The organism is Blautia sp. SF-50 (assembly GCF_900101315.1).
GTDB classification, from domain to species: Bacteria; Bacillota; Clostridia; order Lachnospirales; family Lachnospiraceae; genus Blautia_A; species Blautia_A fusiformis.
The window spans coordinates 113273-170943 of record NZ_FMUW01000002.1; the positions used below are offsets into that span (position 1 = coordinate 113273).

The following is a 57671-nucleotide window of genomic DNA, read 5'->3' on the forward strand; positions in this document are numbered from 1 at the left end:
TTTTATTCATGTATCGTTAAAAAAAAGACAATATATGAACAAGAATATCTACTATAAACGTCAGATTTTAGACTAAGAAAGGATAATGAAAGGTATGAAGTACAGTTATTATCCGGGTTGCACCCTGAGAACAAAGGCCAAAGATCTGGATGAGTATGCCAGAGCCAGTGCCGCAGCCCTTGGGTTTGAGCTTGAGGAGATCGAGGACTGGCAGTGTTGTGGTGGTGTTTATCCGCTTGGCACAGACGAGATCGCCACAAAGCTTTCTTCCGTCCGTGCGTTAAACCAGGCAAAAGAAAAAGGCCAGGATCTGGTGACGATCTGTTCAGCCTGTCATCATGTGATCAAGCGTGTCAATGATGATATGAAAAATGTGGAAGATATCCGGACCAGAGCCAACAATTATATGCAGCTGGAAGCTCCCTATGAAGGAGAGACAACCGTTCTCCATTATCTGGAAGTTCTCCGGGACAGAGTCGGTTTTGATAAACTGAAAGAAAAAGTAGTAAATCCTTTTACCGGAAAGAAGATCGGAGCCTATTACGGATGTCTGCTTCTGAGACCTGGAAAGATCATGGCATTTGATGATCCGGAAAATCCAAGGATCATGGAGGATTTTATCCGTGCCCTTGGCGCTGAGCCTGTGATCTATCCTTACAGAAATGAATGCTGTGGAGGATATATATCCCTGAAAGAAAAAGAAATGTCACAGAATATGTGTGAAAAGATTGAAGAAAGCGCAGCAGGCTTTGGCGCAGATATGCTGATCACTGCCTGTCCGCTTTGCAAATACAATCTGAATAAAAATTCCGGAAATAAAATGCCGGTTTACTATTTTACAGAGCTTCTGGCAGAAGCCCTTGGCGTCAAAGAGGAGGTGGCAAAATGAGAGATAACCATTCTGCTGCGGAAAAAATAAAGGAGATCAGCGGGACCAATCCTCTGAAATGTATGAAGTGTGGCAAATGCTCTGCTACCTGCCCATCCTTTGACGAGATGGATATCAAGCCTCATCAGTTTGTGTCCTACGTGATCAATGAAAATATCGAAGCACTTGTAAATTCAGCATCCCTGTGGAAATGTCTTTCCTGTTTTGCCTGTGTGGAGCGCTGTCCGCGAGACGTAAAACCCGGAAAGATCATTGACGGGGCAAGACAGCTGGTTGTTCGGGAAAAAGGCGGAGACTATCTTTCACCAAATGAAATTCCGGAGCTTCTTGATCCGGAGCTTCCTCAGCAGCTGCTTGTAAGTGCGTTCAGAAGATACAGGAGGTGAGAAAGTGCAGAGAATCGGTGTATTTGTCTGTCATTGCGGAAGTAATATTGCCGCTACGGTAGACGTGAAAAAGGTTGTGGAGATCATTGCAAAAGAGCCAGGAGTTGTCCATGCAGAAGATTATCAGTATATGTGTTCCGAAGCAGGACAGTCCAGGATCCAGGAAGCCATCCGTGAAAAAAATCTCACAGGAGTGGTTGTCTGTTCCTGTTCTCCGCGTATGCATGAGGCAACTTTCCGTAAGGCAGCGGAAAAGGCCGGCCTGAATCCATATATGGTGGAGATCGCAAATATCCGTGAGCACTGTTCCTGGATCCACAAGGATATGCAGGAGGCTACGGAGAAGGCCGTGATCCTTGCAAGAGCAGCAGTAGCAAAAGTCAATTTAAATGCTCCTCTTCAGCCGGGAGAAAGCCAGGTTACAAAGAGAGCCCTGATCATCGGAGGCGGTATCGCCGGAATCCAGACGGCTCTTGATATTGCCGATGCAGGCTATGAAGTTGATATTGTGGAAAAAACACCAAGTATCGGCGGAAGAATGTCACAGCTTGACAAAACCTTCCCTACTCTGGATTGCTCCGCATGTATCCTTACTCCAAAAATGGTGGAGGCTGCAGCTCACGAAAAGATCAATATCTATACATACAGTGAAGTAGAAAAAGTTGCAGGTTTTGTAGGAGATTTTACTGTTGATATCCGCAAAAAAGCGCGAAGTGTCAACATGGACAAATGTACAGGCTGTGGAGTCTGCCAGGAAAAATGTCCTTCCAAAAAGATTCCAAATGAGTTCAACAGAGGGCTGAACAACCGGTCAGCTATTTATACTCCGTTTGCACAGGCGATTCCAAATGTTCCTGTGATCGATAGAGAGCATTGCCTGAAATTTAAGACAGGCAAATGTGGTGTCTGCTCCAAAGTATGTCAGGCAGGAGCCATTGATTACGATCAGCAGGATGAGATCGTAACACAGAAATACGGAGCAATCGTGGTGGCAACCGGATTTGATACCATCAAGCTTGACAAATATGATGAATACGCATACAGCCAGAGCAAGGATGTGATCACATCTCTGGAGCTGGAGCGTATCATGAATGCTGCAGGACCTACAAAAGGACATCTTGAGCGCCTTTCCGATGGAAAAGCACCGAAGGAGATCGTATTTATCCAGTGTGTTGGAAGCCGTTGCTCCGATGACCGTGGAAAGCCATACTGTTCCAAGATCTGCTGTATGTACACAGCTAAGCATGCCATGCTGATCCGTGATAAATATCCGGATACCAATGTGACGGTATTTTATATTGATGTCCGTACACCTGGTAAAAACTTCGATGAGTTTTACAGAAGAGCAGTTGAGCAGTATAACGTAAACTACATCAAAGGTCAGGTAGGAAAAGTAATTCCGCAGCCGGATGGAACACTTCTTGTTCAGGGCTCGGACCTTCTTGATAATAAGCAGATCTTCAAGAAAGCAGATATGGTAGTTCTTGCAACAGCCATTGAACCGAATCCGGATGTACGTAAGATTGCTACTATGCTTACTGCAAGTATTGACACCAACAATTTCCTTACAGAAGCCCATGCAAAGCTTCGTCCTGTAGAATCACCGACAGCAGGAATTTTCCTTTCCGGTGTATGCCAGGGACCAAAGGATATACCGGAGACAGTTGCCCAGGCAGGAGCTGCGGCTGTTAAGGCCATAGGACTTCTTGCAAAGGACAAGCTGACAACCAATCCATGTACGGCAAAATCCGACGAGCTTCTCTGTAACGGATGCTCTACCTGTGCAAATGTATGTCCTTACGGAGCGATTTCCTATGAGGAGAAACAGGTCAACGATCACGGTATCCGTGAGACAAGAAGAGTTGCGGTTGTCAATACAGCACTTTGCCAGGGCTGCGGTGCCTGCACAGTAGCCTGCCCGTCAGGAGCCATGGACCTTCAGGGCTTCTCCAACAGACAGATTATCGCGGAGGTGGATGCAATATGTCGATAGAAACAAAGGAAGAATTCAGACCAAAGATCGTGGCATTCTGCTGTAACTGGTGCAGCTACGCCGGAGCAGACCTTGCCGGAAGCAGCCGTTTGAGCTATCCGGCGGATGTAAAGATCATCCGTGTTCCATGTTCCTGCCGTGTCAATCCCATGTTCATCCTCCGTGCCTTTGAAAAAGGAGCCGATGGTGTGATCATGTGCGGATGCCATCCGGGAGATTGCCATTACAGTACCGGAAACTATTATGCAAGAAGACGTATGACACTTCTGTTTTCAATGCTGGATTATATTGGGGTGGAAAACGGAAGAACACGTGTGGAATGGGTATCTGCCGCAGAAGGCGTGAAATTTTCACAGACTATGAATGAGTTTGTTGAGAAGATCCATTCACTTGGTAAAAACGTGAGATTGGAGGATATAAGATGCAGGAGCTGATAAAACGTGCAAAAGAACTGCTTGCAGATGGCACGGTAGTCCGGGTTCTTGGGTGGAAAGCCGGAGATCTTGCCTTTAATCCGGAACCAGCCTATTTTGAAACACCGGAATCTCTGGAGGATTTTGTTTATGATGGATTCTGCGGTGCCAATTTAAGCAAGTATATGATCGAAGCTTCCAAGCTGGAAGGAAAAACCATGGTCTGTCTGAAGCCCTGCGATACATATAGCTTTAACCAGCTTTTGAAAGAGCATCGTGTAGACAGAGAAAAAGCCTATATCGTAGGTGTTGGCTGTAAAGGAAAGCTGGATATTGAAAAGATCCGCAAAATGGGGATCAAGGGTATCCGGGGAATTTCCGGAGCAGAGATTACCGGAGATGCAGAGACATTGACTGTGGATACTGTTTACGGAGAAAAAACCTGTGCATACAAAGATGCCATGCTGGAACGCTGCCATGTATGTAAAGGAAAAGAGCATAAAATTTACGATGAACTGATCGGTGAGTCAAAGGAGACAAAGGACGCTGACCGTTTCGCAGAAGTTGAGCGGATCGAGGCAATGAGTCCGGAAGAAAAATTTGCATTCTGGCAGAGCGAGCTGAGTAAATGTATCCGCTGTAATGCCTGCCGTAATGTATGTCCGGCCTGCAGCTGCCGCAAATGCGTTTTTGACAGCAACAAGTTCGACAGCGCCCAGAAGGCAAATGTGGATTCCTTTGAGGAAAAGATGTTCCATGTGATCCGTGCCTTCCATGTAGCCGGAAGATGTACGGACTGTGGCGAGTGCAGCAGAGTCTGCCCGCAGGGAATTCCCCTTCATCTGTTTAACCGTAAGTTTATCAAGGATATTGATGCGTTTTACGGTGAGTATCAGGCAGGCGAGGATGCGGAGTCAAAGGGTCCGCTTACCAGCTTTACCTTTGAGGATGTAGAGCCAGGGATCGTGGCAGAAAGGGGATAATGTATGTATAAGATCGCAGTAGAAAATCTGCCGGCATTATTCCGGAAAATTGCCGCAGACCAGGAATTATATTTACCGGTAAAGGTAAGTGAACAGGTGAACTTCAAGGCATGGAGCGAGGATGCAGAAGTTTCCCTTGAAACACTGAAAACCGTGAAATCACCGAAGGATGCTTTCTTTCCGCAGAGTGAAAATCTCTATACCTGTAAAAAGGACGGAAAAAATATCAGCATTGAGCCTCAGGCGCTGAAAGACCAGAATTTTGTCGTATTCGGAATGAGAGCCTGTGATGTACAGGGCGTGAAGGTCCTCGACAAGGTGTTTCTTGGGGATCCGGTGGATACTTTTTACCAGGCAAGAAGAGAACATGGAACTATCGTAGCTCTTGCCTGTCATGAACCGGAGGAAAGCTGCTTCTGTAAAGTATTTGGCATTGATGCTGCAGATCCGGAAGCAGATGTTGCAGCCTGGATCATCGAGGGAGAACTTTTCTGGAAGCCTCTCACAGAAAAAGGAAATGCTCTGACAGAAGCTGTGAAGGAGCTTTTGGCAGATGCTGATGAGACAAAGGTAGAAGAGGAGAAGAAGGCAATCCGTGGTATTATCGAGCTTCTTCCATATACACATCTTTCACTGGAAGGATGGGCGCAGGAAGAATACATGGACCGTTTCAATTCTCCTGTATGGGAGAAACTGTACAAGCCTTGTCTTGCCTGCGGAACCTGTACCTTTGTATGTCCGACCTGTCAGTGCTATGACATTAAGGATTACGACACAGGGCACGGTGTTCACCGTTACCGCTGCTGGGATTCCTGCATGTACTCTGATTTTACCATGATGGCTCACGGAAACAACCGTACCAGCCAGATGCAGAGATTCCGTCAGAGATTTATGCATAAGCTTGTTTATTATCCGTTAAATAATGACGGCATGTTCTCCTGTGTTGGCTGCGGCCGCTGCGTGGAGAAATGTCCGGAATCTTTAAATATCGTAAAAGTCATCAAGGCCTTTGAAAAACAGGGAGGTGAAAAGAATGAGTGAATGTACCTGTCATAAAAATTATACACTGGATACGCTGATCCCCAAGGTTGGCGTGATCACAGATATCCGTCAGGAGACACCGGATGTAAAAACCTTCCGTGTGGAAGCTCCGGAGGGTGGAAAGCTTTTCGAGCATATGCCAGGACAGTGTGCCATGGTCTGTGCACCAGGCGTCAGTGAAGGTATGTTTTCCATTACTTCTTCTCCGACTGTAAAGGATTATCAGGAATTCAGTATCAAAAAATGCGGATCCCTTACCGACTATCTCCATAGCCTTCAGGTTGGAGATGAGATCGCGGTTAGGGGTCCATACGGAAATCATTTTCCGGTGGAAGATAAGTTAAAGGGAAAAAATCTCCTGTTCATCGCAGGTGGAATCGGTCTGGCACCTCTTCGTTCCGTGATCAATTATGTGCTGGATAACCGTGAGGATTACGGAACAGTAGATATTCTCTATGGTTCCCGTTCCGCAGATGATCTGGTGCAGCTTAAGGAAATCCAGGAAGTATGGATGAAAACAGAAGGTGTAAATGTATATCTTACCATTGACCGCGAGCAGGAAGGCTGGGACGGTCATGTAGGATTTGTTCCGAATTATCTGAAGGAGATTGGTTTTGATACCAATAAGACCGCTCTGGTCTGCGGCCCGCCGATCATGATCAAATTCGTTCTGGCAGGACTGGAAGAGCTGGGATTCTCCAGAGATCAGGTATATACCACACTGGAGCTTCGTATGAAATGCGGTGTCGGAAAATGCGGCCGCTGCAACATCGGAGACAAATACGTCTGCAAAGACGGCCCGGTATTCCGGTGCGATGAAATAGATGAATTGCCTAGTGAGTACTGATAAGCAAAAGAAAGGACTGGTAATCTCAAATGGAAAATAATATGGTAAACGTATATTTTTTCGGTAAAAAATACAGCGTTCCCGGTGATCTGACCATTATGACAGCTATGGAATATGCCGGTTATACATTAAAAAGAGGATGCGGCTGCAGACACGGATTCTGCGGTGCCTGTGCGACCATCTACAGGATCAAGGGACAGAATGAGCTGAAAACCTGTCTCGCCTGTCAGACACAGGTGCAGGAGGGAATGTATGTGGCAAGTATCCCGTTCTTCCCTACAGACAAGAGACTTTATAATATAGAAGATCTTAAGCCGAACCAGCAGGTAATGATGGAGCTTTATCCGGAGATCTACAGCTGCATCGGATGCAATGCCTGCACAAAGGCCTGTACACAGGACTTAAATGTCATGCAGTATATTGCATATGCTCAGAGAGGCGAACTTGAAAAATGTGCAGAGGAATCCTTTGACTGTGTAAGCTGCGGCTGCTGTTCCGTAAGATGTCCGGCAGGAATTTCCCATCCGATGGTAGGCCTTCTGGCAAGACGTCTCACCGGAAAATATATTGCGCCGAAAAGCGAGCATCTGGAGAAACGTGTGGAAGAGATCCACGAGGGCAAATTTGACGATATGATCGAGAAGATCATGCAGAAGCCGATCACAGAGATGCAGGAACTTTACAACAGCAGAGAAATCGAGAAGTAGGAGGGCGTAAAACATGTATGCACCATATCCAGAAAATATGATGGAATCCATCAAAAAGGTAGAGGCTACAAGAGCGGAGCGTATGGCAACAGAGCCAAGACGTCTGAGTGCAGATGAGAAAGATGCTCTTCTCAAAAAATTCCATCCGGACTATAACCCGGATGCATTTGCAGAGATCAAGGTAGGACCGAACAAGGGACAGAAAGCACCACTGGAACTGACAAAAATGCTCCATTCAGAAAGCCGTCTGCTCAACGAAAAAATCGATCTTACAAAAATCGATTATGATGTAGATGTACTGATCATCGGCGGTGGCGGAGCAGGCTCTTCCTGTGCCATCGAGGCCCACAACGCAGGTGCCAACGTTATGATCGTTACAAAGCTCCGTATCGGTGATGCCAACACCATGATGGCAGAAGGCGGGATTCAGGCAGCAGATAAAGAAAATGATTCCCCGGTACAGCATTATCTGGACTGCTTTGGAGGCGGACATTTTGCAGCAAAACCGGAGCTTGTAAAAAGACTGGTAATGGAAGCACCGGATGCGATCAAATGGCTCAACGACCTTGGTGTTGAGTTTGATAAAGCAGAAGACGGAACCATGGTCACTACACATGGCGGCGGTACCTCCAGAAAGAGAATGCATGCTGCAAAGGATTATTCCGGATCAGAGATCATGCGTACTATCCGTGATGAGGTCTTAAATCTTAAGATCCCGGTAGTGGAATTTACCTCCGCTGTAGAACTTCTGAAGGATGAAAAAGGTCAGACTGCTGGTGCAGTTCTTCTCAACATGGAAACCGGAGACTATTCCGTTGCAAGAGCAAAAACAGTTGTAATTGCAACCGGTGGTGCAGGAAGAATGCATTATCAGGGATTCCCGACCTCCAATCACTACGGAGCAACTGCTGACGGACTCGTGCTTGGATACAGAGCAGGCGCTTCCCTTCTTTACCAGGATTCTATCCAGTATCATCCAACAGGTGCGATCTATCCGTCACAGATCCTTGGTGCCCTGGTAACAGAGAAGGTTCGTTCCGTTGGTGCACAGCTTGTAAATGCAAACGGAGAAGCTTATATTCATCCGCTGGAAACCCGTGACGTAAATGCTTCCGGTGTTATCCGCGAGTGTGAGGAAGGCCGTGGCGTGGAAGTTCCAGGTGGACGAAAAGGTGTATGGCTGGATACTCCGATGATCGAGATTCTGGGCGGTGAGGGAACTATCGAAAAGAGGATCCCTGCCATGTTCCGTATGTACATGAATTACGGCATTGATATGAGAAAAGTCCCGATCGTGATCTACCCGACCCTTCATTATCAGAACGGCGGACTTGAGATCAACGGAGACGGCTTTACAAAAGAAATCCCGAACCTTTTGGTTGCAGGAGAGGCAGCAGGCGGAATCCACGGAAGAAACCGACTGATGGGCAACTCTCTTCTTGATGTAATTGTATTCGGACGAAATGCAGGTAAAAAAGCAGCTGCCAAATGCAAAGAGGTAGAGCTTGGCACCATGAATCTGGATCATATCAGAAAATATGAAGAGGAACTGAAAAATGCAGGAGTTGATACAGGAGATGTATCTCCTATGCTTCTGCCGAAATATGCCCGCCACGAACGTTAACAATATGTTATGATAATAAAAACATATGAGATAAGCGAAAGGAGTCTATTATGAGAGAAATCGAAGTAAGCAGACTTACAGAGGTTATCGAAAAACTCTGTATCGAAGCCAATGAACATCTCCCGGAAGATGTGAAGGATGCTATCAAAACCTGCCGTGCCTGCGAGGACGGCGAGATCGCAAAAGGTGTCCTTGATAACATTATCGAGAATTTTGATATTGCGGACAGTGAGAATGTTCCGATCTGTCAGGATACCGGAATGGCATGCGTATTCCTTGAAATTGGTCAGGATGTCCACTTTACAGGCGGAGATTTAAATGATGCCATTAATGAAGGTGTACGCCGCGGATACGATAAAGGTTACCTGAGAAAATCCGTTGTCAAGGATCCGGTACGCCGTGGAAACACAGGTGACAATACACCGGCTATGATCTATACAGAGATCGTTCCTGGAGATCAGGTGAAAGTAACTGTAGGACCAAAAGGCTTCGGAAGCGAGAATATGAGCCAGATCCGTATGTTCAAGCCATCTGCAGGCCTTCAGGGAATCAAGGATTTCATTCTTGAGGTTGTAGAAACTGCAGGTCCGAACCCATGTCCTCCTATGGTAGTTGGTGTTGGTATCGGAGGAACTTTTGACAAATGTGCACTTCTTGCAAAGAAAGCGCTGATGCGTCCTCTGAATACAGAGAACCCGGATCCTTACTATGCAGATCTTGAGAAAGAGATGCTGGAGAAGATCAACAAGCTTGGTATCGGACCTCAGGGCTTTGGCGGAAAGACCACAGCTATCGGTCTGAACATTGAGACTATGCCTACTCATATCGCAGGTATGCCATGTGCAGTTAATATCAACTGCCATGTAACACGTCATAAAACGGAGGTGCTTTAATATGGAAAGAAGAAAGATCACACTGCCTCTGACAAGAGAGCTGGCAAGAACTCTCCATGCAGGCGACCAGGTTTTACTGACAGGAACCATCTATACATCCCGTGATGCAGGTCACAAGAGAATGTGCGAGGCCCTTGCAAAAGGAGAAAAGATTCCTTTTGACCCTACAGATGCTACCATTTACTATGTAGGTCCGACTCCGGCAAAACCAGGCGAAGTCATCGGCTCCGCAGGCCCTACAACCAGCGGCCGTATGGATGCCTATGCACCGACCATGATGTCCGTAGGCGCCAGAGGAATGATCGGAAAAGGTGCCCGCCTTCCGGAAGTCGTAGATGCAATGAAAAAATATGACGGCGTATATTTCGGAGCCATCGGCGGTGCAGGTGCACTTCTTGCAAAATGCATCAAAAAAGCAGAGCTTATCGCTTACGAAGACCTCGGAGCAGAAGCACTCCGCAAGCTTTATGTGGAAGACATGCCGCTTGTAGTCATCATTGACAGCGAGGGAAATAACCTCTACGAAGAGGGGCGTGCAGAGTACCTGAAAGACCACGCAGAATAATCTTTTGCCCCAAAATGTGATATTGTGATATATTTCAAAAAGGAATAAAAAAAGGATAAAAGTCCGACAGTAAATGCTGAAAATCCGTGCAGAAGCATTTATTGTTGGGCTTTTTAATTTTATCATTTCGCTTTTAATTTAATCATTCTTGCGAAAATGATCAAATTAAAGTTGACAATGATAAGATTGATTTATATACTTGAAGTAAATAAAATCCAAAAAGAGTGATAAAGAAGGTGATGAAAAATATATGAGACAGTTTGATTATCGGGAAAAGTGGAAAAATCTGTTGACTCCTGAAATTGTATCTTACCTGACACAGATACATGAATTTAAAGGAGAACAAACTCTTTTTATTGAGGCCAAAGCAGATACTCTTACACAATTAGTTGAAATCGCCAAGATTCAAAGTACGGAAAGTTCCAACAAAATAGAAGGTATTTATACATCAGACATCAGATTGCGGGAATTGGTAAAAGACAAAACAAGACCAAGGACAAGAAATGAACAGGAAATTGCCGGATACAGAGATGTATTGAATACAATTCATGAAAGCCATGACCATATCCCACCAAAGTCTGCGATTATTTTACAGCTTCACAGAGATTTGTATAAATTTGAAAGTTACAATATTGGAGGGAAATATAAAACTGCAGATAATGTCATTGAGGAAGAAGATTCTCAGGGAATAAAAAAAATACGGTTTAAACCAGTACCGGCATGGGAAACACCGGAAGCAATGGAAGAACTATGCAGAGCATTTGAAGAGGCAATGGCAACAGGAGAAATAGATCCACTTCTTTTGATTCCGATGTTTATTCTGGATTTCCTATGCATACATCCGTTTAATGACGGCAATGGAAGAATGAGCCGTTTACTTACACTGTTACTTTTGTACAGATCCGGCTATATTGTGGGAAAATATATCAGTATCGAGAGAATGATAGAAAATTCAAAGGAATTATACTATGAATGTTTAGGGGAAAGTTCTGAGAACTGGTATGAGAATAAGAATGATTATGTACCATTTGTAAAATATATGCTTGGCGTTATCGTAGGAGCATACAGAGAGTTTTCTTCAAGAATAAAATTGCTGATAACGCAGAATATATCAAAACCGGAGCGAATAGAAGAGATTATAAAAAACACTCTGGGAACAATTACAAAAAAGGAAATCGCAGAAAAGTGTCCGGATATTAGTGTGGTAACGATACAGAGAACACTGGCAGAATTACTGACAACAGAAAAAATTTTAAAAATCGGCGGCGGAAGGTATACGAAATATACCTGGAATAATGAGCGATAGATGGGAGATAAAAAATGATCACTGGTGAATTAAAAAACAAAATAGATGGTTTATGGGATATATTTGCGGCAGGAGGACTTGTCAATCCACTGGAAGTAATCGAACAGATTACATACCTGATGTTTATTCATGATCTGGATGATTCCGATAATATGCGTGCAAGAGAAAGTGCAATGCTTGGCTTGCCATTTCAGAGTATTTTTTCCGGAGAAGTAAAAATAGGTGAGAGGACAATTGACGGAAGTCAGCTGAAATGGTCCGTATTCCATGATTTTCCGGCAGACAGAATGTATATGATCATGCAGGAATGGGTATTTCCGTTTATAAAAAATCTTCATAATGATAAAAACAGTGCATATTCCAAATATATGGACGATGCGATATTTAAGCTTCCGACACCACTCCTTTTATCCAAAGTGGTGGATTCTCTGGATGAAATTTACAAACTTATGAATGAAATCCAGACAGCAGATGTCAGAGGAGATGTATATGAATATCTTCTTTCAAAAATAGCCCAGTCCGGACGAAATGGACAGTTTCGTACACCAAGACATATTATCCGGATGATGGTTGAGATGATGGATCCGTCCAGTGATGAGATTATCTGTGATCCGGCATGTGGAACCTCCGGATTTCTGGTTGCAGCAGGAGAATATCTGAAAGAAAAAAGAAAAGAAGAAATTTTTTATGATAAACAGAAAAAAGATCATTACATGAATCATATGTTCCATGGATACGATATGGACCGCACCATGCTTCGTATTGGAGTCATGAATATGATGACTCACGGAATAGAAAATCCTTATATTGAATATCGGGATAGCTTATCTGATCAGAATGCAGATAAAGATCAGTATTCTCTTGTGCTGGCAAACCCACCTTTTAAAGGAAGCCTGGATGCAGAGTCCGTTTCCGGAGATCTTCTTAAGGTTTGTAAGACAAAGAAAACAGAACTTTTATTCCTTGCTTTATTTTTGAGGATTATGAAAATTGGAGGTAGATGCGCTTGTATTGTACCAGATGGTGTACTTTTTGGATCATCACGGGCACATAAATCCATCCGAAAAGAAATTGTTGAAAATCAGAGACTGGAAGCTGTAATATCCATGCCTTCCGGTGTATTCAAACCCTATGCAGGAGTATCCACAGCAATCCTTATTTTTACAAAAACAGAACACGGCGGAACTGATCAGGTATGGTTCTACGATATGAAAGCAGACGGATTCAGTTTGGACGATAAACGTACTCCGGTCACAGAGAATGACATTCCGGATATTATAGAGCGTTTCAAAAATCTTGATAAAGAAGCGGACCGGAAGCGAACAGACCAGTCATTTATGGTACCGAAAAAAGATATTGTAGAGAATGATTATGATCTCAGCATTAATAAATACAAAGAAATCGAATACACTCCGGTGGAATATCCGCCAACATCAGAAATCATGGCCAATATCCGGGAGTTGGAGCTGGAGATTGGAAAAGAAATGGATGAACTGGAACGGTTGTTGGGATTATAGAAGAAAGGATAGCAGATTCGAAAATTCGGGTTTGTAGGGATGATGTAGATGGAAGTAATGATGAAAGAACTTGGTGAAATTATCACAGGTAATACACCAAGTAAAAAGACTGAAGCGTTTTGGAGTTCAGAAGATATTTGCTTTATAAAGCCAGATATTATTGCAGATGATGGCATTAACGAGATTGTGGATTCAAATGAATATATATCTGAAAATGCAAGAAAAAAGGCAAGAGTTGTTGGTAAAAACTCAATCTTTATTACTTGTATTGGTAGTATTGGGAAAATTGGAATTGCTTCAGATGGAGAATATGCATTTAATCAGCAGATAAATGCAATTATTCCAAATGATAGGGTACAACCCAAATATTTGGCATATAATTTGTTGTTCAATAAGCCAAGACTTGTTGCCGTAGCAAATGCTCCTGTTGTTCCGATAATAAATAAGAGTCAGTTTGGAGAGTTTACTGTAAATATTGAAACTGATATTGATAGACAGTGTGAAATTGTCGATGTTTTGGATAAACTTACACAGATTATTCAGCAAAGGAATAAAGAAATATCTGCTTTAGATGACCTTATCAAAGCCCGATTTATCGAGATGTTTGGAGACGCAGTTGTAAATCCAATGAATTGGCCAGTAAAGAAGTTGAAAGATATGTCTGTTCAGATAAATAGTGGAAATACACCAAAGGGTGGATCAGAGAATTATGTTGAAGATGGAATTACGTTTTTTAGAAGTCAGAACGTGTGGAAAGACCGTTTGGAAATGGATGATATAGCTTATATTGATGCTAAAACCCATGAAAGTATGAAAAGAAGTAGCCTTAAACATGGAGACATTCTTATGACCAAGACAGGGCGTATAAATACTGAAAATAGTTCTCTTGGAAGGGCCGCTTTATATATGGGAGAAGATGATATGGCCAATGTTAATGGACATGTATATTTCATTAGATTAAAGCCGGAAGTTAATAACAAGTTTGTGCTTAGAATACTTGTTTCACCAGAATATCGCGATTTGATTAGAAGAGTGTGTGTTGGTGGAATTGATAAGCGTCAGCTTAACAAAGAGCATATTGAAGATTTTCCGATTATTTGCCCACCATCAGATATGGTTGATGAATATGTTGCTTTTGCAGATCAAGTCAACAAATCAAAAGTTAAAGTACAAAAAGCACTGAATGAAACACAAAAGTTATTCGATAGTCTGATGCAACAATACTTTGGCTAGAAAGGGGAGAAGCTGAATGGCGATAATGACGGTGTACCATGGTGGATATCAGGCTGTAGAGAAACCGGAAATCAGAAAAGGTCGTAATACAAAAGATTTTGGAACTGGTTTTTATTGTACGATTATAAAAGAACAGGCTCAAAGATGGGCCAGGAGGTATGATACGAAGGTTGTATCTGTCTATGATGTGCGTTTAAAATCGAATCTGAAAATAAAAGAATTCAAAGATATGACAGAAGAATGGTTGGATTTTATAATTGCATGTCGGAGTGGGAAAGACCATGAATATGATATTGTAATCAGTGCAATGGCAGACGATCAGATTTATAATTTTGTTTCTGATTACATGGACGGTACGATTACCAGAGAACAGTTCTGGGTTCTGGCAAAGTTCAAGTATCCAACTCATCAGATAGCATTTTGTTCCAAAGAATCATTGAAATGCCTGAAGTATAGAGATTGTGAGGTGCGATAAATGGCAGGAGAAGGACGTGAAAGCAAAAAAGATAATGATTTATTTTACACATGTAGCCTGATTGATTACATTGCACGGAAAACAAAGAATACACGGGCAGATGTTGTAAATAAGCTTGGAAAGCAGAGGATTGATAAAATTTATGACCTGGCAGATGTCTACCATTGTGATAACATTGACAGAGTCAGCGATGATTTTATCGAAGAAGCAGGAATACAAGAGGGAAAATTTGACAATGTGGGTGATTGTAAATACAGCATTCCATCACATTGGGATATTGGAAAGGTATATAAGCGGCTGATAAAAATGGTTGCTACAGACGAAAATATCGGAATCATAGATGCTTTAATAAAAGTATACAATTCCTTTATCGGTGCAAAGATTGATGACTACAACAGCAGTGTATATTACGAAAATCCGTCATATATATTTGAATCGTATCGGGAAAACAGAATGCTATAAACAAAATGGTTGAAAGATGTTGGCATATCTTGAGACAAAAATAAAAGTCAGTTATCAAGGATTCCTTGATAACTGTAGTTGATAAGTACAATTATAAAATAAAACGCTAAAGAGGGAGATTTCACAATGGTAACAAACTTTGATTACTTAAAAAATGAATCAAAATTCTCTGCATTTGCGAATGTTGCCATATCTGCGGAGATGATCATATTGGCAGATCCGGATGCGAGTATTCTTAACAGCCGGCGGGCTATGGAATTTGCTGTGAAATGGTTGTATTCTGTGGAGAATAGTTTGCAGATTCCGTACCAGGATAACCTTCACACTTTGATGAATACAGAGGAATTCAGACAGTTAGTGGGTCCGGATCTTTGGAAACGGATGGATTATATCCGCAGATGTGGAAATAGTGTGGCACATAGCAATAAAAAACCTGGCAGAGATGCAGCGATGCTCTGTCTTGAAAATCTGTCGATTTTTTTAGATTACGTTGCATACTGTTATGGAGAACAGTATCAGGAGCATCCATTTGACAAGTCAATTATTGATGGCAGAATTGAGAAGGCAAAGGCATCCAGGGAAACAGCCAGAAAAACAAAGGAAACACTTCTGAAAGAACAGGAAAAAACTGCCCAGCAGGAACTGGATCTACAAAAATTGATGGCAGAAAATACTTTTCTCAGGGAAGAACTGTCCGCACGCCACGAGAAACAGCAGCAGACATATGTTCCGAAACCTCTGGATCTGTCTGAATATGAAACCAGAAAACTTTACATAGATTCCATGCTCATTGATGCAGGATGGACACAGGGAAAAGACTGGTTAAATGAGATGACTGTGACAGGAATGCCGAATAAATCAGGGATTGGACGTATTGATTATGTTCTCTATGATGATATGAATAAACCTCTGGCAATTATAGAAGCAAAACGTACCTGCAAGGATATTGCTGAGGGCAGGCAGCAGGCGAAACTTTACGCAGATCTGCTGGAAAAGAAATATGAACGACGTCCGGTAATTTTCCTTACCAATGGTTTTGAAACCCGGATCATAGACGGACAATATCCGGAAAGAAAATGTTCAGTTATTTATTCCAAACGGGATCTGGAGAAATGGTTTAACCTTTTGAGTATGCGTACAAGCCTGCAAAATATTTCTGTAGATAAAAAGATAGCAGACCGCTATTATCAGGAAGCCGCGATAAAAGCAGTATGCCAGAGCTTTGATGAAAAGAATCGGAGAAAAGCCCTGCTTGTTATGGCCACAGGTTCCGGAAAAACCAGAACAGTAATGGCTCTGTGCAAGGTACTGGTTGATGCGGGCTGGGTAAAGAATATACTTTTTCTGGCGGACAGAAATTCACTGGTAACACAGGCGAAAAGAAGTTTTGTAAACTGGATGCAGGATTTTTCCTGTACAAATCTGGTTGAAGAAAAGAATAATTATATGTCGCGATGTGTTTTCTCCACATATCAGACCATGATAAACTGTATTGATACGATAAATGATAAAGAAGGAAAAGTTTTTACCAGTGGTCATTTTGATCTGATCATTTGTGATGAAGCGCACAGATCCATTTATAATAAATATAAAGATATTTTTACATATTTTGATGCACTGCTTGTAGGACTTACTGCAACACCAAAAGATGAGATTGACAAAAATACATATGAAGTATTTGAACTGGCAAATGGAGATCCTACTTATGGTTATGATCTGGCGCAGGCGGTTAAGGATGGATATCTGGTTGATTATCTTTCGGTGGAATCCAGGGTGAAATTTATTGATCAGGGAATTGTATATGATGAACTTTCAGAAGCAGATAAAGAAATCTATGAAAATACTTTTGAAGACGAAAATGGAAAGATTCCGGAAGCGATAAATTCGGCTGCATTGAATACCTGGATTTTTAACGAAGATACCATTAAAAAAATTCTTCATGTCCTGATGAGAGATGGAATTAAAATTGAATACGGACAGAAGATTGGAAAAACAATTATTTTTGCGAAAAATCATGATCATGCGGAAAAGATCCTTGAGATTTTTAATAAGGAATATCCGCATTTAAAGAATTATGCTATGGTGATCGATAACAGAATGAAATATGCACAGAGTGCAATTGATGAGTTTTCAGATCCGAAAAAACTACCGCAGATCGCAATTTCTGTAGATATGTTAGATACGGGAATTGATGTACCTGAAGTTCTTAATCTTGTATTCTTTAAGAAAGTTATGAGTAAAGCAAAATTCTGGCAGATGATCGGACGAGGAACAAGACTATGCCCGGGATTGTTGGATGGGGAAGATAAGAAAAAGTTTTACATTTTTGATTTTTGTGGAAATTTTGAGTTTTTCCGAATGAATAAAGGAAAAGCAAGCGCAAATCTGATGGCGTTGCAAAGTGCAGTTTTTAATCTTCAGTTTGAGATTTCGTACAAGCTTCAGGATATTAAATATCAGAAAGATAAATTAACTGCGTACAGGACTGCGCTTGTAAAGCACATGACTGAAAAAGTAAAAGAGCTCCCAAGAGATAGTTTTACAGTTCGCCAACATTTGAAATATGTAGAATTATATTCAGAAGAGTCGAACTATCAGATGCTTACTTATGAAGATACTTTACTTGTACGGGAAGAGGTTGCACCCTTGATTTTGCCTGAAAGTGATGAAGTAACAGCAGTACGTTTTGATGCACTTATGTATGGAATAGAACTTGCATCTCTGGTTGGAAAGAAATATACAAGTGCGCGAAAAGATCTTTTAAAAAAGGTTTCCGGAATTGCCGGAGTGGCAAATATACCGGAGATTCAGGCACAGACAGAGCTGATCAATCAGATTTTGCATACAGATTATGTGGAAAATGCAGGAATTGATGAATTTGAAAATATCAGGAAAAATCTGAGAGATCTTATGAAGTATATTCCGGATAAGAGCAGGAATAAATATATGACCAATTTTACAGACGAAATTCTTTCAACGGAATGGAAAGAAGCAGAATTGGAAAACAATGATCTGGAAAATTATAAGGTACGAGTAGAATATTATGTCCGACAGCATCAGGATAATTATGTGATATCAAAGCTGAAAAAGAATCAGCCACTTACAGAAAAAGATGTAGATGAACTGGAAAAAATTCTCTGGAGAGAGCTTGGTACAAAAGAGGATTATGAAGCAGAATTTGGCAGAAAGCCGTTGGGAGAATTTGTCAGAGAAATGGTAGGTCTTGATATGAATGCAGCAAAGGAAGCTTTTTCAAAGTATCTTGAGGATGTAAATCTGGACAGCAGGCAGATTTATTTTGTAAATCAGATCATTGAGTATATTGTTCATAATGGAATGATGAAGGATCTTTCTGTTTTGCTGGAATCTCCGTTTACGGATCGTGGGAGCATTTCGGAAATCTTTACAGATATGGGTGTTTGGCTTGGAATAAAAAAAGTCATTGATACGATCAACGCAAATGCTGCTGCATAAACATCCTCCTCTGTGAAGCATAAAAATTTACCCGGATTTACAATAAATTTAACCATAAATCCGGTTGACAAAACCCGGCCGGGAACGTTATAATGGCCGGGTTGATAAGATATTTTAAGAAAAAAAGGCAGGTGAACAGAATGGACAGTTGTGATTCTCATGGGCGAAGTTGTAGCTCTCGGAGTGAAAGATGGAAAAAACAGAGAGGGATGAGGCTGTTCCATTCTGTTTTAAGTGTACAGAATATCTGTGAGAATATTATGTCTGTATATCAGAAGGATATATTTGACAGGATGTATCGGTGCCATCAGAATCTGTACGATATTATTACATTATAATTGTAGCAGGATTATAATAGATATCTTTTTCATTCTTCTCATTCTGAGAATCTTACAGTAAGGCGATCATGTATAAATTCATTTCGCTTTATACTCAAATCCCAAGGAAACACAATCGAAAATCAAACAGCACATAGACATGCTTTAACATGTCTGTTTTTGGTGTGCGTGTTTTGTGCGAAACTATGTGAGGAGGATGAGAAAATGACAAAAAGAAATCAGGATTTTTCAAAAGATATTCTGAGTCTGATCCGAAGCAGTGTTTCTCCGGCAGTTTTAAGTGAAAGGCTGCAGGATTTCCACGAAAACGATCTGGCGGAAGTATTAAGAGAATTAAGCACTGCGGAGCGCAGCAGACTATACCGTATCCTGGAAAGCAGTATGCTGGCAGATGTTTTTGAATATCTGGAGGAAGAAGAAACTGTACAATATCTGGAAGAGATGGATGTAAAAAAAGCGGCAGCCATTCTTTCCAAAATGGAAACCGATGCCCTGGCAGATGTTTTAAAGCAGATCGATAAAGAAAAACGCAAGCTTCTGATTCAGCTTCTGGATGAACAGGTGCGGAAAGATATCGAAATGATCCGTTCCTTTGATGAGGATGAGATCGGAAGCAGAATGACAACGAACTGCATTGTGATCCGTGAAAACCTGACCGTAAAGCAGGCCATGAGTGAGCTGGTTTCCCAGGCGGCAGATAATGATAATATTTCTACGATCTTTGCAGTGACGGATAGAGGGGAGTTTTATGGAGCCCTGGATCTGAAGGATCTGATCACAGCAAGACAGGACCACCCTATGGAAGAGCTGATCGTAACTTCCTATCCATATGTGTATGGTACTGAGCAGATCGACGACTGTATGGAACGGCTGAAGGATTATTCTGAAGATTCCATTCCTGTATTGGACGATGACAATCGTTTCCTTGGAGTGATCACATCCGCAGGGATCATCGATCTGGTAGACGATGAGATGGGAGAGGATTATGCAAAGCTGGCCGGTCTGACTGCAGAGGAAGATCTGAAAGAACCTCTTTTTGAAAGCATGAAAAAAAGAATGCCCTGGCTGATCGTTCTTCTGGGCCTTGGTATGGTGGTATCTTCTGTTGTGGGAATGTTTGAAAAAGTAGTTACCTGTCTGCCGATCATCATGTGCTTTCAGTCTCTGATCCTGGATATGGCAGGAAATGTTGGAACCCAGTCCCTGGCTGTAACCATCCGTGTACTGATGGATGAAACGCTGACGGGCAGACAGAAAGCAGAGCTTGTGCTGAAGGAAATGCGGATCGGTCTTTGCAACGGTGGTCTGCTCGGTATTCTGTCTTTTGTACTGATCGGATTGTATATTTTCTTATTCAAAGGAAAAACACTCGTATTTGCCTATGCGGTATCCGGCTGTATCGGATTATCCCTGCTGGTGGCCATGCTGGTATCCAGTGCAGTGGGAACCTGCATACCGCTGTTTTTCAAAAAGGTTGGTGTGGACCCGGCAGTAGCCTCAGGTCCTCTGATCACTACGATGAATGACCTTGTAGCCGTGATAACATACTATGGAATGAGCTGGATATTCCTGATCGAGATGTTCCACCTGGCTGGCTGAGAGTAAAATGCAGCTATGCTCATAAAAATAGACAGATATCAGAAATCTGTCGAATAACAGAAAAGTTACCAATACAAAAAAATTCCGGATCGAAAGATTCGGGATTTTTCTTTACATACAAACAGAAAGCTATTATAATGAAAGACACGCTTTGCCCGTTTAAAACGTTGCAGAAATAAATACAAACAACGGGCAGAAAAAAGAGAACAAAACGATCACATGGGGTGATTGGGGAAAGGAAACAGTAACATGATAGTAACAATGATCGAAAAGGTCTATACATTTCTGTGGGGAGATCTGATAAGGATCCCGCTTCCGGGAGGAAGTACGCTGGGAATCTCACTTCTGATCCTGCTTCTGATTCCGACCGGTATCTATTTTACCATCAGGACAAAGCTTCTGCCGATCCGTCTTTTTCCGGATATGGTACGAGCCCTGTCAGAAAAGAAAAGTGACAAAAATAATCTTTCAGCATTTCAGACGCTGATCGTATCTACAGCTACCCGTGTGGGAATGGGAAACCTGGTCGGGGTGGTAGCTGCGATCTCGGCAGGAGGTGCAGGAGCGGTATTCTGGATGTGGATTACGGCGCTGATCGGTTCCTCTACTGCTTTTATCGAAGCGACCCTGGCACAGCTCTATAAAGAAAAGGATCCTCTTTACGGTGGCTACAGGGGCGGTCCTGCCTACTATATCCATCGCTACTGGGAAGAAAAACAGGGCAGAAAACGAAAAAAGGTTCTGCTTTCCGTTCTGTTTGCCATTTCCGGCCTGATCTGCTGGTGTGGGATCAGTCAGGTTATCAGCAATTCCGTCACGGCGTCTTTCAAAAATGCTTTTGATATTCCGCCGCTGTATACTACCATCGTGCTGGTAGTGATCGCAGCTGTGATCGTGCTTCGGAAGAATGCAACGGTTAAAGTTCTGGATCTTCTGGTGCCGGTGATGGCAGTGCTTTATTTTGTGATCACGCTGTTTATTATATTTACAAATCTTGGAAGTATGCCGGGAGTATTTAAGCGGATTTTTGAAGAAGCTTTCGGATTTCGTCAGGCTGTTGCCGGCGGATTTGGCGTCGTGCTGATGAACGGAGTAAAAAGAGGCCTTTTTTCCAATGAGGCGGGAAGCGGCTCCGCTCCCTGTGCAGCAGCGGCAGCAGAATGTGACAGTCCGGTAAAAGCCGGATTTGTCCAGGCCCTGGGTGTATTTGTGGATACGATCGTGATCTGCAGCTGTACAGCTATGATCATGCTTCTGGCCCCGGAAGATCTGGTACAGGGGCTTTCCGGAATGGAACTTCTTCAGACTGCCATGCATTATCATATGGGGCAGTTTGGAGTGATCTTTATTGCTGCAACATTGTTTATGTTCAGCTTTTCCACATTCCTGGGAATCCTGTTTTATGCAAGAGGCAATGTGGCTTATCTTTTTGGTGATAACTGGGGTTCACAGACAGGATATAAGGTGCTGGCACTGGTGATGCTGTTTATCGGTGGGATCGCGGCTTACACATTTGTATGGGATCTGGGAGATGTAGGAATCGGCCTGATGACGATCTTTAATATTTTCATGCTGTATCCTCTTGGGGAAAAAGCACTGAAAGAGCTGAAGATCTATGAATCGGAAAAGAAGAAAAAATAAAACTGTTTACAGACCTTGAGAGCATATGGTAATATCAGGGTAAAGCGCTAAAAGATTAAAGAGTTCTGACAGCCGGAAGGAGTCAGACTCTGTGAAATATCAACGGTAAGTTGGATCAAGAGGAGGATATGAAAGATGTATATTACATGTCTGGACGTAGAAGGTGTACTGGTACCGGAAATCTGGATCGCATTTGCAGAGGCAAGCGGAATCCCGGAGCTCAAGAGAACAACCCGTGATGAGCCGGATTATGATAAGCTGATGAACTGGAGACTTGGAATTCTGAAAGAGCATGGTCTGGGACTGAAAGAGATCCAGGAGACTATTGCAAAGATCGATCCCCTTCCGGGAGCGAAGGAATTTCTGGATGAGCTGAGATCCTTTTCCCAGGTGATACTGATCAGTGATACCTTTACACAGTTTGCAACTCCGCTGATGGAGAAGCTTGGACGGCCGACACTTTTCTGTAATTCCCTGGAAGTAGCAGAGAACGGAGAGATCACAGGCTTTAAGATGCGCTGTGAGAAATCCAAGCTGACAACTGTGAAGGCACTGCAGTCCATGGGATTTGAGACTATCGCAAGCGGAGATTCCTACAATGATCTTGGAATGATCCAGGCAAGCAAAGCAGGATTCCTTTTCCGTAGTACAGAGCAGATCCGTGCAGATCATCCGGAAATTCCGACTTACGAAGAGTACGATGAACTTCTTGCAGCGATCAGAGAAGCAATGAAATGAAGAAGGGAAAACCGGAATGATCAACGATAGAATTGTGATCGAAGAAAAAACAAAGGACTATAATGAGGCATGGATAGAGACCTATTTCTGGCAGGAGTCGGAAGAACTCTATCCGGGACAGAAGCGTCCGGTCATAGTGATCTGTCCGGGCGGAGCTTATGGCATGACTTCTGACAGGGAGGCAGAAGCCATTGCTGTCCGGTTTATGGGAATGGGCTATCACGCAGTGGTACTTCGTTATAGTGTGGCACCTGCCAGATATCCGGTGGCTCTCCGTCAGCTGGCAAAAACAGTAGCTCTTCTCAGAGAGAACAGCGATAAGTGGCATATTGAAAAAAATAAGATCATTGTGTCAGGTTTTTCGGCAGGTGGCCATCTGGCAGCTTCTTTGGGAGTATTCTGGAATACGGAGGAGCTTGCCGGGATCACGGGAATGGAAAACGAGAGGATCCGTCCCAATGGCATGATCTTGAATTATCCGGTGATCACTTCAGGGGAAGCTGGTCATGAAGAAAGCTTTCGAAATCTTCTGGGAGATCGTTATGAGGAGCTGAAAGATCGGATGTCTCTGGAATTTCAGGTTACGGAAGATACACCCAGAGCCTTTATCTGGCATACCTTTGAGGATCAGACGGTGCTGCTGGATAATACACTTCTCTTTGTTCAGGCACTCTATAAAAAGGGCATTCCAGTGGAGTATCATGTTTTTCCGCAGGGACCCCATGGGATCGGCCTGGCAAATGAGCTGACTGCCAACGAAAACGGCAGAGGGATCGCAAGAGCCTGTGAACCATGGAGTGAGCTTGCAGGAAAATGGCTGAACCGAGAATTCCCATGGTGGAACGGGGCAAAGATCGAAAGATAATACGAGACTGCTGTGTCGGATAAAATATCCTTTTTATCGGGAAACCGGTAGAGAGGGTATTTTTTATGATTGTGATGCATGTGATGACTGCTGTATTTGTCGGCTGTTTTGTCTGGCTTATCTGATGATAAAAGCTTTGCAGGGTTTTGAGGTGGATCTGGATCAACATTCACATTGCAGAAAGAAAGGAATTTTGATAATTATGGATAAAAATCAGATTTTTATTACCAGTGGTACGGAATATAAAAGAATGACAAAGGAGCTTCTGGAAAAAGCGGATCTTCAGTCCCATATCGGGGATAGAAAGAAAAAGATCGGGATCAAGCCGAATCTGGTTTCTCCTTCAGAGGCTTCCTGGGGTGCAACGACTCATCCGGAAGTGGTTGCAGGAATTATCGAGTATCTGAAGGAGCATGGCTTCCGGGATATAGTGATGCTGGAGGGATCCTGGGTAGGAGATAAGACAAGGGAGGCTTTTGAGACCTGTGGCTTTGACAGGCTTGAGGAAGAGTATCAGGTGCCGTTCTGGGATATGCAGAAGGATAAGGGTATTTCTGTGGACTGCGGCGGAATGGAGCTGAATGTCTGTGAGCGGGTAAAGGAGCTTGATTTTCTGATCAATGTGCCGGTTCTGAAAGGCCATTGTCAGACAAAGATCACCTGTGCCCTTAAGAATATGAAGGGGTTGATCCCAAATAAGGAAAAGAGACGGTTTCATTCTCTGGGGCTTCATAAACCCATTGCTCATCTGAATATGGGGATACAGCAGGACTTTATTGTTGTGGATAATATCTGCGGGGATCTGGATTTTGAGGATGGCGGAAATCCTGTCGTGATGAACCGGGTGATGGCTGCCTGTGATCCGGTTCTTGTGGATGCATATGTGTGTCAGATGATGCATTATGAGGTAGCTGAGGTTCCTTATGTGAAGCTGGCAGGTGATCTTGGCGTGGGCTGTTCAGATATTTCCAAAGCAGATGTCAGATTTCTGGAGGATGGTGCGGATCAGAGGATGCCGGTATCCAGAAAGGTTGTGGAGCTTGCGGATGCCGTGGAGGAAGTGGAATCCTGCAGTGCCTGCTACGGGTATCTGATCCCGGCATTGGAGATGCTGAAGGAAGAGGGGCTTTTTGAGAAGCTGGATGAGAAGATCTGCATCGGACAGGGGTATCGTGGTAAGACGGGAGTGCTTGGTGTGGGACACTGTACCTGTAAGTTTCAGAATTATGTGGAGGGGTGTCCGCCGTTGGAGGGGGATATATATGAGTTTTTGAAAGAGTATATTGGTGAACGGACGCCGGGGAAGTGACAGTCCTCCGGGCCGGACTCCGTCGGGGGATGCTGCTAAGGTTCCGTGAGCCGGCTAAAACCATTGCGGAAGGGCCCAGAACTCGCCTTCGGCTCAAACAGCTGGGCCCTTCCGCAATAACGCCGTCTCCCGCAGCCTAACCATCATCACCCCTCCTCCGTAGCAGCCCGGAGGACTGTCACTTCCCCGGCTGACGTTTCAGCCGGAGAGGTGGAAGCGGACGCGTGGTGTCCTGTCCTTACGTTTTGATGAGTTGAGCGTCCGCAGTTGGAGGTGTGGAAAGAATAGCGTCTGGTCAATAAATATTTTGGTGTTGCTCAATGTGTTGGAATGGTGGGAAGGATACGTCTTCTTGTTGAAAGGTGTTATGCCGATGGGATCGGCACAGCCTGGTGTTTTAAACAAACGCAGAATCCATCACCCTGTTAACAAAGTAACATAACCAAAACGTACGGTTCATAGCGGGGCCTGAGGGAAGGGGTGCAGGGGAGGGGAAACGGCCTTTCGCAACTACGAGTGCTTCCCCTCCCCTGCGGTTTCACTTACGCTTCCAAAGCGTAAAAACATTTTTCAGAAAAAAAGAATCCTAAAGACATCTCTTTACAATCTCAATAATCTGCTCCATAGAAAACCGGCTGCTGTCAATACAGAGATCATACTGTGTCATATCCAGCCATTTGCTGTCTGTAAAGTATTCATAGTAAGCCTTTCTCTCTTTATCCATTTTTTTGACCAGCTTCCGTGCGCTGGCTTCTTCTCTGCCGGTACGGCGTATCACATTCTGAACTCTTTCCTCAAAAGGTGCATGGATAAAAAGTTTAAGTGATTTATCCTTCAGGATACTGGTCGCACAGCGGCCGACAATTACGCAATCCTCTCTCTGCGGAAGGGACAGGATGATCTTTCTCTGGAGATCATAGAGCACATCGTTCATTGGTACAAAAGAGAAATTATCTGTAAACTGCAGCTCACTGTCAACGGGAAATACCCACTGACTGGCTTTTTTCTCGTCTACCTTTGCCAGGGTGTCGAAGGGGATATTGTTTTTCTTGGCAGCCATGTCGATCAGTTCTTTATCATAAAAACCGATGTCCAGGTTTTCAGCCAGAGTCTTGCCGATAAGGCGTCCGTTGCTTCCAAACATACGATTGATGGTGATGATACGTTTTGCCATAATGATACCTCCTTTATTTCGGACCGAAAGCAGGAATATCTGATTTTCGGTAGTTTTTCTTACTTCTTTTATAACATATTTCAGTAAAAAATACCAGAAAATAATATATAATTTTTAAAATAATATTTAATATAGACAAAAAATAATGGTAGCAGACAGAAAATATAATTAATTATTTGTATTTGCATATGAAAAATATCATACCTTTTTCACCGGGTTTTCACAGATCACACAAAGACTTTACACATTTTTTTTAAAATATTTTTAAAACAGAGAGAACATACACAGCATATTTGGAGGTTAAGGAAAATGAAACGACGGCGTAAAAGGCTTATGGTGATCATCCCGGTGGCTGCTGTCTGTGTGGCAGGTGCGGGAACTGTGGGATATTTTAAAGTGGCGCATACGAAGCCGGCGCAGAAAACAGCAGCGAAAACGCAATCGGCGGAGGCGAAAAAAGGGAACCTTTCCAAGACGATTGTGGGTTCCGGTTATCTGGACTTGGCAGAAAATGCGCTTACAGAGCTCCTGATGGAACGCTTTGAGCAGGACGAAGACGCTTTTTCCATTGTGGATCAGTCAGAGATCATGGAATCCATGTCCGGTGTCACCAACACCATGTCTCTGATGATCAGAACAAATCGCGTTTTTTTATCTGGAAATCCGCACATTGATAAGGTATAATCTATAACAGTTAGAGGAATATCTCTGCCGGGAGGATGGAACTGCCGGCAGGGAACTGCCGAGAAAGGGATGACAGTAAATTTGAACATCGTGGAGAAATGTGTTTCATGCCTGAATATAAAAGAATCTTATGATCTGGCCAGGCGCATGGAACAGGAAAAAACAAATCCGGTTCTGGGATACCGTACAGCAGGCTCCCTGGCAGAGCGAAAAACCGGAGATATGCTTTTGGAAGAAATGAAAAAAGCCGGTCTCACACAGGTAGAAAAAGATAAGATCCGTGTGGATGCATGGGAATTTAAAAAAGCGGTGATGCGCTGCCATGACAGAGAGGGAACCTGCCGGGAGATCCAGCTTGGCGCATATCAGACAGATTTTAAGACCAATGGCTTTCAGAGGTTTGATCTTGTATATCTTGGAAAGGGTACAGCTGACGAATATAAGGATATCGATGTGAAAGGAAAGCTGGTTCTTATCGAGATCAATCAGAGAGAAGAATGGTGGATCAACTACCCGGTGTATCAGGCACACCTAAAGGGTGCAGCAGCTTTGATCGCCGTACAGAGCAGAGGATACGCACAGATCGATGATACGGCTTTGAATGCACAGGATATCGCAGGACCTTCCTGTGCGCCTGCATTTTCCATGTCACGGGCAGATTTTCTTATGATCCGTCAGCTGATGGAGGAGAAAAATGAGAATGGGAATCGTGTTCCGGAGCTTTCCGTGGAATTTGATGCGGACACAGAGGTGATCAAAGACCAGTATACCTACAATATCGTTGGCAAAATCCCGGGAACCGATTCGGATTCCATGATCCTGTTAAGTGCTCACTATGATTCCTATTTTGAGGGATTTCAGGACGATAATGCGGCAGTGGCCATGATCATTGGAATTGCCAGGGCGCTGCTCCGTGGTGGCTATAAACCTCGCCATACTATTGTGGTATGTGCTCTTGCAGCAGAAGAATGGGGGATTTCCGACACAAAATATGACTGGTCCACAGGTGCTTACCGCCAGGTATTTGAGGCGAGACCGGAGTGGCAGGGGCACGTGATCGCAGATCTGAATTTTGAGCTTCCGGCTCATGCACACAGTACCAGAGATGCAGTACGATGTACCTATGAGTATGCGGATTTTGTGCGCAGCTTCGTGGATGCTGTGCAGATGCCGGAGGGGATTTATCCGGAGGGCATGACCACGTTGTATCCCATTGAAACCTGGTCTGATGATTTTACCATGGCTATTTCCGGGATCCCGTCCATGGTCAATGATTTCAGCGGTGGCCCGTTTATGGAAAATTATTATCATTCCCAATACGATAACCAGGATGTTTATGAGGAAGAGGTATACAGATTCCATCATGAATTTTATCTGAAACTTCTTCTGGCTATTGACGGCCTTGCTCTGCCGCCAATGGATTTCGGGCGGGTACTGGACCAAAGTATTAAGACCCTGGATACGGATCTGTGTATGCAGACCGGCGCCGACAGTACACTCCTTCTGAAAAAAACAGAAGAGGCAAAAAAAGCGGCTGCCATCCTTGCAGAGCAGGTACGGCACTTCAACAGCCTTCCGGAAGAAAAACGTGACTGGAAAAAAGCCGATGCCATTACCGAAAAGCTTCTCGGTGTATTCCGGAAATCCCAGGATTATCTGGTACGTCTGGACTGGGATGACAATGTGATCTTTCCGCAGCAGGCAGTGCAGAACAATCTTTATGCACTGAAGAAAGCGATGGGATATCTGGAAAAAGGAGAGATCGCCCTTGCGCTGGAGGCTTTTTACAGTATTGACAACAACTGTTATGCCTTTCAGTTTGAGCGGGAAGTCTTTTATCATTTTACGGAATATATCTTGAAGCAGTCCCCGGATCGCCTGATGTGGGGAAAGGGCAGGATCATCCATCATGAGAACCTTTATGATCTTGTGGAAAGGCTGAAGGAAAAGAAGCCGGGTGACAGTCTGGAGGCGGAAAAGCAGAGCCTCAAGGAAGCCTGGGAAAGACAGAAGCGTTATTATGCGGATGATATTGAATATCTGATCCGTGCAGCGGAAAAGCTCAGGAATCTGATCTGCGAGGTCAGTGATATGTTTGAAAAAGGAACAGAATAAAACCATACCTGGAGGAAAGAATGGAAAGCCATAATTTATACCGAGTGAAAGAAGAAGATCTGGATAAGCTGATCCGGATATTGACCGTATGTTTTTCGGAGGATCCTCTGTATCATGCACTGATCCCGGACAGGGATACCAGAGAACGGCTGATGCCGGAGCTTTTTACCTGTGATCTTACGGAGTTTTTTGAGACCTGCGAGATCTATGCAGACAGCAGTGAGCTGAACAGTATCCTGGTAGTATCCGACGGAACGGAGCATGAAGCAGCCTTACATAATCTGATGGTGGATTTTTTTGCCCTTCTGAAAACAGATGGCTATCTGATCAAAGAGGATCCAAGTCTTGCGACCCTGCGGAAATTCAGCCAGGGAAAAGACTATCTGAATTCCAGCTGGACTTCCCAGCTTCATACAGCAGAAAGGCTTCATGTGATCTATCTGGCAGTGGCGCCGAAGATGCAGCATCACGGTCTTGCTGAAAAGCTGATGGATGAGGTGATCGATTATGCGGACAGGCATAAGCTGATGATCTCTCTGGAAACCCATAATCCGGCAAATGTTTCCATGTATGAGAAATTCGGATTTAAATTATACGGCATTGTACAGAAAAAAGGATTTGATCTGAAGCAGTACTGCATGATCAAACAGGCATAGGAGGAATTACGATGAAACGAAAATGGTGGCATGACAAAGTGGTATATCAGATATACCCCAAGAGCTTTTATGATTCCAACGGAGACGGGATCGGAGACATCCCGGGAATCATCAGCAAGCTTGATTATCTTAAGGAACTGGGAGCAGATATCCTCTGGCTTTCCCCAATCTATAAATCTCCCCTTGCAGACCAGGGATATGATATTGCAGATTATTATGCGATTGATCCGAGGTTTGGGACCATGGAGGATATGGATCGTCTGATCGCAGAAGCAAAAAAAAGAGAAATGTACATCCTTATGGATCTGGTGGTAAATCACTGCTCCGATGAGCATGAGTGGTTTCAGCAGGCCATTAAGGATCCGGACGGAAAGTATGGAAATTTCTTTTATATCCGGGACAAAAAGGATGATAAAGCTCCCTGCAACTGGAGAAGCTATTTCGGTGGTCCGGTATGGGAAGAGCTTCCGGGACATCCGGATAAACAGTATCTCCATGTATTCCACAAGAAGCAGCCAGATCTCAACTGGGAGAATCCTGAAGTAAGAGAGGAAGTCTACAAAAACATCCGCTGGTGGATGGAAAAAGGGCTTGGCGGATTCCGTATTGATGCCATAATCAATATCAAGAAGAAGCTTCCGTTTTCCGATTATCCTGCCGATCGTGCAGATGGGCTCTGCAGCGTCGAGAGGATGCTGGAGGAGGCAGAAGGGATTGGAGAATTTCTGGGAGAGATGGCTGAGAAGTGCTTTCATCCCTATGATGCTTTTACTGTAGGAGAGGTCTTCAATGAAAAGGAAGATGAGATCAAAGATTTTATCGGAGAAAACGGATATTTTTCATCCATGTTTGATTTTGAAGAAACCTGTTACGGAAAGAGCGAGGATGGCTGGTATGCATCCAAACCGTACCTGACTCCGGAAGAGTACAAGAAGTGTATTTTCCATACGCAGAAAAAGATTGGGGATACCGGCATGATCTCCAATATTATTGAGAATCATGATGAGCCAAGAGGTGTCTGTCACTATATTTCTCCGGAAGACCGCTGTCCGGATTCAAGGAAGCTCCTGGCAGGTGTTTATTTCCTGCTGAAGGGAATTCCGTTTATTTATCAGGGGCAGGAGATCGGTATGGAAAATATGGAGTTTACTTCTATGGATCAGATCGATGACATCAGTACCATCGATGAATACCAGGTAGCGCTCCGTGCCGGATGCAGTGAAAAAGAAGCGCTTGATGCTGCTTCCGCATTTTCCAGAGACAATGCCAGAACTCCGGTACAGTGGAGCGCAGAGAAAAATGCGGGATTTTCAGAAGGAGAGCCGTGGCTTGGGGTTAATCCCAATTATAAGGAGATCAATATAGAGTCTCAATTAACGGATAGTAACTCCCTCCTTTCTTTCTACAAAAAGCTGACTGCATTGAGAAAAGCTCCGGAATATAAAGAAACGCTTGTATACGGAACATTCGCTCCATATCAGGAAGAACAGAAGAATCTGATCGCATATACAAGAAACGGTGAGAAAAATCTTCTGATCCTGGTAAATATGCAGGCACAGTCACAGAAGGTATCTTTGCCGGGAGAAGTAAAAGAGGTGCTTCTGAATAATCAGAAAGCTGTGGAGATCACAGAAAAAGAGATCATTTTGAAACCGTATCAGTTTATCGTTTTGGAGACCGCTGTCTAATGCGGCGTCAGAACAGCAGAGAAAAAAACAATAGCTATTTAGCTGACAGTCTGTTAAAATAAATGTTCGGCTGAAAAAACAGCCGTAAAGAAAGAGAATGAGAATTCAGAAGGGAATAAAGTATGCTGAAGATAAAGAATTACGTAAAGGCAGAAAGCCTTGAACAGGCATATGAACTGAACCAGAAAAGAACAGCCTGTGTGCTGGGCGGTATGGTCTGGCTGAAAATGGGAAACCGGAACATCATGACAGCCATTGATCTGTCAGGTCTTGGGCTGGATACTATTACAGAAACAGAAGAAGCATTTGTGATCGGCTGTATGACACCACTTCATGCGCTGGAAACCCACAAAGAGCTGAATGCCTATACAAACAGTGCTATCCGTGAAAGTGTACGGCACATTGTGGGTGTGCAGTTTCGAAACTGTGCCACAGTGGGCGGAAGTATTTTCGGAAGATTCGGATTTTCCGATGTACTGACCATGTTTCTGGCACTGGATACCTGGGTGGAGCTGTACAATGGCGGAACTATTCCGCTGGCACAGTTTGCATCCATGGAAAAGGATAACGATATCCTGGTAAATATCATTGTAAAAAAACAGCCGCTGAACAGTGTGTACTTAAGTCAGCGGAACAATTCCACAGATTTTCCTGTGCTCACCTGTGCGGCCGCTCTTATTGACGGAAAAGCAAGAACTGTCATTGGGGCCAGACCCGGAAAAGCAATGATCGTGGAAGATGAAGAGGAAATCTTAAAAGATTTTGTACAGATGAATGCACAGCAGAAAAAGGATGCAGCAGCATCTTTTGCCGCATATGCAGCGGAACATGTTTCTACAGACAAGAACATGCGTGCTTCAAAAGAATACAGAAGTCTTCTTGTGAAAGTCCTTACAAGAAGAGCCTGGGAAGAGATCGGAGGGAGAGCAGAATGAATATCACTTTCTGGCTGAATGGTGTAAAACGGCAGGCAGAGGTACGTCCGGATGAACTGCTTCTGGATTTCCTGCGGAAAAACAGCTGTTACAGCGTAAAACGTGGCTGTGAGACTGCAAACTGTGGTCTCTGTACTGTGCTGATGGATGAACGTCCGGTACTGTCCTGCTCCATGCTGGCTGCCCGCGCAGACGGGAAACGGATCGTGACTCTGGAGGGAATGCAGGAGGAAGCAAAGGAATTCGGCGCTTTTATGGCAAATGAGGGAGCAGAGCAGTGTGGCTTCTGCAATCCGGGATTTATCATGAATGTATTTGCCATGTTAAAGGAACTGGAAGATCCCACAGAAGAGGATATCCTGGAGTATCTTTCCGGAAATCTGTGCCGTTGCTCGGGATTTGTGGGACAGACCAGAAGTATCCTGAAATTTCTCGACTATAAAAAAGGACAGGAGGAAGGAAAATGAAATACGTAAACAAGCCGGTGCCAAAAACAGATGCAATGTCGCTGGTAACCGGAAAACCGGTCTATACCGATGATCTCGCACCTTCTGACTGCCTGATCGTCAAGATCTTAAGAAGTCCTCATGCCAATGCCTGGGTGGAAGAGATCAAGACAGATGCTGCAAAGAAGATCGAGGGGATTGCCTGTGTTCTGACCTATGAGGATGTTTCCCACAAAAGATTTACCCTGGCCGGGCAGACAGCGCCGGAGATCAGTCCATGGGATCGTTATATCATAGATAAGCATGTGCGTTTTGTAGGGGATCCGGTTGCCATCGTAGCCGGTGAGACAGAAGAGGCAGTAGATAAAGCCCTGAAACGCATTAAGGTAAAATATCGTGTGGAGGAAGCGGTTCTGGATATCCACACAGCCAAGGATAATCCCATTCTGGTGCACCCGGAGGATGACTGGTATATGCCGATCCCGGCCGGCGGAGATAATAAGCGTAATCTCTGTTCCTCCAATGTAGAAGAAGTGGGTGATGTGGATGCCATGCTGGAAAAATGTGCGTATACAGTAGATCAGGTTTACCACACAAAGGCAAATCAGCAGACCATGATGGAGACCTTCCGTACCTACTGTTATATGGACCATTTTCAGAGACTGACGGTGGTTTCTTCCACCCAGATCCCGTTTCATATCCGAAGGATCGTAGGAAATGCGCTGAACATTCCGTCTTCCAAAGTTCGTGTGATCAAGCCTCGTATCGGCGGGGGCTTTGGTGCAAAACAGTCTTCTGTCAGTGAGGTTTTCCCGGCACTGGTAACATGGGTTACCGGGCGTCCGTCCAAGATCGTTTTTTCCAGAAAGGAATCCATGATCGCGTCTTCTCCGCGTCATGAGATGGAAGTCCATATCCGTATGGGTGCAGACGAAAACGGTATTGTAAAGGCAATCGATCTTTATACTCTTTCCAACACCGGTGCCTATGGAGAGCATGGGCCTACAACCGTAGGACTTTCAGGCCATAAATCCATTGCGCTGTATCGTCATACGGAAGCCTACCGTTTTGCTTATGATGTTGTTTACACCAATATGCAGGCAGCTGGCGCTTATCGTGGCTATGGTGCCACACAGGGTATTTTTGCTGTGGAGTCCGCAGCAGATGAGCTGGCTCATAAGATGGGGATGGATCCGGTAAAATTCCGTGAGCTGAACATGCCTATGGAGGGAGAGGCACTTCCGGGATATCCGGATGTACCGATCAACGGCAGCTGTACCATGGATAAATGCCTCGCCCGTGCAAAGGAAATGATCGGATGGGATGAGAAATATCCGTTCCGTGATATGGGTAACGGCAAAGTACGGGGTGTCGGTATCGCTATGGCTATGCAGGGCTCATCTATTGCAGGGATCGATGTCGGCGGAGCAGACATTAAATTAAATGAGGATGGTTCCTATACCCTGGCACTTGGATGTTCTGATATGGGAACCGGCTGTGATACCATTCTTGCTCAGATGGCAGCAGACTGTCTGGATACAGATATGAAAAATATCGTGGTATTCAGTGTGGATACAGATATTTCTCCCTATGATTCCGGTTCTTATGCATCTTCCACAACCTATGCAACCGGAAATGCCGTGATCCAGGCCTGCGGAGAACTCAGAAAGAGAATCCACGCTTTTGGCGCACAGATGCTTGGAGTATCTGCAGAGGATTCTGATTTTGACGGAGAAAAAGTCCGCACAGAAGACGGAAAAGAGGTAACGCTGCAGCAGATCGCAGGAAAAGCGACCTGTGGAGTCTGCAGTGAGCTTCAGGTTGTAAAAGAATATTCTTCTCCGATCTCTCCGCCACCGTTTATGGTAGGTGCCGCTGAAGTGGAGGTCGATAAAGAGACCGGACAGATCGATGTCATTGATTATGTGGGCGTGATCGACTGTGGAACTCCGATCAATCCAAATCTTGCCAGAGTGCAGGCAGAAGGCGGTATCGGTCAGGGAATCGGAATGGTTCTGTATGAGGATGTGCAGTATACAGATAAGGGAAAAATCCGTAACAATTCTTTTATGCAGTATAAGATCCCCAATCGTATGGATATTCCGAAGGTGCGGATCGAGTTTGAGAGCAGCTACGAGAAGACAGGTCCTTTTGGTGCAAAATCCATTGGTGAACTTGTGATCGATACACCTTGTCCGGCTATTGCCAATGCGGTTTATAATGCAACAGGTGTACGTGTCAGAGAGCTCCCGATCACTCCGGAGAAGGTTGCAATGGGAATCCTTGCCAGAGAAGCCGGAGAGAAGGTGTGAAATGCAGGAGCTGATACTGGCAATTGCCGGACTGATCCTGGAGCTGCTGGTATTTTTCTGTGCAGGAAGTCTGCTGACACGGATACTGAAAATGAAGGCGGAAGTAACCATGGAACTGGTCTTGGGATATCTTCTGTATTTTGCGGCTTTTGAGATACTTGCAGTTCCTATGACACTGAAATGGGTAAAACTGAGTACCTTTTCGTATCTGTGGATGGTGATCATGGCAGCTTGTGTACTGGCAGCATGTCTGTTTGCGCATAAACTTTGGAAGGGACAGCTGGACCGGATAGGAGAAACATTTCGGAAGCATTCACTGCTGCTGCTTTTGACCGCTGCGGCAGTGATCCTGCAGTGTTTTCTGGTGGCTGCATATCAGGACGTTACTGCAGATGCAACACATTACATTGGTGCAGTAAGCACTTCCGTGTATACAGACACTCTTGCCCGATACAGTCCGCTTACCGGTGTTATCCAGAGAAATTTTAATCTCCGCTATGATCTTTCTGCATATCCGATGAACAATGCGGTGTGGTGTGTCCTTCTGGGCATCCACCCGATCGTTCAGTCCAAGGTCGTGATGTCTGTGATCAACATGCTGATGATCAATCTTCTGATCTACCAGATCGGAAAAAGCTTTTTTCGTGGAGATGAAAAAAAAGCAGACCTGATGGTTCTTTTTGTGTGTCTGATGCAATTGTTTTCTTTTTCTATCTATACAACAGGAACCTTTGCGTTTATGCGGGTTTATGAAGGGAAGGCCCTGCTGGCAAATATTTCCATTCCGGCAGCGCTTCTGGTAAGTATACGGCTCTGGCTCAACAAAGATGGCAGAAATAAAGAGAGCTGGGTGCTGCTTTTCATTGCTGCAGTCAGTGCGTTGACGTTTTCAGGATCCTCCCTTATTTATCCTGCAGTAGTCAGTACGGCGATCCTTCCGGTGATGGTGCTGAAGAAAAAGCTTTCCTACGCGATTCCCTATGCGCTTTGTATGCTGCCGGGATTTTTGTATGCCCTGGTTTATTTTTCGGCGAAGCTTGGATGGATCGCATTTCCGGCATCATAGGAAACTGGGAAGATACCATAGATAGGAGAAGAAAATGGCGGGAGTAACGATCGAAGAACTGGGACTGCGTTTTGTGCAGATCTGTATGGAAAATTACTGGAGTGGCTGTATGCTGCCTGTATTTTTTCTGGCAGGTATACTCTGGGATATTTTTTACCGCAGGAGAAAAGAATCCAGAGTGTTCCTGTATTATCTAGTCTTTCTGGCACTTACGGTATATAATCCGGTTCTTGTAAAATATGTGATACCAAAGGTACATTTTGAAAGTGAATATTATCGCTTTATCTGGATCCTTCCGGTGATCCCGGGTGCTGCCTATTATGCTGTACGGATCGTAGAAGCGGTAAGGTTTCGATGGCTGAAGGCTGTAACAGCGCTGATCCTTGCGGCAGTGATCGTCACTACGGGGACACCTGTTCCCGGCATTGCAAAAGATTATGTGATGGCGGAAAACATCTATAAAGTCCCGAATGAGCTGCGCTCAGTATGCGATGTGATCCATCAGGACTGCGATAAAGAACAACCCAAGGTTGTTTTTGACAATGAGCTGAATCTGGTGGCTAGACAGTATGATCCGTCACTGATCCTTGTTTTGGATCGTAATTTTATCCTGTATCGTGCAGGAAGTACTGTGGTAGGAAACTACGAAAACAGCAAGGCCTACCAGATCCAGAAAGTGATCATGGATGTGATAAGTTATCAGATGGATGTAGGGATCGATAAGTTCCGGCAGGTATTGAAAAGAACGGAAACCGATTATCTTGTTCTTCCGGTAGATCTTACAAATCATGACTATATCCGTCAGGCAGGATGTACCCCTATTGCGCAGACAGAAAAATATGTGGTATACAGGTTTGAAGGGTGAATATATTCGCCCTTCTGGCCTGAAAAAATGACTAAAGTGCGTAAAATGATACGGAGAACGGAGTGAACAGCAACCATAAAATGTGTGATGAATATGTACTGTTTAAAAAAATCTTTACAATTTCATGGATTTGTGTTAAAATCATAAACAGTGTAAACCTACTTTGATAATTTCATACCTGAATTTAGAAGTTATGTTTTTCATTATGCACCTGTAGCTCAGTGGATAGAGCAGTGGTTTCCGGTACCATGTGCGGGGGTTCGATTCCCTTCAGGTGTGTTACCCGGAACAGTGGGAATTGTTCCGGCGTGTTGTTATGATAAGGAGGACAAGAACTTGGATGATTTCAGAGAATGGTTATCAGATAACCTTCGCTATTTTATGTTAGGCGGAGCCATTCTGGTGATCGTGCTTGTTCTGATCTTTGGCGTTCGCGCCTGTGTTGGAGGTAAGAAGGGGAATTCCAATAAAGATCAGACAACAGCCCAAAGTAACCAGGAAAATGATCCTTCTTCTCCGGCAAATGATGGGGAGACAGACGAGAAGAAAGACGCCAGTTCCGCGGCAGATACGGATGCGGAGACAACCATGGAAAAAGCCAGCACGGAAGTAACCGAGCTGATTCAGAGCTATTATAAAGCTTTTGGGGAAAAAGACATTGCAACACTTAAGACGATTGAGGACGGATTTACGCCGGCTGACGAGTCGCAGATTAATTCAAGGGATTATATTGATGGGTATGAGGTACAGAATGTTTACGCTAAGAAGGGACTGACGGACGATTCGTATGTCGTTTATGTAGTCTTTAATTATATCTGTACTGGAATTGAGACTCCGGTTCCGGCACTGAGCCAGTTTTATGTGGAGACGGGCAGTGACGGCAATCTGAAGATCAAAGGTGGTGCTGATGACGATGCAGATATCAGTGCCTATGTGAAAAAACTGGAATCTGAGAAGGATGTGCAGGAGCTTATCACAAAGGTAAAGACGGACTATGAAGCTGCGCAGGAGAGTGATCCCTCTCTGGCAGAATTCCTTCAGGGCCTTGGTGAAGATGCCAGTGCTTCCGCAGATGCAGGAACAATGCTTACAGTTACAGAGGATTGTAATGTTCGTGCTTCCGCAGATTCAGAGGGTGAGGTTATCGGTGGTTTTTCTGCAGGAACGGAAGTTGAAAAGAAAGGGCAGGAAGGCGACTGGATACAGGTTGATTATGATGGACAGACCGGTTATGTCTATAGTGGTCTGTTAGAATAATAAGGGTTAATAAAATGCAGGTTCCGGAAGAACCTGCATTTTTGTTGCCCTGATATAACGAAAGATCATTTTTTGAGTGAACCGTCTGCTGCCAATGAGTATTTTTTTCCATTTACGGTGATGGTTCCGGTCTGCATGATTCCGTCTTCGTCCAGATAATAACGTTTTTTGCCTAGGGTGATCCAGCCGGTCTGCATGATTCCGTCCTTATTGAAATAATATCGATGACCATCTGTGTCGGTAAGCCATCCGGTGTAGGCGGTTCCGTCAACCATAAATTTCCAGTTGGTGCCATCCGGTGTCCAGACTCCGTTTTCTGCCTCCGGCGAAACCTTTTCTGTTTCGGGAATCTCTGTGGGAACAGGAGACGGTGTGGCGGAAGGTGAGGAAGCGCCGGAAGATATCGATGCATCTGTATGGTGATCGCGATCTGAACTTGGTTCAATAGCCGAAATATCGCTGGTATTTATGGAAACTACGGAAGTACTGCTGCTTTCAAAAGGACCGGCCGATGACTGGGTAAAGAGAATACCGCAGATCAGACACAGGAAAACAGCGACAAAGATCAGCAGCCGGTTCATACGTGGAGTATGCTCTGACATGTTTTTCCTCCTGATATTTAAGTATATTTCTGTTTATCATACAATAATGAGAAAGAAAATACAAGAAAAATAACCGGTTGCGAACACGTGGGAAAAAATATATAATAGAACAATGAACGAAAAAATCAGAATCAATAAATATTTAAGCGATATAGGAGTCTGCTCAAGAAGAGAGGCAGACCGACTGACAGAAGCGGGGAGAGTTACTGCTAATGGAGAACTGGTTTCCACAGGAATGAAGATCCTTCCGGATGCGGAGATCTGTATTGACGGAAAGCCTGTAAAAAAACAGGAAAAAAAGATCCTGCTTCTTTTTCATAAACCAAAAGGGATTGTCTGCAGTACCAAGCAGCAGCGGAAAGAGGTAACAGTAACAGAATATCTGGATTATCCGGTGCGGATCTATCCCATAGGACGGCTGGATAAAGATTCCGAAGGACTGCTTCTCCTTACCAATGAAGGAGATCTGGTGAACCGTATCATGAAGGCGGGGAACTACCATGAAAAGGAATATCAGGTGACCGTGAATAAACCGGTGACAGAAGAATTTATCCGTGGTATGGGCGGCGGAGTGCCGATCCTTGATACGGTCACACGTCCCTGCAAGGTTACAAAAACAGGGAAAAACAGTTTTCGTATCATCCTTACCCAGGGTCTGAACCGCCAGATCCGTCGTATGTGTGAATATTTCGGATATAAAGTCGTAACACTGAAACGTGTTCGGATCATGAATCTGTATATTGATGGCCTGGAAGAGGGGAAATATCGTGAGATCCGGCCGGAAGAACGAAAAGAACTGGAGGAGATGCTTTCCTCCGAAAAATCAGAAAAAAGGACGGGAGGAAGCCATGAACGAATCATCCATAAAAAAAATGAAAGAGCTGGGAGAAAAGCTCCGGGAAGCGTCCAGGGCCTATTATCAGGAAGACAGGGAGATTATGTCCAACGTGGAGTACGACGCCCTGTACGACACTCTGAGCGCACTGGAGAAAGAAACAGGGATCGTTCTGGCAGACAGTCCAACCGTTAATGTAGGATATGAGGCAGTGGAGCAGCTCCCCAAGGAGGAACATGAGAGACCGATGCTGTCTCTGGATAAGACCAAAGAGAGAGAAGCTTTGAGAGAGTTTATCGGGGAACATTCTACACTTTTATCCTGGAAGCTGGATGGCTTAACGATCGTGCTTACCTATGAAAACGGAGAGCTTATAAAGGCAGTTACCAGAGGAAATGGTATTGTGGGAGAGGTTATTACCAATAATGCCAGAGTATTTAAGAACATACCTCTGAAAATTTCTTTTAAAGGGAGACTGGTACTTCGCGGAGAAGCCATCATTACTTATTCGGATTTTGAAAAGATCAACGAAACTATCGGAGATGCAGATGCCAAATACAAAAATCCCAGAAATCTCTGCAGTGGTTCTGTCCGCCAGCTGAATAACGAAATTACAGCGAAGAGAAACGTACGGTTTTATGCTTTTTCTTTAGTGAGTGCGGAAGGCGTGGATTTCCGGAATTCCAGGGAGGTGCAGTTTCGGTGGCTGAATGAACAGGGCTTCGAGGTTGTGGAATATCGAAAAGTCACAGCGGAAACTCTGGATGAAGCGATGGATTACTTTGCGGAAGCAGTTACGACCAATGATTTTCCGTCAGATGGGCTTGTGGCATTGTATGATGATATTGCTTACGGAGAATCTCTGGGAACTACGGCCAAGTTTCCAAGGAACGCCATGGCATTTAAATGGGCCGATGAGATGCGTGATACGAGACTTCTGGAGATTGAGTGGAGCCCGTCCAGGACCGGACTGATCAATCCGGTAGCAATTTTTGAGCCGGTGGAACTGGAAGGCACCACAGTGAGCAGAGCCAGTGTGCATAACATCAGTATCATGAAGGAACTGAAACTGGGGATCGGAGATACCATTCGTGTATACAAAGCAAATATGATCATTCCTCAGATCGCGGAAAATCTGACCGGAAGCGGTAATGCATCGATCCCGCATACCTGCCCGGCCTGCGGACAGGAAACGGTAGTGAAGAAAGAAAACGATGTGGAATGTCTTTTCTGCGTCAATCCGGGGTGCCCGGCCAAGAAGATCAAATCCTTTGGCCTTTTTACAAGCAGGGATGCCATGAATATCGACGGACTTTCCGAGGCAACACTGGAGAAATTTATTGCCAGGGGATTTATCCATGACTTTGGCGATATTTTTGAGATCAGCCGGTATAAAGATGAGATCGTGGAAATGGAAGGCTTTGGGCAGAAATCCTATGATAATCTTATGGAAAGTCTGGAACGGGCGAAAGAGACTACACTTCCAAGAGTGATCTACAGTCTTGGGATCGCAAATATCGGTCTGGCTAATGCAAAAGTGATCTGCCGCCATTTTGACAATGATCTGGACAGGATACGTCATGCCAGTCTGGAAGAGGTCAGTGATATTGATACCATCGGGCCGGTCATTGCCGGAAATCTGGTAGCTTATTTTAGGGATGAGGATAATGATCGCCGCCTGGATCATCTGATGAGCTTTCTTCATATTCAGGAGGACAGTCCCAAACAGGAACAGATCTTTGAAGGAATGAATTTTGTGATCACAGGAAGTCTGGTGCACTTTGGAAATCGAAGTGAGGCCAAAGAGCTGATCGAATCCCTGGGAGGCAAGGTTACCGGTTCAGTTACCAAAAAGACCAATTATCTGATCAATAACGACATCCAGTCCAATTCATCCAAAAACAAAAAGGCAAGAGAACTGGGGATTCCGATCCTTTCAGAAGAAGATTTTCGGAAACTTGCCGGAGTGCAGTAAAGGCCGTACAGACTGGAGATACTTTTTATCTGAAGAAAAAAGCCGAGCGGCTCCTTTATAAGAGACGCTTCATATATAAGGAGGGCAAACAATGCCGATCAAAACACAGGGGGATCTTCCGGTAAAGGAGATCCTGGAGAGAGAAAATATATTTGTAATGGACGAAAAACGTGCCATGCACCAGGATATCCGTCCGATCCATATTCTGATCCTGAATCTGATGCCGCTGAAAGAAGAAACAGAGCTGCAGCTTCTGCGTTCTCTTTCCAATACACCGCTGCAGGTGGATGTGACATTTATGGCTGTGGAGAGCCATGAAGCCAAGAATACATCTCTCAGCCATCTGAACAAGTTTTATGAAACATTCACCGATATAAAGAAACGTAAATTTGATGGAATGATCATCACAGGAGCACCGGTGGAGCAGATGCCTTTTGAGGAAGTGGATTACTGGAATGAGCTGACTGAGATTATGGATTGGACTGAGAAGCATGTGACTTCCACGATCTTTCTCTGTTGGGCAGCGCAGGCCAGTCTTTATCATTTTTATGGCCTGGAGAAAAAACCTCTGGATAAGAAAATGTTCGGACTTTTCCAGCACAGGGTACTGAACCGTAAGATCCCGCTGGTCCGGGGCTTTGATGATGTATTTCTTGCGCCGCATTCCAGACACACAGAAGTTCCTATTGCAGATATCCATGCATGCAAAGACCTTACGGTCCTGGCGGAAAGCGAAGAGGCTGGTCTGTTCCTTGCAATGGCAGAGGGAGGACGTAAAATCTTTGTTATGGGACATCCGGAATACGACCGCGTGACTTTGGATGGCGAATATAAAAGAGACCTTGCCAAGGGTCTGCCTATTGAAATCCCGAAGAACTATTACAAAGATGACGATCCAAACAACAAACCACTCCTCACCTGGAGGGCCCATGCCAACAACCTGTATACGAACTGGTTGAATTATTACGTATACCAGAGTACTCCGTATGACCTGTACGGGACACCGGATTTCAGGGAAATTTAAGGAATATGAAATAAGTATTAGCATAAGCTCATAAATCGTAGACAAAGCTATGATTTATGGGCTTATTTTAGATTGCTACTTACGAAGGTCTTTCCTAAAAAACATTCCTACAAAATGTAGGAATAAATGCAATGTTTATGGTATGAAATGCGGCTGGTTTTTTGCATTTATTTTGATACAATCATTATATGAAAGACATGGAACTGAAATAAGAATTCCTGGTTACTGTTCATTGGTAATATTCTGCGAAGCGTGTTACTGAGAACGGAATGAACAGTAACAATTCTTGATGCAGGCCAGAATATGTTAACGGGAGGATAAATAATATGATAATCATAGGTGAAAAAATCAATGGATCCATCCCCTCTGTGGCGGAGGCGATCGCAAACAGAGATGCAGAATTCATCAAGCAGCGGGCACTTGCTCAGGCAAACTCAGGAGCAAGCTATATCGATTGTTGCGCATCTGTTCCGGAAGCAGAAGAAGTAGAAACCTTGAAATGGATGATCGACTGTATTCAGGAAGTGACAGATCTTCCGATTTCCGTAGACAGTCCCAGCGCAGATGTTCTTACAGAAGCTTACAAATTCTGCAGAAAACCGGGTATATTTAACTCTGTATCCGGTGAAGGGGATAAGATCGATAAGATTTTTCCTCTCATGGCACAGCCTGAAAACAAAGGGTGGCAGGTTATCGCACTTTTAAGCGATGATACAGGTATCCCCAAAAGTGCGGAAGATAGGCTGAAGGTATTTGACAAGATCATGGCAAAAGCGAAAGAGTACGGAATTTCACCGGATCGTATCCATATTGATCCATTGGTTGAGATGCTCTGTACATCTGAAGATGGTATTGCGATGAACGTGGAAGTAATTTCAAATGTCCGTAAACAGTATCCGATGATCCACATTACAGCGGCAATCAGCAACATTTCATTCAATTTGCCGGTGCGTAAGCTTATCAATTTCGGATTTTTGGTACTTGCAATGAATGCCGGCCTTGACAGTGCGATCATGGATCCTACAAACAGAGATATGCTTGGACTTGTATATGCAACAGAGGCATTGCTTGGCCTGGATGATTACTGTATGGAATACATCGGAGCATACAGAGAAGGTCTGATCGGACCTGTAAAAAAATAAATAAAACGCATATGCGGAATGCGGATAAAAAATAAAAAGCGGAGGTGTTTGATTATGTCAAAAATCACAGAAGTAGCAGAATTGGTAGAAAAAGGAAAAGCAAAACTTGTAGGTGCAGCTGTACAGTCAGCTCTTGATGAAGGCTGTGAGGCAACAGAGATTCTTAACAGCATGATCGATGCAATGGCTGTTGTAGGTGAAAGATTTAAGAACGGAGAAATCTTTGTTCCGGAAATGCTGGTAGCAGCCCGTGCAATGAAAAAGGGTGTTGAGGTTCTGAAACCACATCTTGCATCCGGCGCTACAGGAAGTATGGGAAAACTTATCATCGCTACTGTAGCAGGAGATCTTCATGATATCGGAAAGAATCTTGTTGCGATGATGATCGAAAGTGCCGGCTTTGAAGTTATTGATCTCGGTGTTGATGTACCTGCATCGAAGGTTATTGAATGTTACAAAGAAAATCCGGATGTTAAGGTAATTGCACTTTCAGCGCTGCTCACAACTACAATGCCGGCTCTGAAAGATACAGTTGCAGCACTTAATGCGGAAGATTTCAGAAGCAATGTTAAGATCATGGTTGGAGGAGCACCGATCACGAAGGAGTTTGCAGATGAGATCGGCGCAGATGGATATTCAGAAGATGCAGCAAGCGCAGCAGTTCTTGCAAAAGCTTTGGCAGCATAAGGGAAAATAAAACGGGCCGCTCTGTATTGTCTGTGCATGGCATAGACGGCAGAGCGGCTTTTGCTTTACAGTGACCATCGGAGGGATGAAAATGTACCGAATAAAATTTATCAGGGAGGAAAAGGAGATCCTGGTGGAACCGGGTACCAGGATCCTTGAGGCGGAAAGAAAAGCAAAGCTGGTTCCTGATGCACCCTGCGGAGGCCGGGGAAAGTGCGGGAAATGTCGTGTTAAAATAGAAGATCACATGGTGCTTGCATGTCAGACGGAAATCCATAGTGACCTTGAAGTAGATACATTGTCCGGATGCCAGGAAGAGGAGATCCTTACAGAAGGAATGCAGAGACCGGTTGCGTTCAGGCCTGATCTGAAACAGAAAAAAGTGATTCTTAAGAAACCGGAGACAGGAGACAACCGCTCTGAATGGGAGCGGCTGACAGAACAGCTGGATGTGGAAAAACCTGTTCTGCCTGATACTGTAATTGCATCGAAGCTTTACGGCTGCAGAAAAGAAGCAGAAGAATGGTATGTGATCTGTGCAGGAAATGAGATCCTGGATATCAGCAGAGAAGAGAAAAAAATCTGTTTTGCGGCTTTTGATATAGGTACCACGACGGTGGTTGGCTATCTTATGGATGCATTGACCGGGAAACAGCTGGCTCTCAAGAGTAGAATGAACCCACAGACTCAGTATGGCGCAGATGTGATCATGCGGGCGGATCATGCTCTGGAGCATGGCGTAGAGCAGCTGACCGGCTGCATACGGAATGCGGTTGATGAAATGCTCCAGGAACTGGCAGAGGAAGCAGGAAGAAGCACATTAGATATCTGTCAGGTATCTGTGGTAGGAAATACCTGCATGCATCATCTTTTTCTTGGGATTTCTCCGGCATCGCTGGTCCATGCACCATATAATCCGGCGATCAGTCAGGAGCTTACACTGAATGCAGAGCAATATGGGCTCCATATCCACAGAAAGGGGCAGCTGCTTATGCTGCCTGATATAGCCGGGTATGTAGGGGCAGATACCTGTGGCTGCATTTTGACGCTCAGACAGGATCAGCAGAACGAGATCAGCCTTATGATCGATATTGGAACGAACGGGGAGATGGTCCTTGGAAATAAAACGAGATTAGCCTGTTGTTCAACAGCTGCCGGTCCGGCATTTGAAGGTGCAAAGATCGAGTGCGGGATGCGTGGAGGAGCAGGAGCAGTAGATCATGTAGTATACAAAAATGGAAAATGGGAATACACGACTATAGGAAATAAGGCTCCGGCAGGCTTATGCGGTTCAGGTCTGATCGATCTTGTGGCACAGCTGTACCTGGCTGGCTTTATTGATGAAAGTGGTCATCTGGAAAGTGGCCAGGAAAAGGCAGGAGTGTTTGTGCTGGTACCTCCGGAAAAGTCGGGAAATGACAGGGGCGTTTATCTGACACAGAAGGATATCGGAGAGGTGCAGCTGGCAAAAGCGGCTATCGCAGCAGGAATTTTTCTTCTTATGAAAAGACTGGAGATCACAGAAAAGGATATTAAACGGGTCTATCTTGCCGGTGCATTCGGCAATTACATGAATCCGGAAAGTGCGGCAGCGATCGGGATGTTCCCGGCTGAGCTGCTGCCCAGGATACAGCCGGTGGGAAATGCAGCCGGAGAAGGTGCCAGGATCGCACTCCTGAATGAAGAGGAAAGAAAAGAAATGGATCGAACTGTCAAAAATATGGATTTTGTGGAGCTGGCAGCTTCGCCGGAGTTCCAGGACTGTTTTGTGGATGGCTTATGCTTTCCGTAATGCGAGGAGAATGGATATGCTTAATATAAAAGAACTGGAAGAAATGGGAAAAAAGGCAGGATTTTCTCATGTAGCGCTTCTGAAGAGCGATTCGATCCAGCTTATGCCGGAGGTAAGGGAAATGTGCAAAAATAATACCTGCCATATGTATGCAAAACGCTGGAGCTGTCCTCCCGGATGCGGAGATCTTGAAGTATGCAGAAAAAAGATAGAAAAGTACAGGGAAGGCATTATTGTCCAGACAGTGGGGAAACTGGAGGATCCTTTGGACGGAGAGACGATGATGGAGACCGAAGCGGTTCATAAACAGAATTTTTATGAATTTGAAAAAATGCTCAGAGAAAGATGGCCGGGCATGCTCCCCATAGGGGCCGGGTGCTGCACAAAATGTAAAACGTGTACATATCCGGATGCTCCATGCCGTTTCCCCGAACAGGCATTTTCTTCGATGGAAGCCTATGGAATGCTGGTAACACAGGTATGCCAGGCAAATGGTCTGGAATACTATTATGGTCCCTGCACGATCGCCTATACCAGCTGCTATCTTCTTGAATAGAACAGGAGTGAAAAAATGAATGACAGAGAACGGGAGGCATATCTGAACAGGATCGGATATGAGGGTGAATTAAGAACAAATAAAAAATGTCTGGAAAAGATAATGGACCTTCATCTTTGCAGTATTCCCTTTGAAAATCTGGAAATTTTTGACGAGGAAAGGATTCCTTCTCTGAGGTGGGAAGATATTTATGAGAAGATCATTGTCAGAAAACGAGGCGGATATTGCTTTGAGCTGAATAAATTGTTTTATGAGCTTCTAAAAGCTTTGGATTTCCGTGTGATCCCTGTGGCGGTAAGGATATTGTGGAACCGGGAAGAGCTTCCGCCGGTCCTGCACCGGGCAACCCTTGTTATTTTTGAGGAAGGAAGCTATTACTGTGATGTAGGATACGGAGGTCCCGGACCCAAGAAGCCGGTTCTTATGAAGGATGGTATCCACAGAGAAAAAAACGGATGGTACCGTGTTAACATGAAGCCGGGAAATACAAACGGAGAGATACTTGTTGAACGAAGGAAAGAAGAAAAATATCTGCCAATACTCAGATTTTCACAGACTCCTACAGTAGAAGCAGATTTTGAACTGCTGAATTTCTATTGTGCAAAATCTCCAGATGTATTAATTACCAGAAAAAGAGTGGTGAGCATCTGCAGACCGGAAGGAAGTGTTGCGCTGACCGGGGATGTTCTTACAATCCAGAAGGAAGATGGATTCATTGAAACGAAAATAAGCGATTCGGAAGAAACCATCAGGCTATGGATGGAACATTATTTCGGATTGGAGTTTTTACAGATATAAGCAGAAAAAAGGACCAGGTTGTCAGGTGACAGTCTGGTCCTTTTCCTGCAGAAGAAAGCAGAGCTGCAGAAGAAGCCGGTCTTTCGGATTATCCAGATCAACCTTTGTGAGTTTCTGGATGCGCTCCAGACGGTAGGTCAGGGAACTTCTATGTATAAAAAGCTCACGGGCTGTCTGAAGAGAATTGCGTTCATGCTCCAGATAGACCTTGAGTGTGTGATACAGCTCAGTATTGTTTTTTCGGTCATAATTCTGCAGTGCATCCAGCCGTGAAGAGACCAGAAGCTCGGGACTGATCTGATGGCTGATCTGGGAAAGCATATATTCCAGAAGATAAGCATCAAAATGATAGCACCAGGCCATGCTCTGACTTTTTTTGCCCAGGCGCAAGGCGGAAACAGCCTGAATATATCCCTGAGGGATCAGGAGAAAATCACGAAATTCAGAGCTTACTCCCATTTTAAAAAGCCCTTCGCGCAGGATGATCGCAAGTGAACTGATAACATCGGAAGATACAGAGTGCTTAAAGGACAGATTAACGATCACAACGATTCCCTGCTGATAGGTAAAAGCCAGACCTTCCGGGATCTGGGCTTCAATGTGTCCCAGTGTGGCGATGGAAGAGTGCATACGGTCATCCTGCTGCTGGGTTTCCAGACGAAGTACAAGATACCGGTCATGGCGATTCCAGTTCAGATACTGGATCTGATCGGTAACTGCCTGTAGTTCTGTGAGCTTTCCGGAAAGATACTCCGTGAAGAACTGCCGGGAGTCATTTCCCATTGAGATTTGGAACAGATTGTGCCGACGGATGCATAGCTCGATAAAGGAGCCAAGATACTCAAGAGCAGAAAAATGTCCGGGCTGTATCTCCGTCTGGAGCTCATCTACACAAAGCCTGCCCTGATAATTGCCGCTGACCCAGAGATTCATGTAGAGGATACGGTAACCGCGGAGCTCTTCGGAATAAATATTGGCGCCGTGGGTGATAAGTGTGCGCTGGTATTCGGCATCAAGCTTGAAATCCTGAATCAGGCTTAAAGGTGCGATGAGTCTACCTGTACGCTGGTCATGGACCCATTCGGACATACCGGTTACGTGCCGGGGAGAAGAAAGGATATAAAAGTTGGTGTCGTGGGCAAAAACCGGATTATGAAATATATCCAGACTGGCTTCCAGCATCTCATTCAGCGGATCGATACTTCCAAGTGCAAGCTGGAGTTTACTGTCCCAGTCAGAATATCTGTCAAAGGTCTGCTGTATTTGGTTGAAGACCTCAGAAAAAGAAAGGGTTCCCTTAATGTGAAGGATCCTGCAGCTTTCGGAAAAGCAGGAAAGATCACCGGAGCCCACCACTACAAATGCGATGTTCTGGTATCGCAGGAAGCTTTCGGAAAGAGAATTGCCGAAGACAAGATAAAGGTAGCATGGCTTTAGCAGGGCTCCTGCCTGATATATGCGAAGACCATCCAGCGTCAGGGGGTCTTCACGGCAGAGGATGGAAACATCCTCTTTTTTCTCCGCAAAATCGTCAGCAATGATCTGGAGATTAAGATGGAAGCCTGTATGCAGGCTATTCACGAAATGCTCTCTTTTGTTCAAAATATTTCCTCCAATTCATAAAAGCCTTGTATTTATAGGAAATTATAACATATTAGACGGAAAATAAAAAGAAAACGGATGGAAAATTATTTGTGCATATTTACAATAATAACTGTACAAAAAGTATGAAGCATTGAAGAAAGAATGAAGAAGTGTGCGGATTTACGAACAAGAAAAAAACAACTATACTGTAATCATCAAAGGTAACGTGAAGTTGTGGAAATGGCCGGTCCCACAAAAAACAGCGAAGGGGGAAAGAAAATGAGTAAAAATGAAATACCGAAACAAGATCCGAAACAGAAAAAGGGTCTTACAAATGCCCTGAAATATTTCTTTGGTGTTGGTGATGCCGGATTTGTTCTTATGAGTAATATCGAGACATTTTACTTTATGACATTTCTGACGGATCTGGCTGGTTTTGCAGCTGGTGTAGCTGGTGTGATCAATTCCGTATTTACCATTGTTGATGCCTGTCTGTCCTGGCTTTACGGAGGAATCATCAATGGCACAAAAGCAAAGAAATGGGGGCGTTATCGTTCCTGGCTGATCATGGTTCCGTGGATGGTGCCGTTTCTGTACGCATTCATGTTCATACGTGTCAGTGATAATGAATGGCTTTCGGCAGTGGTGATCATTGCCGCATCCATCGCATCTCATGTGGCATGGAATTTCAGCTATGTTGCCAATGCAACCCTGATCAGTATTGTTGGTAAAACACCGGAAGACAAAGCAACGCTTGCATCCTCCAGGGCAACCTGGAATAACATAGGCGGTCTGTTGTTTTCCTATATGGGTCTTCCATTTGCAACACTTCTTGCCGGATATGTCGGTGAGAAAAATAAATTTGCAGCAGCAGCTTTCTGCCTGGGTATTCTGATGGTCGTAACCTATTTTGCCCATTTCAAGATGACGGAAGGCTATGAAGAGATTGAAACGGAAACAGCAGGAAAGAAAAATGACAAAACAAAGATCACGATCAGAGAGATGTTTGCTTCCCTGTTTCAGAATCCGCCTCTTATGGTCCTGATGCTGGCAGACCTTGCAAAATGGTGTGTGAAATTTGTAACAGCAGCATCTGCTATTTACTATTTCAGGGATGCAATGGGAAATCCGGGACTGATGACCACTTATCTTCTCTGTGTTGCCATCGGTGCCATCATCGGAGCTTTTTCCATGAGATACATTGCAAAAGCAATATCGTCCCGTACAACTATGATCATTGCTTATGCAGGAATGGCAGTATCACTGTTCCTTGTATATATTTTCTATGGAAATGCAATGACAGTGATCGCTCTTATGACACTTGCCCAGTTCTTCTATGGTATGGCTTTTGCAGCTTCACCCGCACTTTATGCGGACACTGTAGTGTATGCAACATGGAAGAGCGGAAAAGATGCATCCGGATGGATCATGGGATTACAGAATCTTCCGCTGAAGATTGCCGTGTTCTTAAGAGGAACGATTCTCAGCGCCTGTCTTGTGGCGGTAGGCTGGAAATCTGGAGTTGTTCTTGAGGGAACGGCCCGTCAGGGAATGACGATTTCCTTTGCACTTGTTCCGGCTATTTTCTGTCTGGTAGGTCTTCTACTTCTGGTGTTTGGATTTAAGATCACAAAGGAAAAGGTTCTTCAGTATCAGGCTGAGATTGACGCAAGATCATAAAGATAAGTGATCGGGTATTTTGAAAGATCACAGGATAATAAAGGAGGAAGCATTATGTTGAAAGCATCGGAGATTTTACTTGAAACGATAAAAAAGGACGGCAGGCCGGAACGACTTCTGAGACAGTATGAGGGTGCGACCTTTTACCCGCCGAACCCGGCAAATAATTATGTGCGTGGAAACCGTCACCGTGGTATGGAGCCTATGAAGGATCTTTTCGGAACTGAGATCCTCTGGCCCCAGGAACAGCTGGCTGCAATGCCACATGTAACAGAGGACAATAAGGTCATTGATGATATCACAGAATGGAAAGAGCAGCTGGTGATCCCGGATATTGTCGGTCAGTGCTCGGATCCGGCTTTATGGGAACCATTTAAACAGAAGGCACAGGAGATAAAGGATTCAGGAAGCCTTTTCATGGCATTTATGCCTACAGGTGTTTTTGAGAGGCTTCACTTCCTGATGGGATTTGAGGATATGCTGGTGAACTTCCTTCTTGAGCCGGAGGATATGATGGATCTCTGCAATGCCATTGGGGAGTACCGTTTTCAGCTTACAAAGCTGATCGTTGATAATCTCCACCCGGATATCATCCTTTCCCACGATGACTGGGGTTCCAAGCAGTCCCTGTTCATCAGTCCGGACACATGGAGAGAATTTATCAAACCACAGTATGAAAGATCCTATAAATATATGAAAGACCATGGAGTGATCATCATGCATCACGCAGATTCCTTCATGGAACCGATCATAGAGGATATGGTTGATCTTGGGATTGACATCTGGCAGGGAACACTTCCGCAGAATGATATTCCGAAGCTCCAGAAACAGCTGAACGGAAGAATGACACTTATGGGCGGAATCGATGCTTCGATCGTAGACCGTGTGGATTCCACAGAAGAAGAGATCCGCAAGGAGGTCAGAAGAGCATGTGAGGAGTATGCACCACACGGACATTTCATTCCATGTATTACCTATGGAGGTCCCGGTTGTCTGTTTCCTCATGTAGATTCAATTATTGATGACGAGATTGAAAAATATAATAAAGAGGTATATGGAATTCATTAAAAGCGCCAATTGAATAAAAAAGAACCTCAAGGTATGATTGAGTTGCATCTTGGCGGATGTAAACAAAACAATCAAGCACTGGAGGTTCCAAATGAATTATACACAGAATGAAAAGATTGAGCAAGTAACAGATTCAACAATGGTTGTCGGAGTTGATATAGGAAGCCAGATACATTATGCAAGAGCTTTTGATAACAGAGGACGCGAACTTACAAAACGTATTTTTTCTTTTCATAACGATCTGGAAGGGTTCAATTCTTTCAGCCTTTGGGCAGAGACACTTAAGACTGAGAATAAAAAGATTGCAGTTCTGATAAGAGACCTGGTATACAGCCGTGACGGGATCATGAAGCAGCACAACATATCTGCAAACAGGATTCAGAGATGGCTTGCAATACATTTCCCGGAATATCTGGGATTATACACACGATTTGATGCAATAAGCGGCCTGGCAGTGCTTGAAAAAGCACCATTGCCAAAAGATGTGATCGCGCTTGGAGTAAATGGGATCCGAAAGATCTGGCATGATAAAAAGATGCGTGGCAGAGGAGTTACTGAAGATAGGGCAAAGACCTTGGTTGAAGCTGCGCACAACAGTGTTGGACTTGATGGAGGGATTGGAACAAAAAGTGAATTATATATGCTGCTTGGTTTCCAGCACGGTTTATCTTTACGGAGAACCGAAGACAAGTACCGTCTGGGCATCTATTGATCTGAAGCAGCGGCAGCTTTTTGATCTGGATTAAAATTTACATAATCTTTATTTGATTATTTGAAAAAACAGTGCTATAGTAAAGTTGGTTCCGGTAAACGGATGATTTATGGATCCCAGAAGAGGACCGGGCGGAACCAAATTACTGTTGACCGGTCAGGATCTGGATCAGGAAAGAAGGAAGAGGGAAAAAATTGCGTAAAAAATCACATATACTGTTAGGCAGATACCTGGCTGACCAGATGTCTGAGGTGTACAGTCTCCAACAGCACAGAAAAGCGTTTTGCCTGGGCAATATCATGCCTGATCTGAAACCATCGTTTCTCACCACCAGACATGAGTTTTTCGGAACATTCGATCACCTCCAGAATAAGATGAGGGCGCTTGTCGAGAAGAACCCGGAGGAAGAGAATGCCAGAGTATACTGGAGAAGATTCGGTGAGGTCATGCATTATATGGCTGATTATTTTACTTTTCCTCATAACAAAACATACAAAGGAAATCTTGCAGCACATAATTCTTATGAAGCTGAGCTGAAAAACCGCCTGAGAGAATGCATCCTCAGCGGCGCAGCAGACAGCCAGCTGGAAGAAGCGAAGCAGTTTGAAAGCTTTGAGGAACTTGTGGAATATATCCGTGAGCGTCATGCATATTATCTGGAAAGCCCGCGGTGCATTGCCGATGACATCCGTTTTATCCTTCGGGTGTGCTATCAGGTTGTACAGGGGATTTTTCAGCTCTGTGTCAGAAAACAGTTTCATATGGGCGGACAGCCGGCAGTGATTGTCTGACAGTATATAAAAAGCCGCAGTGTGTGAGAGCACTGTGGCTTTTTTACGTTATGGTAAACTCTAAAAAATCTTACAAAAATGTGAATAAAAAGTGAAAAATAGATGAATTGAAGGGGATATCCTACCAGAACAGTTGATTTCACGATTTTCGTATGCTAAAATAAATTGAATTAAACTTTAAGTTATCAAACGGTTTAAGGCAGACCTTTATTATAGGGGAAGTAAAGGGATGTTCAAGGAAAGAAGGGAGCATCTTAATAAATATGAAGAACAAGTACCTGAATAAGTTTTTTTGCATCACGATGTTATCAGCTATGGTACTGGCAGTTCCAACCGGAGTAAAAGCCGCCGAGGAAGCAGATAATGTTGTTGCTGAGGAAGGTGTTTCAGGAGACGGGAGCGAGGTAAGTGAACCGGAGCCAGAAGTTCCGGAAGTTCCGGCAGAACCGGAAATAACTGCTGCACCTGAACCGGAACCAACTACAGCGCCGGAGCCAACAGATACACCGGCACCTGCGCCGACGGAAACACCGGAGCCAACTGCAACACCTGCGCCGACGGGAACACCGGAGCCGACAGCGACACCTGCACCAACGGCACCAACGGCAACACCGGAACCGACAGCGACACCTGCACCAACGGCAACGCCGGAGCCAACCGCAACACCTGCACCGACGGAAACACCGGCCAGGGATGACTCTGCAAAGGTACAGGCGGTGATCCGGAAGATCAAAGCACTGGCAGGCAGAACGATCACAGTAGCAGATAAAGCGGAGATAGATAGCGTACGTGCAGCTTATGAGGCACTGTCTAATACAGAAAAGGCCAAGGTTACGAATTATAAGATCCTGACTGAGGCAGAAGCCAAGCTTGCAGCTGTCGACAAGAACGACAGTGATAACAAAAAAGACAACAAAAAAGATGATAGCAGCACGGAAGATAACAAGAATACAGAGATCACAGATGGAAATAACGCCACAGCAACACAGATCGGAGATCCTGTTTATGTGACAAATATGGTATCCAATCTCCATGCGGGCAAGGATTTTTATCTGGATAGTCTTAAGAGCAATTATCATCTGGCCTTCTCTGATGATTTTGCTTCTGTAATGGAAGAGATCGAAAGAGAATATAAAGAGAAGAACAAGCTTACCGATACGGAGAATACACTTCTGGTAAGAAACTGGCAGGATATCCTTGCTGTTTATATTTACGAAAAGAGCAAAGCAGGAGCAACGTCATTTACATTGGATGCATCCTGCAAGGATGATCTGGCAAGGATCTTTGCGGAGATGAACCCCATCGTCAGGGACAAGCAGGATATTACCAAGATATCCTACGGAAATCGCAAGATCAACTACTACATCAAGAAGAACAATATTGCAAAGGAAGACAGAAGCGTCCTTAAGAAATATGTGGAAACAGACTGTAAGCTTCTTTGTGCGGTAGTTACCGCATCCAAAGGCTTTGTCCGTGAAAGCGTGGGAGACAATGTTTCTGAGGATCGTGTAGATGTTATCACCGCAGCGTATTCACTGGTTGGTAAGGTCGGATATTTCTGGGGCGGTAAATCTACGGTGATCGGAGAAGATCCAAGCTGGGGATCCGTTGAGAAGGTATCTGCAGACGGCAGCAGAAGCTCCGGTACGCTCCGTGCATATGGTCTGGACTGCAGCGGCTTTGTTACCTGGGCAGTGATTAATGGATATAAGGATCAGGGAATGCAGGCAGCAGTTGGAGACGGAACCTCTGACCAGTGGGAGAAGGCCGGTGTTGTCAGCGAAGCAGATGCACAGCCAGGAGATCTGGTATTCCAGAGAGGACCGGAAGCAGGAAGCAACAACCACGTTGGTATCCTGTGCGGAAAGACGGATTCCGGCGACTGGATCGCAGTACATTGTTCCTCAAGCAAGAATGGTGTAACGGTTGGTGAGGCATACAGTGCAAGCTTCCGTTATATCAGAAAGCCATCTTTCTATCAGGATACAACAGCGGAGGAAAATGAGACCACAACTACAGAGAATGATGTTCTGACAGAGGAGAGTGCAGAAAAGCTCCTCACGGATGTGGTTAGATCTGATGCACTGAAGGATGCACTGGCATCCGGTGATACTGTTTCCAGTGACCTTCTTGCAGATTTTAAGAATAGGGCTTTGCAGGAGGATGAGGAAGAAGATGAAGTTGAGACGCTGACTCTGGATAAGGAGACCATGGACGATGCAGTGGATACATTTGATGATGATGTAGAAACACTGGAAATGGAAAACTAAGGGACAGCGATTGAAGATAAGGGCAGTCTCCCACGGGAGGCTGCCCTTTCTTACAATCGCTGCTTCAGACATAGGACATGATATTATGAAAAAAAGAAATTTCTGCCCCATGGCAGCCGCAGTGCTTACAGCTGCAGTGATCCTTCAGCCCTTTAGCGCTTCGGCAGGGGCACTGGGTCAGATCCGCTCCATAGCAAAGAGCATTATTTCAGGCGAACCAAAGGAAGTAGAGGAACTGCGTCAGATGGAGGTTGCCCAGAGCGAAGAAGGGCATCAGGAATATTATTTCAAACAGCTTACGGAAGAAGAGCAGAGAGTATATCGGGAGCTGCTGAAAGGAATCCGTGCCCGGGAAAAGGAGTTTTATCTGACGATCTCCGATGATGACAGTATTGACAGAAGCTATCATGCAGTATTGAAAGACCACCCGGAGATATTCTGGGTCCACAATCGTGAAAAAATCTACAAAACTACGTATTCAGACAGTGATTACTGCGTTTTTACTCCGGGCTATACTTATACAGACAGCGAGATCGATGAGATACAGACGGCCATGGAGCAGAGCTTTCAGGAGGTCAGAGCCCTGATCCCGGAGGATGCCGGTGACTACGAGAAGGTACGCATTGTTTATACGTATGTTATTGACCATACCCAGTATCAGACCGGGGAGGATGATCAGAGCATAGCAGGTGTTTTCTGGAAAAAATCCGCAGTCTGTGCCGGATATGCAGGAGCTGTCCAGTATCTTCTGGAAAGGCTGGATATTCCCTGTATTTATGTGGACGGAAGCACAAAAGGAAGTACAGAGGGTCATGCATGGGATATTGTAAAAATAGGCCAGGAGTATTATTATGTAGATGCTACCAATGGGGATCAGCCGGATTTTTTAAATGGAGATGCCGCACAGCTGGAAGAACATAAGACGATCATTTACGATTATCTCTGCCCTTTCCCGGAAGAATATGAAAAAACCTATACACCATCGGAAGAACTGACAGTTCCGGCATGTACTGCGAAGGATCTGGATTTTTATGTGCTGAACCAGGGGTACTTTGAAGATTACAGCTGGCAGGACATATATGATTATTGTAAGATGAGACTGGATAATGGTGCGGCTGTAGTGCGTTTCAAGTTTGGCAGTCAGGAAGCTTTTTCCGAAGCCTGTCAGGAACTGCTGGATGATGGCGTGGTACAGAATGTGGCACAGTATTATATGAAACTTCACGGACTTGGTCAGGTGGAGTATCATTATGGAGTGATGGATAATTTTTATACCATATATTTTATTTTCTGAAACATCTTCGGGAAGATTTCCGGAGGTTTTGGAAAGAGAGGAGTAAGTTATGAATATGGATATGTTGTCAAGAGGATTTGACATACTGCAGAGAGCAGGAGGTATGGAACAGATCAGCCAGCTGATGGTGATCGTATATGGAGTGCTCTGCGTTTTCGGGCTTTTGAACTGTATCCTGGGATATCGTATCCTCCGGTTCTGGATGATGATCTTTGGATTTATCATCGGAGCAGGCGCCGGCTTTGGTGTAACCTATATGTCCGGTGTTCAGGATAAAATGGTGATCGCAGGTGCCATGGCGGGACTGGGGATCGTACTGGCTGTTGTTTCGTTTCTGATCTACAGGGCAGGAATCTTTGTACTGG

49 protein-coding genes, 1 tRNA gene and 1 pseudogene (1 of these 51 cut by a window edge) are annotated in these 57671 nt (G+C 44.4%); 48 read left to right on the forward strand and 3 right to left on the reverse strand.

Annotation, left to right across the window (positions count from 1 at the left end; all coding sequences use genetic code 11):
* Positions 1-94: 94 nt before the first annotated feature.
* From BLP57_RS01805 to BLP57_RS01910, 22 genes are all read left to right on the forward strand, one after another.
* Entirely contained in the window at positions 95-889 is a 795-nt protein-coding gene (locus BLP57_RS01805; protein WP_021978211.1) for a CoB--CoM heterodisulfide reductase iron-sulfur subunit B family protein, read from the forward strand.
* Complete coding sequence (locus BLP57_RS01810) at positions 886-1275, forward strand: 4Fe-4S dicluster domain-containing protein (RefSeq protein WP_015524685.1); 390 nt, start codon at positions 886-888, stop codon at positions 1273-1275. The genes BLP57_RS01805 and BLP57_RS01810 overlap by 4 nt, the downstream gene beginning before the upstream one ends.
* A 4-nt stretch (positions 1276-1279) precedes the next feature.
* On the forward strand, positions 1280-3268 hold the full coding sequence (locus BLP57_RS01815; protein ID WP_059085575.1) for a CoB--CoM heterodisulfide reductase iron-sulfur subunit A family protein: 1989 nt from the start codon (positions 1280-1282) through the stop codon (positions 3266-3268).
* The gene (locus tag BLP57_RS01820; protein WP_015524686.1) at positions 3259-3702 is read left to right on the forward strand and encodes a hydrogenase iron-sulfur subunit; all 444 of its coding nucleotides are present in this window, start codon (positions 3259-3261) and stop codon (positions 3700-3702) included. Before BLP57_RS01815 ends, BLP57_RS01820 begins: the two co-directional genes overlap by 10 nt.
* On the forward strand, positions 3690-4664 hold the full coding sequence (locus BLP57_RS01825; RefSeq protein WP_015524687.1) for a 4Fe-4S dicluster domain-containing protein: 975 nt from the start codon (positions 3690-3692) through the stop codon (positions 4662-4664). Before BLP57_RS01820 ends, BLP57_RS01825 begins: the two co-directional genes overlap by 13 nt.
* Before the next feature lie 3 nt (positions 4665-4667).
* Complete coding sequence (locus tag BLP57_RS01830; protein ID WP_059085576.1) at positions 4668-5705, forward strand: 4Fe-4S dicluster domain-containing protein; 1038 nt, start codon at positions 4668-4670, stop codon at positions 5703-5705.
* Entirely contained in the window at positions 5698-6552 is an 855-nt protein-coding gene (locus BLP57_RS01835; protein ID WP_092068929.1) for an FAD/NAD(P)-binding protein, read from the forward strand. The genes BLP57_RS01830 and BLP57_RS01835 overlap by 8 nt, the downstream gene beginning before the upstream one ends.
* A 29-nt stretch (positions 6553-6581) precedes the next feature.
* On the forward strand, positions 6582-7259 hold the full coding sequence (locus BLP57_RS01840) for a 2Fe-2S iron-sulfur cluster-binding protein (RefSeq protein WP_021652990.1): 678 nt from the start codon (positions 6582-6584) through the stop codon (positions 7257-7259).
* 13 nt (positions 7260-7272) lie between these two features.
* Entirely contained in the window at positions 7273-8883 is a 1611-nt protein-coding gene (locus tag BLP57_RS01845; RefSeq protein WP_022426050.1) for an FAD-dependent oxidoreductase, read from the forward strand.
* Between the two features lie 50 nt (positions 8884-8933).
* A complete protein-coding gene (locus BLP57_RS01850) occupies positions 8934-9776 on the forward strand; it encodes a fumarate hydratase (protein WP_092068932.1) in 843 nt (280 codons plus the stop codon).
* Between the two features lies 1 nt (position 9777).
* Positions 9778-10341 carry a Fe-S-containing hydro-lyase gene (locus tag BLP57_RS01855; RefSeq protein WP_022426051.1) on the forward strand — a complete coding sequence of 188 codons (564 nt, stop codon included), beginning with the start codon at positions 9778-9780 and terminating at the stop codon, positions 10339-10341.
* 250 nt (positions 10342-10591) lie between these two features.
* Positions 10592-11647 carry a Fic family protein gene (locus tag BLP57_RS01860; protein WP_092068936.1) on the forward strand — a complete coding sequence of 352 codons (1056 nt, stop codon included), beginning with the start codon at positions 10592-10594 and terminating at the stop codon, positions 11645-11647.
* 14 nt (positions 11648-11661) lie between these two features.
* A complete protein-coding gene (locus tag BLP57_RS01865; RefSeq protein ID WP_092068940.1) occupies positions 11662-13164 on the forward strand; it encodes a class I SAM-dependent DNA methyltransferase in 1503 nt (500 codons plus the stop codon).
* Between the two features lie 48 nt (positions 13165-13212).
* Positions 13213-14397: a restriction endonuclease subunit S gene (locus tag BLP57_RS01870; protein ID WP_092068943.1), complete on the forward strand. Its 1185-nt coding sequence runs from the start codon at positions 13213-13215 to the stop codon at positions 14395-14397.
* 16 nt (positions 14398-14413) lie between these two features.
* Complete coding sequence (locus BLP57_RS01875; RefSeq protein ID WP_092068946.1) at positions 14414-14872, forward strand: DUF3990 domain-containing protein; 459 nt, start codon at positions 14414-14416, stop codon at positions 14870-14872.
* Entirely contained in the window at positions 14873-15334 is a 462-nt protein-coding gene (locus BLP57_RS01880) for a hypothetical protein (protein ID WP_092068949.1), read from the forward strand. It begins immediately after the preceding gene.
* Positions 15335-15460: 126 nt separating this feature from the next.
* Positions 15461-18808, forward strand: a complete 3348-nt coding sequence (locus BLP57_RS01885) for a DEAD/DEAH box helicase family protein (RefSeq protein ID WP_092068952.1) — start codon at positions 15461-15463, stop codon at positions 18806-18808.
* Positions 18809-19350: 542 nt separating this feature from the next.
* Complete coding sequence (gene mgtE / locus BLP57_RS01890) at positions 19351-20745, forward strand: magnesium transporter (RefSeq protein ID WP_015524706.1); 1395 nt, start codon at positions 19351-19353, stop codon at positions 20743-20745.
* A gap of 249 nt (positions 20746-20994) precedes the next feature.
* Positions 20995-22386 carry an alanine/glycine:cation symporter family protein gene (locus BLP57_RS01895; RefSeq protein ID WP_015524707.1) on the forward strand — a complete coding sequence of 464 codons (1392 nt, stop codon included), beginning with the start codon at positions 20995-20997 and terminating at the stop codon, positions 22384-22386.
* A 135-nt stretch (positions 22387-22521) separates the two neighbouring features.
* Positions 22522-23124, forward strand: coding sequence for a bifunctional phosphoserine phosphatase/homoserine phosphotransferase ThrH (thrH, locus tag BLP57_RS01900; RefSeq protein WP_092068955.1), 603 nt, complete (start codon positions 22522-22524; stop codon positions 23122-23124).
* A 16-nt stretch (positions 23125-23140) separates the two neighbouring features.
* Complete coding sequence (locus BLP57_RS01905) at positions 23141-23989, forward strand: alpha/beta hydrolase (protein WP_092068958.1); 849 nt, start codon at positions 23141-23143, stop codon at positions 23987-23989.
* Between the two features lie 202 nt (positions 23990-24191).
* Positions 24192-25298, forward strand: coding sequence for a DUF362 domain-containing protein (locus BLP57_RS01910; protein ID WP_092068961.1), 1107 nt, complete (start codon positions 24192-24194; stop codon positions 25296-25298).
* 586 nt (positions 25299-25884) lie between these two features.
* On the opposite strand, the gene BLP57_RS01915 is transcribed toward BLP57_RS01910, so the two are convergent.
* On the reverse strand, positions 25885-26472 hold the full coding sequence (locus BLP57_RS01915; RefSeq protein ID WP_015524710.1) for a cytidylate kinase-like family protein: 588 nt from the start codon (positions 26470-26472) through the stop codon (positions 25885-25887).
* Positions 26473-26781: 309 nt separating this feature from the next.
* Here BLP57_RS01915 and BLP57_RS01920 point away from each other — a divergent pair, with 309 nt between their 5' ends.
* The 11 genes from BLP57_RS01920 (at position 26782) to BLP57_RS01970 (ending at position 38496) form a co-directional block, all read left to right on the forward strand.
* Positions 26782-27156, forward strand: coding sequence for a hypothetical protein (locus BLP57_RS01920; RefSeq protein WP_092068964.1), 375 nt, complete (start codon positions 26782-26784; stop codon positions 27154-27156).
* Positions 27157-27225: 69 nt separating this feature from the next.
* Positions 27226-29271, forward strand: a complete 2046-nt coding sequence (locus tag BLP57_RS01925; protein ID WP_242872535.1) for a M28 family peptidase — start codon at positions 27226-27228, stop codon at positions 29269-29271.
* A gap of 20 nt (positions 29272-29291) precedes the next feature.
* Positions 29292-29927: a GNAT family N-acetyltransferase gene (locus BLP57_RS01930; protein WP_092068967.1), complete on the forward strand. Its 636-nt coding sequence runs from the start codon at positions 29292-29294 to the stop codon at positions 29925-29927.
* 11 nt (positions 29928-29938) lie between these two features.
* Positions 29939-31615 carry an alpha-glucosidase gene (locus tag BLP57_RS01935; protein WP_092068970.1) on the forward strand — a complete coding sequence of 559 codons (1677 nt, stop codon included), beginning with the start codon at positions 29939-29941 and terminating at the stop codon, positions 31613-31615.
* Positions 31616-31737: 122 nt separating this feature from the next.
* Positions 31738-32550 (forward strand): FAD binding domain-containing protein, encoded by an 813-nt coding sequence (locus BLP57_RS01940; protein ID WP_022426069.1) that lies wholly within the window; start codon positions 31738-31740, stop codon positions 32548-32550.
* On the forward strand, positions 32547-33017 hold the full coding sequence (locus tag BLP57_RS01945; RefSeq protein ID WP_015524717.1) for a (2Fe-2S)-binding protein: 471 nt from the start codon (positions 32547-32549) through the stop codon (positions 33015-33017). Before BLP57_RS01940 ends, BLP57_RS01945 begins: the two co-directional genes overlap by 4 nt.
* The gene (locus tag BLP57_RS01950; protein WP_015524718.1) at positions 33014-35308 is read left to right on the forward strand and encodes a xanthine dehydrogenase family protein molybdopterin-binding subunit; all 2295 of its coding nucleotides are present in this window, start codon (positions 33014-33016) and stop codon (positions 35306-35308) included. Before BLP57_RS01945 ends, BLP57_RS01950 begins: the two co-directional genes overlap by 4 nt.
* 1 nt (position 35309) lies before the next feature.
* Positions 35310-36374: a DUF6077 domain-containing protein gene (locus BLP57_RS01955; protein ID WP_092068974.1), complete on the forward strand. Its 1065-nt coding sequence runs from the start codon at positions 35310-35312 to the stop codon at positions 36372-36374.
* 34 nt (positions 36375-36408) lie between these two features.
* A complete protein-coding gene (locus BLP57_RS01960) occupies positions 36409-37239 on the forward strand; it encodes a hypothetical protein (RefSeq protein WP_021650909.1) in 831 nt (276 codons plus the stop codon).
* 207 nt (positions 37240-37446) lie between these two features.
* Positions 37447-37518, forward strand: a tRNA-Arg gene (locus BLP57_RS01965).
* A gap of 57 nt (positions 37519-37575) precedes the next feature.
* On the forward strand, positions 37576-38496 hold the full coding sequence (locus BLP57_RS01970; protein WP_022426066.1) for an SH3 domain-containing protein: 921 nt from the start codon (positions 37576-37578) through the stop codon (positions 38494-38496).
* 65 nt (positions 38497-38561) lie between these two features.
* Here the strand turns inward: BLP57_RS01970 and BLP57_RS01975 are convergent, their stop codons facing one another.
* Entirely contained in the window at positions 38562-39098 is a 537-nt protein-coding gene (locus tag BLP57_RS01975; RefSeq protein WP_092068977.1) for an N-acetylmuramoyl-L-alanine amidase family protein, read from the reverse strand.
* A 112-nt stretch (positions 39099-39210) separates the two neighbouring features.
* Here BLP57_RS01975 and BLP57_RS01980 point away from each other — a divergent pair.
* From BLP57_RS01980 to BLP57_RS02015, 8 genes and pseudogenes are all read left to right on the forward strand, one after another.
* Positions 39211-39861 (forward strand): annotated as a pseudogene (locus BLP57_RS01980) (pseudouridine synthase); the annotation flags it as partial.
* 85 nt (positions 39862-39946) lie between these two features.
* A complete protein-coding gene (ligA, locus tag BLP57_RS01985) occupies positions 39947-41908 on the forward strand; it encodes an NAD-dependent DNA ligase LigA (protein WP_092068980.1) in 1962 nt (653 codons plus the stop codon).
* A gap of 91 nt (positions 41909-41999) precedes the next feature.
* Complete coding sequence (metA, locus tag BLP57_RS01990) at positions 42000-42932, forward strand: homoserine O-acetyltransferase MetA (RefSeq protein ID WP_015524726.1); 933 nt, start codon at positions 42000-42002, stop codon at positions 42930-42932.
* Positions 42933-43258: 326 nt separating this feature from the next.
* Positions 43259-44074 carry a methyltetrahydrofolate cobalamin methyltransferase gene (locus BLP57_RS01995; protein WP_022426484.1) on the forward strand — a complete coding sequence of 272 codons (816 nt, stop codon included), beginning with the start codon at positions 43259-43261 and terminating at the stop codon, positions 44072-44074.
* 54 nt (positions 44075-44128) lie between these two features.
* Complete coding sequence (locus tag BLP57_RS02000) at positions 44129-44761, forward strand: corrinoid protein (RefSeq protein ID WP_015524728.1); 633 nt, start codon at positions 44129-44131, stop codon at positions 44759-44761.
* Positions 44762-44852: 91 nt separating this feature from the next.
* Positions 44853-46553, forward strand: coding sequence for an ASKHA domain-containing protein (locus BLP57_RS02005; protein WP_242872536.1), 1701 nt, complete (start codon positions 44853-44855; stop codon positions 46551-46553).
* Between the two features lie 16 nt (positions 46554-46569).
* A complete protein-coding gene (locus BLP57_RS02010) occupies positions 46570-47109 on the forward strand; it encodes a DUF2284 domain-containing protein (protein WP_049946982.1) in 540 nt (179 codons plus the stop codon).
* 15 nt (positions 47110-47124) lie between these two features.
* A complete protein-coding gene (locus tag BLP57_RS02015; protein ID WP_092068987.1) occupies positions 47125-47907 on the forward strand; it encodes an arylamine N-acetyltransferase family protein in 783 nt (260 codons plus the stop codon).
* A 21-nt stretch (positions 47908-47928) separates the two neighbouring features.
* Here the strand turns inward: BLP57_RS02015 and BLP57_RS02020 are convergent, their stop codons facing one another.
* A complete protein-coding gene (locus BLP57_RS02020) occupies positions 47929-49509 on the reverse strand; it encodes a PucR family transcriptional regulator (RefSeq protein ID WP_092068990.1) in 1581 nt (526 codons plus the stop codon).
* A gap of 261 nt (positions 49510-49770) precedes the next feature.
* Here BLP57_RS02020 and BLP57_RS02025 point away from each other — a divergent pair, with 261 nt between their 5' ends.
* The 7 genes from BLP57_RS02025 to BLP57_RS17560 all read left to right on the forward strand — a co-directional run.
* Positions 49771-51171 carry an MFS transporter gene (locus BLP57_RS02025; RefSeq protein WP_092069167.1) on the forward strand — a complete coding sequence of 467 codons (1401 nt, stop codon included), beginning with the start codon at positions 49771-49773 and terminating at the stop codon, positions 51169-51171.
* 54 nt (positions 51172-51225) lie between these two features.
* Positions 51226-52239 (forward strand): uroporphyrinogen decarboxylase family protein, encoded by a 1014-nt coding sequence (locus BLP57_RS02030; RefSeq protein WP_092068993.1) that lies wholly within the window; start codon positions 51226-51228, stop codon positions 52237-52239.
* A gap of 91 nt (positions 52240-52330) precedes the next feature.
* On the forward strand, positions 52331-52951 hold the full coding sequence (locus BLP57_RS17750) for a hypothetical protein (protein ID WP_173740492.1): 621 nt from the start codon (positions 52331-52333) through the stop codon (positions 52949-52951).
* Between the two features lie 194 nt (positions 52952-53145).
* On the forward strand, positions 53146-53742 hold the full coding sequence (locus BLP57_RS02040; protein WP_092068996.1) for a zinc dependent phospholipase C family protein: 597 nt from the start codon (positions 53146-53148) through the stop codon (positions 53740-53742).
* A gap of 263 nt (positions 53743-54005) precedes the next feature.
* Entirely contained in the window at positions 54006-56012 is a 2007-nt protein-coding gene (locus BLP57_RS02045; protein WP_242872537.1) for an NlpC/P60 family protein, read from the forward strand.
* A gap of 85 nt (positions 56013-56097) precedes the next feature.
* A complete protein-coding gene (locus BLP57_RS02050; protein WP_242872538.1) occupies positions 56098-57306 on the forward strand; it encodes a transglutaminase domain-containing protein in 1209 nt (402 codons plus the stop codon).
* 49 nt (positions 57307-57355) lie between these two features.
* On the forward strand, positions 57356-57671 hold the 5' end (the start) of the coding sequence (locus BLP57_RS17560) for a DUF4203 domain-containing protein (protein ID WP_059085598.1). It continues 944 nt past the right edge of the window; 316 of the gene's 1260 nt are visible here — the first part of the coding sequence; the start codon lies at positions 57356-57358; the stop codon falls past the right edge of the window.

What these genes read in the sequence shown, in the direction of transcription:
- BLP57_RS01805 (WP_021978211.1), top strand. Translation starts at nt 95, where the DNA reads ATGAAGTACAGTTATTATCCGGGTTGCACCCTGAGAACAAAGGCCAAA.
- BLP57_RS01810 (WP_015524685.1), top strand. Translation starts at nt 886, where the DNA reads ATGAGAGATAACCATTCTGCTGCGGAAAAAATAAAGGAGATCAGCGGG.
- BLP57_RS01820 (WP_015524686.1), top strand. Translation starts at nt 3,259, where the DNA reads ATGTCGATAGAAACAAAGGAAGAATTCAGACCAAAGATCGTGGCATTC.
- BLP57_RS01825 (WP_015524687.1), top strand. Translation starts at nt 3,690, where the DNA reads ATGCAGGAGCTGATAAAACGTGCAAAAGAACTGCTTGCAGATGGCACG.
- BLP57_RS01830 (WP_059085576.1), top strand. Translation starts at nt 4,668, where the DNA reads ATGTATAAGATCGCAGTAGAAAATCTGCCGGCATTATTCCGGAAAATT.
- BLP57_RS01835 (WP_092068929.1), top strand. Translation starts at nt 5,698, where the DNA reads ATGAGTGAATGTACCTGTCATAAAAATTATACACTGGATACGCTGATC.
- BLP57_RS01840 (WP_021652990.1), top strand. Translation starts at nt 6,582, where the DNA reads ATGGAAAATAATATGGTAAACGTATATTTTTTCGGTAAAAAATACAGC.
- BLP57_RS01845 (WP_022426050.1), top strand. Translation starts at nt 7,273, where the DNA reads ATGTATGCACCATATCCAGAAAATATGATGGAATCCATCAAAAAGGTA.
- BLP57_RS01850 (WP_092068932.1), top strand. Translation starts at nt 8,934, where the DNA reads ATGAGAGAAATCGAAGTAAGCAGACTTACAGAGGTTATCGAAAAACTC.
- BLP57_RS01855 (WP_022426051.1), top strand. Translation starts at nt 9,778, where the DNA reads ATGGAAAGAAGAAAGATCACACTGCCTCTGACAAGAGAGCTGGCAAGA.
- BLP57_RS01860 (WP_092068936.1), top strand. Translation starts at nt 10,592, where the DNA reads ATGAGACAGTTTGATTATCGGGAAAAGTGGAAAAATCTGTTGACTCCT.
- BLP57_RS01865 (WP_092068940.1), top strand. Translation starts at nt 11,662, where the DNA reads ATGATCACTGGTGAATTAAAAAACAAAATAGATGGTTTATGGGATATA.
- BLP57_RS01870 (WP_092068943.1), top strand. Translation starts at nt 13,213, where the DNA reads ATGGAAGTAATGATGAAAGAACTTGGTGAAATTATCACAGGTAATACA.
- BLP57_RS01875 (WP_092068946.1), top strand. Translation starts at nt 14,414, where the DNA reads ATGGCGATAATGACGGTGTACCATGGTGGATATCAGGCTGTAGAGAAA.
- BLP57_RS01880 (WP_092068949.1), top strand. Translation starts at nt 14,873, where the DNA reads ATGGCAGGAGAAGGACGTGAAAGCAAAAAAGATAATGATTTATTTTAC.
- BLP57_RS01885 (WP_092068952.1), top strand. Translation starts at nt 15,461, where the DNA reads ATGGTAACAAACTTTGATTACTTAAAAAATGAATCAAAATTCTCTGCA.
- mgtE (WP_015524706.1), top strand. Translation starts at nt 19,351, where the DNA reads ATGACAAAAAGAAATCAGGATTTTTCAAAAGATATTCTGAGTCTGATC.
- BLP57_RS01895 (WP_015524707.1), top strand. Translation starts at nt 20,995, where the DNA reads ATGATAGTAACAATGATCGAAAAGGTCTATACATTTCTGTGGGGAGAT.
- thrH (WP_092068955.1), top strand. Translation starts at nt 22,522, where the DNA reads ATGTATATTACATGTCTGGACGTAGAAGGTGTACTGGTACCGGAAATC.
- BLP57_RS01905 (WP_092068958.1), top strand. Translation starts at nt 23,141, where the DNA reads ATGATCAACGATAGAATTGTGATCGAAGAAAAAACAAAGGACTATAAT.
- BLP57_RS01910 (WP_092068961.1), top strand. Translation starts at nt 24,192, where the DNA reads ATGGATAAAAATCAGATTTTTATTACCAGTGGTACGGAATATAAAAGA.
- BLP57_RS01915 (WP_015524710.1), bottom strand. Translation starts at nt 26,472, where the DNA reads ATGGCAAAACGTATCATCACCATCAATCGTATGTTTGGAAGCAACGGA.
- BLP57_RS01920 (WP_092068964.1), top strand. Translation starts at nt 26,782, where the DNA reads ATGAAACGACGGCGTAAAAGGCTTATGGTGATCATCCCGGTGGCTGCT.
- BLP57_RS01925 (WP_242872535.1), top strand. Translation starts at nt 27,226, where the DNA reads ATGACAGTAAATTTGAACATCGTGGAGAAATGTGTTTCATGCCTGAAT.
- BLP57_RS01930 (WP_092068967.1), top strand. Translation starts at nt 29,292, where the DNA reads ATGGAAAGCCATAATTTATACCGAGTGAAAGAAGAAGATCTGGATAAG.
- BLP57_RS01935 (WP_092068970.1), top strand. Translation starts at nt 29,939, where the DNA reads ATGAAACGAAAATGGTGGCATGACAAAGTGGTATATCAGATATACCCC.
- BLP57_RS01940 (WP_022426069.1), top strand. Translation starts at nt 31,738, where the DNA reads ATGCTGAAGATAAAGAATTACGTAAAGGCAGAAAGCCTTGAACAGGCA.
- BLP57_RS01945 (WP_015524717.1), top strand. Translation starts at nt 32,547, where the DNA reads ATGAATATCACTTTCTGGCTGAATGGTGTAAAACGGCAGGCAGAGGTA.
- BLP57_RS01950 (WP_015524718.1), top strand. Translation starts at nt 33,014, where the DNA reads ATGAAATACGTAAACAAGCCGGTGCCAAAAACAGATGCAATGTCGCTG.
- BLP57_RS01955 (WP_092068974.1), top strand. Translation starts at nt 35,310, where the DNA reads ATGCAGGAGCTGATACTGGCAATTGCCGGACTGATCCTGGAGCTGCTG.
- BLP57_RS01960 (WP_021650909.1), top strand. Translation starts at nt 36,409, where the DNA reads ATGGCGGGAGTAACGATCGAAGAACTGGGACTGCGTTTTGTGCAGATC.
- BLP57_RS01975 (WP_092068977.1), bottom strand. Translation starts at nt 39,098, where the DNA reads ATGTCAGAGCATACTCCACGTATGAACCGGCTGCTGATCTTTGTCGCT.
- ligA (WP_092068980.1), top strand. Translation starts at nt 39,947, where the DNA reads ATGAACGAATCATCCATAAAAAAAATGAAAGAGCTGGGAGAAAAGCTC.
- metA (WP_015524726.1), top strand. Translation starts at nt 42,000, where the DNA reads ATGCCGATCAAAACACAGGGGGATCTTCCGGTAAAGGAGATCCTGGAG.
- BLP57_RS01995 (WP_022426484.1), top strand. Translation starts at nt 43,259, where the DNA reads ATGATAATCATAGGTGAAAAAATCAATGGATCCATCCCCTCTGTGGCG.
- BLP57_RS02000 (WP_015524728.1), top strand. Translation starts at nt 44,129, where the DNA reads ATGTCAAAAATCACAGAAGTAGCAGAATTGGTAGAAAAAGGAAAAGCA.
- BLP57_RS02005 (WP_242872536.1), top strand. Translation starts at nt 44,853, where the DNA reads ATGTACCGAATAAAATTTATCAGGGAGGAAAAGGAGATCCTGGTGGAA.
- BLP57_RS02010 (WP_049946982.1), top strand. Translation starts at nt 46,570, where the DNA reads ATGCTTAATATAAAAGAACTGGAAGAAATGGGAAAAAAGGCAGGATTT.
- BLP57_RS02015 (WP_092068987.1), top strand. Translation starts at nt 47,125, where the DNA reads ATGAATGACAGAGAACGGGAGGCATATCTGAACAGGATCGGATATGAG.
- BLP57_RS02025 (WP_092069167.1), top strand. Translation starts at nt 49,771, where the DNA reads ATGAGTAAAAATGAAATACCGAAACAAGATCCGAAACAGAAAAAGGGT.
- BLP57_RS02030 (WP_092068993.1), top strand. Translation starts at nt 51,226, where the DNA reads ATGTTGAAAGCATCGGAGATTTTACTTGAAACGATAAAAAAGGACGGC.
- BLP57_RS17750 (WP_173740492.1), top strand. Translation starts at nt 52,331, where the DNA reads ATGAATTATACACAGAATGAAAAGATTGAGCAAGTAACAGATTCAACA.
- BLP57_RS02045 (WP_242872537.1), top strand. Translation starts at nt 54,006, where the DNA reads ATGAAGAACAAGTACCTGAATAAGTTTTTTTGCATCACGATGTTATCA.
- BLP57_RS02050 (WP_242872538.1), top strand. Translation starts at nt 56,098, where the DNA reads ATGAAAAAAAGAAATTTCTGCCCCATGGCAGCCGCAGTGCTTACAGCT.